The organism is Pseudonocardia parietis, assembly GCF_017876315.1.
Classification (GTDB): domain Bacteria; phylum Actinomycetota; class Actinomycetes; order Mycobacteriales; family Pseudonocardiaceae; genus Pseudonocardia; species Pseudonocardia parietis.
The window spans coordinates 3298009-3354066 of record NZ_JAGINU010000001.1; the positions used below are offsets into that span (position 1 = coordinate 3298009).

Below are 56058 nucleotides of genomic sequence, written 5' to 3' on the forward strand. Positions count from 1 at the left end.
CCGGGTGGGGGAGCCGAAGAGGATGGCGTCGGCCCAGACGATGTCGTCGGCCGTGGCATCGGCGGTCGTCGGGGCGGCCTCGGCGTGTGCGGCCTGGGCGTCGGTGGCCTCCCGCCCACCGGTGGTGGCCTGGCGGGCGACCCGGCGCAGGCGGACATCGGCACCCGCCTTCTCCCCGGCCACGGCGGCGCGGCGGGCCATCGCATCGATGGTTCCGGTTGCCGAGTAGTAGACGATCGCGAGCTTGACGGTGTTCATGGTCTCCTCGTGGGAAGTGCGCGTGTCTGGTCGTGCGGCCGGTGCCGGTGAGGGCGGCCGGTGGCGGTCAGCCCGCGTCGTTCCCCTGGCGGGCCGCGGGGTCGGTGTTCCAGCGGAACGGGTCGTCCTCCAGGGCGGCGCGGTCCCAGCGTCCGAGGTCGGCGGCGGCGTCGTAGGTGGCGTGCAGGAACTCGGTGACGACGCGGTCGGGGTCGGATGCGGTGCGGGCGGCCTCGTAGGGGAGCAGGAACTGCTGGAACTCGGTGCTGAAGAACGCCCCGTCGGGGCCGGCCGGTCGGTCGGCGAACCCGTCGGGTCCGGGGTAGGCGTAGGAGTAGAAGGCGCCTTCCTCGCCGCCGCCGGGCCAGAATCCGCAGCTGGACAGTTCCCGGGAGTAGCCCTCGACCATGACCCAGTCGCCGCAGTTGGGTGCGCCGCCGGGGTGCGGGGGAGCCGGACGTCCGGAGAACCGGGTGCAGGCCAGGTCCATACCGCCCCAGAAGAAGTGGACCGGGCTGACCTTGCCGACGAAGTGTGACCGGAACTCGCCGATGACCCGGTCGGCCTGCAGCAGCTGCCGCCAGAACAGGGTGGCCGGTTCGCTGTCGTAGGAGGCGTGGGTGTGGTCCTCGGCGAAGGGGATGGCCGGGTCGACCTCGTTGGGGTGTGGCCGGATCGGTGCCTCGATGCCGAGCCGGTCGAGGGCGTCGAGGACCCGGGTGTAGAACTCGGCGACGGGCATCGGCCGGAGTGGGACGCTGCGTGTGCCGCCGTCGCTGCTGCGGATCTCGAGCTGGTGGCCGACGAAGTCGAACTCGATCTCGAAGGCCCCCGAGCGGTGCGGGATGGTCGACGTCGTCAACCCGCGGGGGCTGACGTAGAGGGTGACCTGCCACCAGTGGTTGACCAGCGGGGCGTGGGCCATGCGGATCTTGCCCACGATCTGGGTCCACATGTGCAGGGTGTCGCGGGTGTCGGTCCAGTCCGAGACCCGCAGGCTCGGCCAGGTCGTCGTCGACGGGCGGGTCATCGGTACTCCGGGTTGGCGTGGTCGGGGCGGGAACCGGCGTCCCAGGCCGTGCGCTGGTTGCCGAAGGCCGGGATCCCGCCGGCGTTCCGGATCATCGACGCGGTGTGGAGCAGGTTGTAGGTCATGAACGTGATGTTGCGGTTGGTGAAGTCGTTGTCCGGGCCGCCGGAGCCCTCGTCGAGATAGGAGGGTCCGGGGCCGACCTCGCCGATCCAGCCCGCGTCGGCCTGGGGTGGGACGGTGAACCCGATGTGCTGCAGGCTGAACAGGATGCTCATCGCGCAGTGCTTGAGGCCGTCCTCGTTGCCGGTGAGCAGGCAGCCACCGACGCGTCCGTAGTAGGCGTACTGGCCGTGGGAGTTGAGCACCCCGGAGTAGCCGTAGAGCCGCTCGATCACCCGGCGGGTCACCGAGCCGTTGTCACCCAGCCAGATCGGCCCGCCGATGACCAGGATGTCGGCCGCCAGGACCCGGGTGAGCAGGGCGGGCCATTCGTCGGTGTCCCACCCGTGCTCGGTCATGTCCGGGCGGACGCCGGTGGCGATGTCGTGGTCGACGGCGCGGATCTGGTCGACGGTGACCCCGTTCGCCTCCATGATCGACACGCTGCGGTCGATCACACCTTGGGTGTGGCTGCGGTCGGGGGAGCGGTTGAGGGTGCAGTTGATGTACATCGCGCGCAGCCCGGTGAAGTCGGGTATCTCCGTCACGGATGTCATGGGGTTCCCTTCCCGGGCACGTCGGTGGGTACGCAGTGGCGCACCCACCGAGTGTCGGGCGCCGCGGACCCAGGTGCATCGGTCGGTGAATCGGTCGTGACGGGATGCCCGGTGGGTGTGGTCACCCGGTACGACCCGGTCGACGTGCCACTGCGGCTCGGTGCTCGTCGGCGCGGCCGGCCGTCCGTCCAGGAGCTGCGCGCCGCACGGCCGTCCGCCGGTGACCGATTCCGCGCCCGATTCACACCGGCCCGAGTCCTCGTAGCGTTCCACTGCGTGTGAGGCACGCCGGTCGTTCCGGCGTGAGCCACCACGATGAGTGATCGGCCCGTGGTCACCTGAACCCGAGGATCGCAACGTGAGTCGAATGCCCCTGTCCCGGAACTCCGAGATGGACGATGCAGCGGGATCGCCGGAGGTCACCCACGCGTCCGCGTCGAGCCGCTACGAGATACGTGTCGACGGCGCGCTCGCCGGATTCACCGCCTATGTCGACCGGGACGAGCAGCGGATCTTCTTCCACACCGAGATCGGCGACGAGTTCGGTGGACGTGGCCTCGCCGGCGTACTGATCGCCCGGGCCCTCGCCGACACCCGGGCCGGGGGCCGACGGATCGTGCCGGTGTGCCCGTACGTCGCCCGATGGGTCCGGAAGCACCACGACGTCGACGACGTGCTGGATCCGGTGACCCCGGCAGCTTTCGCCGTCGTGCGCGACCTCGTCTGAGGTCGCCCCGACGCCGGGGCCACCGCACCGGTGGCGATCGGTATCCCGTACGGAAGGGTACGAGATGAACCCGCGAGCAGTCGCTGTCGGTGTGGATGGCTCGGAGAACGGCCGCCGAGTCGGCGGCCGTCCTCGATCAGGCCGCCGACGACGCCGCCGAGGTCGAAGCCGGTCCTCGTCGGCGTGGACGGAGGGCCGTTCTCGGACGTCGCACTGGCCCACGCATTCGCTGACGCCTCGTTCCACGGGGACCGGCTGGTCGCCCTGCACGCCTGGACCGAGGTCGACAGCGGGTTCACCGGGCTCCTGCTCGGCTCCACCGGCCTGGCTCTCGTCCAGCATTCGGACTGCCCGGTGATGCTCGTCGGACCGGACGCCGCCCGCGCCACCTGAGCCCCGCGTCGGTCCCATCCAGGTCCGGCGACCAGAACCTCCGAGAGGACCTCGCGTGCAGTTCGGCATCTTCACCATCGGCGACATCGCCCCCGACCCGGTCACCGGGCGGACGCAGAGCGAGGCCGACCGCATCAGCGAGCTCGTCCGCATCGCCCGCCGTGCGGACGAGCTCGGCCTCGACGTCTTCGCGCTGGGCGAGCACCACAACCCGCCCTTCGTGCCGTCGTCACCGCCGGCGCTGCTGGGGCACATCGCGGCGGCGACCCGCGACATCGTCCTGAGCACCGCGGTCACGCTGATCACGACCAACGACCCGGTCAAGATCGCCGAGGACTTCGCGATGGTCCAGCACCTCGCCGGCGGCCGGTTGGACCTCATGCTCGGACGGGGCAACACCGTGCCGGTCTACCCGTGGTTCGGCAAGGACATCCGGGAGGGCGTCGCCCTGGCACTGGAGAACTACGACCTGCTGCACCGGCTGTGGCGGGAGGACGTCGTCGACTGGGAGGGCCGGTTCCGCACGCCGTTGCAGGGTTTCACCTCGACGCCGCGACCGCTGGACGACGTGCCGCCGTTCGTCTGGCACGGTGCCATCCGGACGCCGGAGATCGCCGAACAGGCCGCGTACTACGGCAACGGCTACTTCGCCAACCACATCCTGGCACCCAACTTCCACTTCACACCCCTGGTGGATCTCTATCGCAAGCGCTTCGAGCACCACGGGCACGGGACCGCCGACCAGGCGATCGTGGGGCTCGGGGGACACGCGTTCATCGCCCGGCGCTCCCAGGACGCGTACACCGCGTTCCGTCCCTACTTCGAGAACCACGCGATGTTCCGGGGGACTCGTCTCGAGGACTACGCGAACCGGACCCCGCTCAGCGTCGGCAGCCCGCAGGAGATCATCGACAAGACGCTGACCTTCCAGGAGGGCTTCGGCGACTACCAACGCCAGCTGTGGGTTCTCGACAGCCTGGCGGTCCCGATCGAGTCGGTGCTCGAGCAGATCGAGCTGCTCGCCACCGAGGTCGTCCCGGTGCTGCGCCGCGAGATGCGGGCTCGTTCGGCCCCCGGCGCCCCGGAGGCGCCCACGCACGCCTCGCTGGTCCGGGCCAGGTACGGCGACGCCGAACCGCGCCGACCGCGACCCAACGCGAACCGCGGCGACAACCTGACCGGAGCCTCGCCGTACCAGGACAGCGAACCCGCCGCGCCGGCCCGCTACCCGGCCGCATGACCAGCGGTCGGCCGACCGCGGGCGCTCCCGACGCGGCTGAGGGGTCCGCGTCGAACGACCGCGTGCTGCCGCCGTGCGGGAGTGGACCCGAGCCGAGACAACGAGAGGACACGACATGACCACCCGCGAACCGGGCCCGCTGCCGAGACCGATCCCGGTCGAGGAGTTCTTCGCCGACCCCGGATTCATCGTTCCCACGATCTCCCCGGACGGCACCCGGATCGCCTATCTCGCACCACACCGCGGACGTCGCAACGTGTGGGTCCGCGGTATCGACCAGACCCATGACGACGCCGTCCCGGTCACCCACGACACCCGCCGCGGGATCACGCTCTACCACTGGACCGACGACCCCCGCTGGCTGCTCTACCAGCAGGACACCGACGGCAACGAGGACTGGCACCTCTACCGTGTCGACCTCGACGATCCCGGCGCCGCCGCTGTCGACCTGACCCCGATGGAGCCGGGGACGCGGGTGTTCGCCGTCGAGTCGTTGCCATCGGTGCCCGGCAACGTCCTGGTCTGGATGAACCCGCGGCTCGGCAGCATCGACGTCTTCCGCGTCGACGTCGCCTCCGGCGAGGTCGTGCTCCACCACGAGGAGACCGATCCGCTGGCCGCCACGCTGCTCGACCGCCGGGGCCGGCCCGCGTTCCAGGTCGTGACCGAGCAGGACGGGACGATCGCCATCTCCGCCGTCGACCGCGCCACCGGGGCGACCCGGCCGCTGCGTCGCATGGGCGGGCCCGAGTACCCGCTGAGCGTGCAGCCGCAGCTCGTGACCCCGGATGGGGACGGCCTGCTGGTCGGCTCGTTCTCCGGCGGCGACGACCTGGCGCTGGCCCGTATCGATCGGGAGACCGGCGCGGAGACCGTCGTCGCCGCCGTGGCGGGCCGGAGCCTCGACAACATGGGCATCATGGCCGCCGGTGTGCTGCCGCCGGCGGTGTACACCCACCGCGGGACGGGCGAGGCGATCGCCGCCCGTTTCGTCGACGACCGCCCGCATATCGAGGTCCTGGATCCCGGGTTCGCACCGGTGTACGCCGAGTTGGCGACACTGTCCGACGGGGTACTGGGCACGCTGTCGTCGGATGTGTCCGGTCGACGGTGGATCGTCACCTTCACCCACGACCGCGAGCCGGGCGTGTGCTGGTTCTACGACCACGCCACCGGTGAGCGGCGCCGGCTGTTCCAGCCCTTCCCGCATCTGGATCCCGCCGATCTGGCCCCGATGACACCGGTGCGCTTCCCCGCGCGGGACGGGCTGGAGCTGCCCGGTTACCTCACCCTGCCGCTCGGTGTGGAGCCGCGGGACCTGCCGATGGTGCTGCTGGTGCACGGCGGTCCGTGGGCCCAGGACGCCTGGGGATACAACCCGGAGGTACAACTGCTGGCCAACCGCGGTTACGCGGTGCTGCAGGTCAACTTCCGCGGCTCCCTCGGCTACGGCCGCAGGCACCTGACCGCGGCGGTCGGCGAGTTCGGCCGGGCCATGCAGGACGACCTCGTCGACGCCGTCGACTGGGCGGTCGCGCAGGGCTACGCCGACCCCGACCGGGTCGGTGTCTTCGGCGTCTCCTACGGCGGCTACGCCGCGCTGGTCGGGATCACCGCGACTCCTGACCTGTTCGCCGCCGCGGTCGATTACGTGGGCGTGTCCGACCTGGTCACGGCGCTGCGAGCCCTGCCACCGTTCACCCGGCGGTACAACGCCAACAGCTGGTACCGCTACTTCGGCGACCCGGAGGTGCCCGAGCAGGAGGCCGAGCTGCGTGCTCGCTCGCCGATCACCATGGTGGACCGGATCCGGACGCCGTTGCTGGTCGCGCAGGGCGCCAACGACGTCCGTGTGCCGCAAGCGCAGTCGGATCGCATCGTGGCCTCGTTGCGGGAGCGCGGGATCCCGGTGGAGTACCTGCTCGCCGAGGACGAGGGACACGGCTTCGAGAACGAGAGCAACCGGCTCCGCTTCTACCGGGCCGTCGAGCGCCACCTCGCCGAACACCTGATTCGTCCTGACACAACCGACACCCCGGAGAACTCCCTGTGATCACCGTGACCGACAACCGAGCCGCGAGTCGTGTCGAAGCGCACGAGGGCGACGCGCTCGCCGGCTTCGCCACGTACGTACGCACTGCGGAGCTCGTCGCTTTCGTGCACACCGAGGTCGACCCGGCCTTCGAAGGCCGTGGCGTCGGCTCCCTGCTGGCCCGCGCAGGCATCGACTCGGCCGGGGAGGAGGGGCTCCGGGTGCTCGCGGTCTGCCCGTTCATCGCGGGGTGGATGACCCGGCATCCCGAGTACGCCCATCTCGAGTACCGGGCCGCCAGCACGGTGACCGACTGACGATGTCCCCACGAGGTCGCGTCCGCGGCCGCGACCCGTAAGGCTGTGCTCTGTGGCGATGGAAGGTGGGACCCGAGCGGGGCAGACGCGGTCGCGGCGGTTCGTGCCGGGCGGGCAGCTGTCCCTGCCGCTGCGGAACTTCCTCGGTAACGAGTCGAGCAGTGCGGGGCTGCTGCTGGTGTTTGCGCTCGCCGCGCTCCTCTGGGCGAACTCGCCGTGGTCCGGGGTGTACGAGTCGCTGTGGGCGACGACGATCTCGGTGGACGTCGGCGGGGCCGGGTTCGGGATGGATCTGCGCCACTGGGTGAACGACGGGCTGATGGTCCTGTTCTTCTTCATCATCGGTCTGGAGGTGCGACGGGAGTTCGCGGTCGGTGAGCTGACCGATCGGCGTCGGATCGTCGTACCGGTGGTGGCCGGGATCGGTGGGATGGCCGTCCCGGCGCTGCTCTACCTGGCGATCAACCCGTCGGGGGAGGCCGCCGCGGGCTGGGGCGTGGTCATCGGCACCGATACCGCGTTCCTGCTCGGCGCACTGGCACTGGTCGGGCCGTCGCTGTCCACCCAGCTACGGGTCTTCCTGCTGACCTTGACGGTGATCGACGACATCGTCGCCGTCACGGTGATCGGTGCCGTCTACTCGGACGAGATCGACCTCGTGTGGCTGCTGACGGCGCTCGGTCTGCTGGTCGCACTCGGCGCGTTGGGCCGGGCGGGGGTCTGGCGCGGCCCGCCGTACATTCTTCTCCTGGTCGCGCTCTGGTTCGCCACCGTGGAGTCGGGCCTGCACGCGTCGATCGCCGGCATGGCGTCGGGGCTGCTGGTGCCGGCGTTCGCCCCGCGACGCCACGACGTGGAGGGCGCGGCGTCGCTGTTCCGCGCCTTCCGGCAGAGCCCGTTACCCAGCGTCGGTCACTCGGCGAAGCAGGGACTGGTCCGGGCCGTCTCGGTGAACGAACGCCTGCAGACGGTGCTGCACCCGTGGACCAGCTTCGTCATCGTCCCGGTCTTCGCACTGGCCAACGCCGGGGTCGACCTGCGTGGCGGGGTACTGGAGCAGGCCCTCGCCTCGCCGGTGACCTGGGGTGTGGTGCTGGGTCTGGTGGTCGGCAAGATGGCCGGTATCGGCGCCGGTGCCCTGGGCGCGGTACGCCTACGGCTGGGGGCCCTGCCGCAGGGGGTCGGGCCCGGTCAGGTGGTCGCCGGGGGCGCGCTGTCCGGGATCGGTTTCACCGTGTCACTGCTCATCGTCGGTCTGGCATTCGACACGCCGGGGCTGCAGGACGAGGCCACCGTCGGGGTACTGCTGGCCGTCCCGCTGTCCGTCGCGGTCGGGTGGCTGGCGTTCCGGCTCGCGGCCGTCCTGCGGGGCGAGCGCACCGCGGACCTGCCGCGGGTCCTCGACCGGCCCGTCGACCCGGAACGCGACCACATCCGCGGGCCGGTCGACGCGCCGCTGACCCTGGTGGAGTACGCCGATTTCGAGTGCCCGTTCTGCGCCCGGGCCACGGGGATGGCCCGCGAGGTGCGTGAGCACTTCGGTGACGACCTGCGCTATGTCCTGCGCCACCTGCCGCTGCCGGACGTCCATCCGCACGCCGAGGCGGCGGCCGTGGCGGTGGAGGCGGCTGCGGTGCAGGGACGGTTCTGGGACATGCACGACATGCTGTTCCTGCACCAGGACCAGCTCGAGACCGAGGACCTTGCGGGGTACGCCGCCGCACTCGGGCTCGACGTGGAGCGGTTCCTGCGCGACCTGGGCGATGAGCAGCTCGCGCGACGGGTCCGCGAGGACGCCGTCGGCGCGGAGGCCAGTGGCGCACGCGGGACGCCGACGTTCTTCGTCGGCACCCAGCGGCACATCGGCCCCTACGACGCCCGGGCCCTGACCCGGGCGCTGGAGGCGACGCGTGCGACCGGAGGGACGGCAGAGCGTCCCCAGTGATCACCGATCCGGAAGGAAGTCGGCCATCCGTGGCCGGACCCGTTCCGAATCGGTGATCACCCGACCGGTCCGCGGCCCGCGCAACCATTTCCCGCTCGACTGCTCCCGGCGCCGGGCGTCGATGGCCTTCCTCGACGAGCCGGCCCGCTACGGCCGGGTCCGCGCCAGCCAGTCGGCCATGCGCGGGAGCAGACGGGGGTCGAGGGTGTGGCCGCCGTCGTGCGGCAGCAGGGTGACCTCGGCGCCGGCGGTGCGGAACTGCTCGGCGAGGGTCGAAGTGTGCTCGGCGGTGGCCATCGGGTCCCGACGGCCGTTGGAGATCAGCACGTTGCGCCCGATCAGATCGGCGTGCGGTGGGCCGTCCCGGTAGGGGACCATCGCGGCCAGCACGATCGCACCGGCGAGGCTGTCCGGGCGACCGAAGAGCAGCGCCGAGGCGATGTTCGCGCCGTTGGAGAAGCCGACGGCGGTCCAGGCGCCGGGAGCCACGTCGTAGTGCTGCTCGGCCGCCCGCAGGAACGTGGCGAGCTCCTCGACCTGGTGACGCAGGTCGTCCTCGTCGAAGACGCCTTCGCACAGCCGACGGAAGAACCGCGGCATCCCGTTCTCCAGCACGGTCCCCCGTACCGACAGGACCGGTGCCTGCGGCGCGAGCTGCTCGCGCAGCGGCAGCAGGTCGTGCTCGTCGCCTCCGGTGCCGTGCAGGAGCAGCAGGGGAGGGTGGCCGGGCGAGCCCGGCAGCCAGACGTGCGGGCGTTCCAGGGGCGTGCTCACGACGTCGTCTCGCTCTCCTCGGGAACGCTGTCCTCGGGCAGCTTCAGCGTCGGAAGTGCGTGCTCGATCTGGCTGCGGCTCGGTTCCAGCCACGGCGGGAGCTTGAGCGCCTTGCCCAGGGTGAGCAGCGGCTCGTCGACGGTGAACCCGGGAGCATCGGTCGCGATCTCGAACAGCACACCGCCCGGCTCGCGGAAGTAGATCGAGGTGAAGTACTGGCGGTCGAGGATCTCGGTGACCTCGAGACCGGCCGCGACGAGCCGGCGCCGCCAGCTCCCCTGGGTCGCGCGATCCGGTGCGCGGAACGCGACGTGGTGAACCGTGCCGCCGGCCTGCAGGCCGCGGGCGGCAGTGGAGCCGGCGACGTCGACCAGAGCCCCTGCCTCGCCCCCGGCCATCGCGAAGCGGCTCCGGTCCCCGCTCTCGCCCGACAGCGCCATGCCGAGCAGCTCGGTCAGCATGCGCTGGGTGGGCTCGGTGAGTGACTCGGACAGTGTCACCGAGTGCAGCCCGCGCACGGCGTGCTCAGCCGGGATCCCGGAGACGCCGTCCCATCCGGAGCGCTGGTCACCGGGGGAGGCGACCAGGTCGAGGACCAGGCCGTGTGGGTCGCGCAGCGTGAGGACCTCGGTGCCGTCCCGGTCGACGGGGGCGTCGGCGTCCACCCCCAGCGCGCCGAGCCGCGTCTGCCACCAGCCGATCGACTCCGGCGGGACGCCGAATGCGGTCGCGGTGGTCAGACCGGTGCCGTTGCGGCCGGCCGGGATGCCCCGCCACGGGAAGAACGTCAGGATCGAGGAGGGCGAACCCGCGGAGTCGCCGTAGTAGAGGTGGTAGGTGCCGGGGTCGTCGAAGTTGACGGTCTGCTTCACCAACCGCAGACCCAGGACCCGGGTGTAGAAGTCCACGTTCTCCTGCGGATCCGCGGCGATGGCCGTGACGTGGTGCAGGCCGGCGGGCGCGATGTCGTTCATCTTCCCTCCTCGGGACGTCGAACGAGCGAGTGGCGGGTGACGTCAGCTCTGCTTGATGGCCGAGACCTCGAACTCGAGCACGACCTTGTCGCTGACCAGGACGCCGCCGGTCTCGAGCGTGGCGTTCCAGGTGACGCCGAAGTCCTTGCGGTTGATCGTGGTGGAGCCCTCGAATCCCACGCGGACGTTGCCGAACGGGTCCGTGGCCTGGCCCTCGAACGTGAACGGGACGGTCACCGGGCGGGTGACGTCCTTGATGGTCAGGTCACCGGTGACCTCGAACTCGGTGTCGCTGGTCCAGGTCACCGCGGTCGAGCGGAACACGATCTGCGGGTACTCCTCCATCTGAAGGAAGTCGTTGCTGCGCAGGTGACCGTCACGGTCGGCGTTGCGGGTGTCGATGCTGGCGGCCTGGATCGCCAGCTCGACGGTCGAGTTGGTGGGGCCGGCGCCGTCGATGTGGGCCTTGCCGGTGAACTCGTTGAACGCGCCCCGGACCTTGGTGACCATCGCGTGCCGTGCGACGAAGCCGATCCGGGTGTGCGCCGGGTCGATCTCGTAGGTGCCGGCGAGCTGGCCGAAGTCGATCGAGGTGGTCATGTCGTCCTCCTGTTTGTTGACGTGACAACAACATGAACCATAACAGATCTAGTTGAACTGTCAACTACCTCGGCGTCGGTGTGCCGCGACGGGTGCCGGCGACGGGTGCCGCCGGGAATCAGCGACGGGCGTCGGTGTCCGATCGGCTCGGCCCTGTCGCTCGGCCCAGCACGTTCGGTTCGGGCGCCGACAGGGCTGCGCGCAGGAATCGTCCGAGAACGGGCGCGTCGTTGTCGGGGCGCCAGCACACTCCGGTCTCCACCACGCCGGTGTGCTGCAGCAGGGGGCGCGCGACCAGCCCGTCCCAGAGCAGTGCCGAGTGCTGTGCGGGCAGCAGGGTGTGCGCGTCGGAGGTCGCCTCCACGGTCGCGAGCGCCTGTGGGACGGAGCCGACCCGGGTGACCTGGGCCGGCGCGCCGTTGATCCCGGCGACGTGCTCGGCGAGCGCCTCGCCCACGTGTTCGGCGAGCTCGACCCGCAGGGCCGGCGGCGCGGTGAGGTTGACCCGGTCCGCCGTCGTTGCGGGGTGGGTCGCCGGCAGGACGGCCACCAGCGGTTCGCGGGTGACGACTGCGACCTCCAGGCCACGGGATCGGATCAGCCGGTGCCGGATGCTGCCCGGCGAGGACGGCGGGAGATGGAGTAGCCCGGCGTCCGCGGTGCCCTGGTGTACCCGCTCGACCACGTCGCGATCCGATGCCGACTCCAGGGTCGTCTCGACGTCGGGACCCAGGACGTCGTCGGCGGTCAGGCGGGCGAGCAGCCGCGGAGAGGTGCTGTGGCCCGCGACCACGCTCAGGCTGCCCCGGGTGCCGAGACCCACGGTGCGGACCGTCTCGGCGGCTGCCTCGACGTCCGACAGCAACCGGCGGGCCCGTTCGGCGAGTTCCCGACCGGCCGCGGTCAGCTCGACCCCGCGACCGTGGCGCACGAGCAACGTGACGCCGAGGTCCCGCTCCAGGTTCTGCAGGCGCACCGTCAGCGGCGGCTGGGTCATGTGCAACGCGGAGGCGGCCCGGCTCACCGAACCCTCGTCGGCGACGGCGACGAAACACTCCAATGCACGCAGATCCATACGCTGATCGTATATCTGGGTCGCAGAAGCAGTATTGGACGAATGTGGTCCTGCACTCGACACTCGCCGGTGACGACATCGCATCTCAGAGACGAGGCGGCGTGACCGATCCCCGACAGAGCACCGGCGGCATCCTCAGCACCGACGTGTTGATCATCGGCAGCGGCCCGGCCGGCGCATCGGCCGCCCTGTTCCTGGCGACCTACGGAATCGACCACGTCGTCGTCACCAAGTACCGGTGGACGGCGAACACCCCCCGCGCGCACATCACCAACCAGCGCACGGTGGAGATCCTGCGCGACATGGGCCTCGAGGACGATCTCCGGTCCCAGGGGGTGCCGTCGGCCATGATGGGCGAGACGGTCTTCTGCACGAGCCTGACCGGCGACGAGATCGGGCGGGTCCGCTCCTGGGGAACCCACCCGGCGCGCAGGGCCGACTACACCCTCGCCAGCCCGGTCGAGAACTGCGACCTTCCGCAGACCCTTCTCGAGCCGATCCTCGTCGGGCACGCCGCCGAGCGGGGCAGCCGGATCAGGTTCGACACCGAGTACATCGGTCTCGAGCAGGACGACGACGGTGTCACCGTCACGGTCCGGGACCGCCTGTCGGGACACACCTACCCGATCCGGGCGAGGTACGTCATCGGTGCCGACGGTGGCCGGAGCACCGTCGCCCGCGACATCGGACTGCCCTTCGAAGGGGAGATGGACCTCGCGGGCTCGATGAACATCGTGTTCCACGCCGACCTGAGCCGCTACGTCGAGCACCGTCCCAGCGTCCTGTACTGGGTGCTCCAGCCGGGGTCGGACATCGGCGGCATCGGTATGGGGCTGGTCCGGATGGTCCGGCCGTGGGACGAATGGCTGATCGTGTGGGGCTACGACATCGACGGGCCCCCGCCGGAGGTCGACGACGAGATGGCGACGAAGATCGTGCACGACCTCATCGGTGACGACACGATCCCGGTGACGATCCGTTCGACGTCGCTGTGGGGCAACAACAAGATGTACGCGACGCGTTACCGGTCCGGCCGGGTGTTCTGTGCCGGGGACGCCGTACACCGGCACCCGCCGTCGAACGGTCTGGGATCGAACACGTCGATCCAGGACGCCTACAACCTGGCGTGGAAGCTCGCCCTGGTCCTCGGAGGCCAGGCCGGTGAGGCGCTGCTGGACAGCTACGACGCCGAGCGGGCGCCGATCGGCGAGCAGATCGTGCTGCGGGCCAACAAGTCCATCGAGGAAACCCGGCCGATCTTCGACGCGCTCGGCGTCACCGGCACCGACGACCCGGACCAGCAGCTGGCGAACATGCGCGCCCGCGCGGACAACACCCTCGAGGCGGCCGAGCAGCGCATCGCCCTGCGCAAGGCCCTCGAGACCAAGGAGTACGAGTTCAACGCCCACGGTGTCGAGCTCGGGCAGCGCTACCGATCCGGCGCGGTCGTGCCCGACGACACCGCCGAGCCCGCCTACGACCGCGACCCCGAGCTCCACTACCACGCCACCACCTGGCCGGGTGCCCGGTTGCCGCACTGCTGGCTCGGCCGGGGCTCGGACCGCGTGAGCACCCACGACGTCACCGGCAAGGGACGGTTCGCCCTCCTGACCGGCATCTGCGGGGAGGCCTGGGTGCAGGCCGCGGCCACGGCATCGGCCGAACTCGGCATCGAGATCGATGCGCATGTGATCGGCCCCGGCCGGGATCTGACCGATGTCTACGACGACTGGGCTCGGCTGCGCGAGGTCGAGGAGTCGGGTTGTGTCCTGGTCCGTCCGGACACGCACGTGGCCTGGCGGCTGCACGAGCTGCCCGCCGACCCGGCAGCGCAGCTGACCGCGGCGCTCGCGACCGTCCTCGCCCGCCACTGACACACCCGTCAGGAAGGAGCCACCACGGTGGAACAGTTCGACTACACGGCCCGGCCGGCCCGGATCGTGTTCGGCCGGGGCACGCTCGGCCGGACGCCCGACGAGGTCCTCCGGCTGGGCCGGTCCCGGGTCCTGCTGCTCGCGACCCCGGAGCCGGCCGAGGCCGGTGACCGGGTCGCGCAGGTACTCGGCGACCTGTTGGCCGGACGCTTCGACGGCGCTGCCATGCACACCCCGGTCGAGGTCACCGAGCAGGCCCTCGAGGAGCTGCGCCGGTGCGGCGCGGACTGCGTGGTCGCGGTCGGGGGCGGGTCGACGACCGGGCTGGCCAAGGCACTGGCCGTCCGCACCGGCGTCGACCAGGTCGTCCTGCCGACCACCTACGCCGGTTCGGAGGTCACCCCGGTCCTGGGGGAGACCGAGAACGGGATCAAGACCACCCGGTCCGACCCGGCGATCCTGCCCGAGACCGTCGTCTACGACGTCGAGCTGTCCGCGACCCTGCCCCGCGCGCTCGCGGTCACCAGCGCGGTCAACGCGCTGGCCCACGCGGTCGAGGCGCTGTACTCACCGCAGGCCAACCCGGTCGTCGACAGCATGGCCCTCGACGCGGTCGAGCACCTGGCCACCGGACTGCGCGCGCTGGCCGACGGCGTCGACGACCTGGAGGTGCGTGCTGATCTGCTGCGCGGGGCCTGGCTCGCCGGGACCTGCCTCGGCGCGGTCGGCATGGGCCTGCACCACAAGCTGTGCCACACCCTCGGGGGCAGCTTCGACCTGCCGCACGCCCCCACCCACACCGTCGTGCTGCCGCACGCCATGGCCTACAACGCGGCCGCGGCGCCCCGGGCGATGGACCGGATCGCGCAGCGGCTCGGTGTCGTCGATGCGCCCGGCGCGGTGTACGACCTGATCGTCGCGGCCGGAGGGCCGACGTCACTGCGCGAGCTCGGGATGCCCGCCGATGCCCTCGAGCGCGCCGCCGAGCTGGCCACCGCCACGCCCTACCCGAACCCCGCGCCGCTGACCCGCGACGGCATCCGCGAGCTGCTCGCCCGGGCGCTGACCGGCGAGCGGCCGGGAACCGCACCGGGACCCGGTGGCGCGGTACGGGCGCTGACCGGACAGGTCGTGCGCTCGTTCGACGGGGTGGCGGGCCCGCGGCTGTCCGGGTTGCTGCAGGACCTGGTGCGGCGCCTGCACGCCTTCGCCGCGGACAACGACATGACCCAGGAGGAATGGCAGGCCGGGATCGACTTCCTGACCAGGGCCGGGCACATCACCACCGACACCCGGCAGGAGTTCGTGCTGCTCTCGGACACCCTGGGTCTGTCCAGTGTGGTCGATGTGCTGACCAACTCCCGGACCCCGGACACCACCTCGTCCGCGGTGCTGGGTCCGTTCTACGTCGAGGGGCCACCCGAGCTGCCGCAGGGCACCGACATCTCCGCGGGCCTGCCCGGGACCCCGCTGTACGTCGACGTGACCGTGACCGACACCGCCGGACGCCCGGTCGCCGACGCGGCGGTCGATGTCTGGCAGTCCAACGAGGACGGCTACTACGACGTCCAGCTGCCTGATCTCGACGGCCCGGTCCTGCGCGGCAGGCTGCGCACCGATCCCGAGGGCCGGCTGCGGTTCCGGTCGATCCTGCCCTCGGAGTACCCCATCCCGACCGACGGTCCGGTCGGCGAACTGCTCACCGCAACCGGCCGGCACCCCTACCGCGCGCCACACCTGCACTTCCTCATCGACGCCCCCGGGCACCGGCAACTGATCACCCAGCTGTTCGTGCAGGGCGGGAAGTACCTGGACTCGGACGCCGTGTTCGGGGTCAAGCAGGACCTGATCGTCGACTTCGAACCCCGCACCGGCCCCACCCCGGACGGCGCGGACGTCGGCGACGAGTGGCGGCAGCTGACGTTCACCTTCCGCCTGCAACCGACCGGCTGACGCCGCCGGGCGACGACGTGCGCGGCGGGGGTCCGCTGCCGCACCCCCGCGGAATGCGGTCGCCCCTCTCGCGGTTCCACCGGGACCTGAAGAGGAGGAAGTCATGGACCCCCGCTACACGCGTTACGACCGGGCGACGTTCTTCTTCGACGGCGGCGAGTACATCGCGGCCGCTCGGGAGCTCGTCGACATCGTCGCCGACAACCCGGAGTCGACGGACGCGCGAATGCTCCTGGCGCGGGCCTACTACCACTCCGCCCAGCTCGCCCGGGCCGAGCGCGAGCTGCGCACGATCGTCGCCGACAACCCCGTCGACGCCTACGCCCGGCTGCTGCTCGGCCGGACCCTGCAGCGACGGAGCAGGCACGACGAGGCCGGCACGCACCTGCGCCTCGCCGGTGCGATGGGTGCGGCGCTCTAGGTTCCGATGCGGTGAACGCTCGCGAGGGTGCCGCCTCGCGGGCGTTCACCGAGCGCAGCATGATCGTCGCTGCTACGGTCCGGCCGGAGAGCGATTGATGGGTTGGCACACATGAATCTCACTCCGTCGGATGTGGAGAAGCTGCTGTTGAGCGTGGCCGGGATGGTGGCGCGTGACCGGCTGGACCGAGGTGTCCGGCTCAACCATCCCGAGGCACTGGCACTGCTGTCGTGCTGGGCGCTGGAGCGGGCCCGGGAGGGTGCGCGTGTCGCCGACCTGATGAACGACGGCCGGAACGTGCTCAGCCGCGAGGACGTCATGGAGGGTGTGCCGGAGATGATTCCGGACGTGCAGGTGGAGGCCACCTTCCCGGACGGGCGCAAGCTCGTCACGATCACGGAGCCGATCCAGTGATCCCCGGCGAGGTACGCGTGGCCGAGGAGCCCGTCGAGCTGAACGCCGGCCTGGTCTCGGACTCGCTGGTGATGGTCAACGACGGTGACCGGCCGATCCAGGTGGGTTCGCACCTGCATCTGCCCGATGCCAACCCCGCACTGAGATTCGACCGGGACCGTGCCGCGGGTTTCCGGCTCGACATCCCCTCGGGCACCTCGGTCCGGTTCGAACCCGGGGTCAGCCGCACCGTCGACATGGTGGAGCTGCGGGGCCTGCGACAGGTGCCCGGGCTCCAGCTGCGCGCCGGTACGGATCTCCCCACCCACGCCCACGAGAACGAGCCCAAGCGTGTCGTCTCCTTCGGCACGCCGGGCACGACGGTGGAGGAGGCGCCGCGGGCCCGCGGGACCCACGTGCGTGTCAGCAGCGAGCCGGCCCGGCCCGAGCCGGGCGAGGAGGGAGGCCGGGCGTGAGCCGGATCGACCGGCGCGAGTACGCGCAGATGTACGGGCCGTCGGTGGGCGACCAGGTCCGCCTCGGCGACACCGACCTGTGGATCCAGGTGGAGCAGGACCACACCGTCGGTGGCGACGAGTCCGGGTTCGGCGGTGGGAAGACCATCCGCGAGTCCATGGGACAGGGCCTGACCACCCGGGAACAGGGCGCACTCGACCTCGTGATCACCAACGTGGTCGTGCTGGACCACTGGGGCATTGTCCGGGCGGACGTGGGAGTCCGCGACGGCCGCATCGTCGCGCTGGGCAAGGCCGGCAACCCGGACGTCATGGACGGTGTCCATCCCGGCCTCCACATCGGACCGGGCACCGACGTCATCGCGGGCGAGGGGAAGATCCTCACCGCCGGCGCCGTCGACACCCACGTGCACTTCCTCAGCGAGATCGAGATGCACGAGGCCCTGGCCACCGGGACGACCACCGTGGTCGGCGGCGGTACCGGACCGACCGAGGGGTCCAAGGCCACCACGGTCACGCCGGGCGCGTGGTCGCTGGCGATGATGCACCGGGCGCTCGACGACATCCCGCTCAACGTCATCCTGTTCGGCAAGGGCAGCACGGTCAGCGTCGACGCGATGGAGCAGGACGCGCGCGCCGGCGCCGGCGGGTTCAAGGTCCACGAGGACTGGGGTGCCACACCGGCCGCGATCGACGCGGCGCTGCGCGCGGCCGACTCCACCGGCCTGCAGGTCGCGCTGCACGCCGACAGTCTCAACGAGACCGGCTACGTCCAGCACACCATCGACGCGATCGCCGGGCGCGGCATCCACGTGTTCCACAGCGAGGGTGCAGGCGGCGGCCACGCACCCGACATCATCCTGGTCGCCGGCGAGTCCAACGTGCTGCCCGCCTCCACCAACCCGACGCTGCCGCACACCGTCAACACCGAGGCCGAGCATCTGGACATGCTCATGGTGTGCCATCACCTGAACCCGCGGGTGCCCGAGGATCTGGCGTTCGCCGAATCCCGGATCCGGGGCACCACGATGGCCGCCGAGGACATCATGCAGGACATCGGCGCCATCTCGATCACCTCGTCGGACGCCCAGGCGATGGGCCGGATCGGCGAGCTGATCTGCCGTACCTGGCAGGTCGCGCACACCATGAAGCGTCACCGGGGCCCGCTGGGCGACTCGCTGCCCGCCGACAACGAGCGCGTCCGCCGCTACGTCGCCAAGTACACGATCTGTCCGGCGGTCGCCCACGGGATCGACCACGAGATCGGGTCGGTCGAGCCGGGCAAGCTGGCCGACCTGGTGCTGTGGGATCCGGCGTTCTTCGGGATCCGGCCGTCCGCGGTCATCAAGGGCGGGGCCATCGTCAGTGCGGCGCTGGGTGACCCGAACGCGGCGATCCCGACCCCGCAGCCGGTCTTCATCCGGCCGACGCTGCCGGCCGCCGGCGGTTCCGCAGCACACCTCGCGACGACGTTCGTGTCGCCGATGGCCATCGAGGACGGGCTCGCCGAGCGGCTGGGTCTGCGTCGGCGGCTGACCGCCGTCCGGTCCACCCGCGGCCTGACGAAGGCCGACATGCCCAACAACACGGCGTTGCCGGAGCTGGCGGTGGACCCGGAGACGTTCGCGATCTCGATCGACGGCGAGGGGGTCCGACCGAATCCCGTCGACGAGGTACCGCTGGCCCAGCGCTACACGATGTTCTAGGCCCGAGGATGTCAGCCGAGATCGGGGCGCTGCTGCTCGCGGACGCGCGACTGCCCACCGGTGCCCACGCCCATTCCGCGGGACTGGAACCCGCGCTGCTCGCGGGGATGGGCGACGAGGACGTACCGCGCTACATCGAGGCCAGGCTGCACACCGTCGGCCTGGTCGAGGCGGCCGCCGCCGTGCTCGCGCTCCGCGCCGCCCGCACCGATCCGGCCGGGCTCGGCGACGTACAGGACGCCTTGCTGGCGCGGATGCCGAGCGCCCCCGCACGCAGCGCCTCCGAGCTGCTCGGGCGTGGCCTCCTCCGGCTGGCCCGGCACCTGTGGCCGGACCACCCGGCGGTCGTCGCCGCGGGCTCGCTGGACTCGCCACCACTGCGCCCCGTCGCGCTGGGAGTCGTCGCCGCGGCGGTCGACATGGACGACGCGCAGGTCGCGCGGGCGAGCCTGTACGACGACGCCCAGACCGTGACCGCGGCGGCGCTGAAACTGCTGCCCGTGGACCCCGCCGACGCCACCGGATGGGTCCTGCACGCCGCCCCGACCGTGGAGGCCACCGTCGTCCGGGCCGTGGCCACCACCGATCCGGCATCCCTGCCGGCCCGCACCGCGCCGCTGGTCGAGCAGTACTCGCTCGACCACGCCGCCCGTTCGAGAAGGATCTTCGTTGCCTGACCGCACCTCCCGCCCGTTCCGTCTCGGGGTGGCCGGCCCCGTCGGCACCGGCAAGAGCACCCTGATCGCCACGCTGTGCCGGACGCTGTCCGCCGAGCTGCAGATGGCCGTGGTCACCAACGACATCTACACCGACGAGGACGCCCGCCTCCTGCGCGCCGCCGAGGTCCTGCCGGTGGAGCGGATCAAGGCGGTGGAGACCGGGGCGTGCCCGCACACCGCGATCCGCGACGACGTCACCGCGAACCTGCTCGCCGTCGAGGACCTGGAGGCCGCGTTCGCCCCGCTGGACCTGATCGTCGTCGAGAGCGGCGGGGACAACCTGACGGCCACGTTCAGCCCGGCCCTGGTCGACGCCCAGATCTTCTGCCTCGACGTGGCCGGCGGCGGTGACGTGGCCCGCAAGGGTGGGCCCGGTATCGAACGAGCCGACCTGCTGATCGTCAACAAGACCGACCTCGCCCCGCACGTCGAGGTCGATGTCGATCAGATGGTCGCCGACGCCAGCGCCGTCCGTGGCGGGCTGCCGGTGCTCGCCCTCAGCCGGCGCGACGCGGAGGCGGTCACCCGGCTCGGGGAGTGGGTCCGCGGCGTCGTCGGTGCCTACCGCGACGGGCGGCACGTGGCCCACGACCCCGGGCCGATGGCACCGCACTCGCACGCCCACCGGTGAACCGGCTCGATCCCGCACGGATCACCGTCGAGCGGGTCGGTGGCCGGACCCGCGTCCGCCGGCTGCACGCGAGCCGGTACCTGCGGCCACGGGTTCTCGGCGGCTCCGCCGACCGTCCACGGATCGCGCTGGTCGCCGCCTGCGCCTCGCTGCTCGCCGGGGACGACCTGCGGCTCGAGGTCGAGGTCGGCCCGGGCGCCTACCTCGAGCTGGTGGAGCCCTCCGGCACGGTCGCCTACGACGCCCGTGGCGGCCGGGCGTGCTGGACCGCATCCGTCCGGCTCGCCGCGGACGCGCGCCTGGTGTGGGACGCGGCGCCGTTCGTGGTCGCCCACGGAGCGGACGTCCACCGGCACACCGGCATCGAGCTGGCCACCGGGGCGTCGATGCTCCTGCGCGAGACGCTCGCCCTGGGGCGCAGCAACGAGCGCGGCGGAGCCCTGCGGTCGACGCTGCGGGCGGGGCTCGACGGGCGCCCGCTGCAGGTCGAGGACCTCGACCTGACCGACCCCGTACTGCGCTCGTCCCCGGGCGTCCTCGGCACGGCGCGGATCCTCGCGACCGCCACGCTGCTCGGTGTCACGCCCGAGGACCCGCTCGAACCCCGCGAGACCCGCCTCAGTGGCCCGGGGGCACTGCGACGTGAGCTCGCCGACCACGCACACCTCGCCACCTCGGCACTGGCCCCGACATGGACCCGGTGGCGCGACCTCGTCGAGAACTAGCCGGCGCAGACCGCCTGCTCGTGGCGCGGTAGCTCGTAACGGGAACACATGGCACCGACCCGGCGTTGAGGAGATCGAGGTCGTTCGGTTTCGGTGTTCGTGTTCGTCACGCTCGCAGGAACAAGTCGGTACCCGAGCCGGCCCCCGCGTCATCAGGGCGCCGGGCGCCCCGGGTGCCTGGGTCGGCCGGGCCCCGCAGTCAGCGGACAGGCCCCACCACCTGCGAGGAGCAGAAATATGACACAGGGAACTGTGAAGTGGTTCAACGGCGAGAAGGGCTTCGGCTTCATCGCCCAGGACGACGGTCCGGACGTGTTCGTGCACTACTCGGGGATCGACGCGAGCGGGTTCCGCAGTCTCGATGAGGGCCAGCGCGTCGAGTTCGATCTCGGCCAGGGCCAGAAGGGCCCGCAGGCCACTGGGGTGCGGGTCGTCTGAGCCACAGGGCCTGTACGCCACCAGCGTGCACACCCGCTGACTGATCCCACCCGTTTCACCCGGAGCCCCGCTTCCTCGCCGGAGGCGGGGCTTCGCGCGTCTGGAACGCCGCCACTGCCGGATCGCTACGCCGTCGAGTCGGACGTCCGGGCGTGAGCCGCGACATCGCGATGACTGAATATCCGTCGCGGGTGAGCGGGTACCCGGTTTGTGGCCCAGTTCTGACATCCGAGGGAGAACCATTCGTTCATGACCGCTACAGCCATGCCCGCCCGTGACAGGGCATCCACCTCCGAGGCCCCGTCGCGTGGCCGGGCGAAACCGGTGCTCGACGGGCGCCGCCCGCCGTTCGAGGCCGCCCTGGTCTACGCCTTCACCATCATCCCGATGCTCGCCCTGGTGGCGGCAGTCCCGTGGGCATGGGGATGGGGTCTGTCCTGGCTCGATGTCGGACTGGCCGCCGGGTTCTACCTGGTCTCCGCGCTCGGGGTGACCGTCGGTTTCCACCGCTACTTCACCCACCGCGCGTTCAAGGCCAACCGCGGACTGCGCAACGCCCTGGCGATCGCCGGCAGTCTGTCGCTGCAGGGTGACGTGATCACCTGGGTGGCCGACCACCGCCGCCACCACGCCTTCGCCGACAAGGAGGGTGACCCGCACTCGCCGTGGCTCTACGGAACCGGCCCGGTCGCGCTCGCGAAGGGCTTCTTCCACGCGCATCTGGGCTGGTTGTTCGACCGTGACCGCACCAACGCCGCCCGGTTCGCCCCGGACCTGCTCTCCGACCGGGACCTCGCCCGGATCAGCCGGGCGTTCCCGCTGCTGACCGTGGCGAGCCTGCTCACCCCGGCCCTGCTGGGCGGGCTCATCACGATGTCGTGGTGGGGCGCGCTCACCGCACTGTTCTGGGCCGGACTCGTGCGGGTCGCGGTGCTGCACCACGTCACCTGGTCGATCAACTCGATCTGCCACATGCTCGGCGAGCGCCCGTTCGAGGCCCGCAGCAAGGCCACCAACTTCTGGCCGCTGGCCGTGGTGTCGATGGGCGAGTCCTGGCACAACCTGCACCACGCCGACCCGACCTGTGCCCGCCACGGCGCCGAGCCGGGCCAGCTCGACCCATCGGCCCGGGTCATCCGGGTGTTCGAGAAGCTCGGCTGGGCCCACGAGGTCCGCTGGCCCACTACCGCCCGGATGGCCCGCCTGCACGAGGCGGCCAGGACCACCGGGTGAGTAGTCGCGTCGCGTACCAGCGAGCGGCTGCACGGGCCGGCCGGTCCCGAACCCGGTGTCGTCGTACCGATCCCGCCGGCGGCGACCTCATGCCCCGTCGTTCGCCCCGTTCGGCCAGCTCGGCAGGGTGTACTCCTTGACCACGCCCGCGGCGTTGAGGAAGCCGGCGGTCATCCGGTAGAAGCCCACGAGCAGCACAGTTCGCACAGTTGGGCGTCGGTGTAGCGCTCGCAGCGCGAGGGTCTCGGTCGCGAACACGCAGCGCACGAGCCCGCTGCTCAGTTCCGACCAGGTCGCGTCCGAGACGTCGGTGTGGTCGAGGACCTCATCGGTGAGTCGGAGCAGCGCCGTGTCCGGTTCGGACCAGTCTCCGCCGAGCACGACCTGTTCGATCCCGGTGTCGGTGAGTCCGGCGTCGCGGCCGATCAGGACGTGCTGGGCCCACTCGTAGTCGGAGCCGGTGCGCCACGCGGTGCGCAGGATGCACAGTTCCCGTTCACGGGCGGGCAGCTCGCCGCGGGTCAGGAAGAACCCGCCGAGGACGTTGAACCGCTTCATCATCTTCGGATGGCGGGCCATCGTCTGGAAGATCGACAGCGGAACGCCGGCGTCGTCGCTCATCGTCTTCGCCAGCAGGTCGGCGACCTCGGGTCCGGGGTTTTCGACCGGGGCGACGCGGGGAGCGGCCGATGGTGCCGAGTTCGCGGTTGTGAGTCTCCTGACGCATCTGCCGAGCTGTGACCTGTGGATCGTCGAGGAGGTCGACGGTGGTGTTGTGGAGATGTTCACCCGGGGCAACAAGTGGACGCTGCGTCGCTTTCTCAACCGTCCCTGGCGCTCCCGTTCCAGCGGTCGCGGGCGTCGAGCAGCTGGTCGGCGAACTCGTTCGCCCATCGGCTCAGGTCCGACCAGCGACGCGTCGCCAGCACGAGCTCACGCGCCGCCCACGAGTCGCTCAGCGGAATGGCGACGACTCCGTCTCCGTCATGGCGAGCGGGTGCGATAGCGACGCCCACACCGGCGGCGACGGCTCGGCGTACGGAGCGCGCATCGGAGAACCGCGCTCGATAGCGCGGCCTGCGACCGAGCGGAGCTGCGTGGTCGTGCACGAGCTCGTCGAGGGGGCTGCCCTGGACGTGTCCGACCAGCGGCTCGTCCACGACATCGGCGAACACCACGCTCGCGGATCGCGCGAGGGGATGGTCGGGGCGTACCAGGACGGCGAGGGGGTCGGGGCCCAACGACTCGACGTCCAGTCGGCCGTGCTCGACCCCGCCGGAGAGCACGCCGAGTTCCACACGGCCCTCGGCCAAGGCTGCGACGATCCTGTGGCTGGGTTGCTCGACGAGGTCGAGGTCGGCCTCGGGATGGGCGGTCAGGAAGTCGATCACCACGCTCGGGAGGAGCGTGGCGGCCGCGGTGTTGACGAGAACGGTGATCGCCGGCGCGGCGGATCCTGACAGGTCGGCCAGCTCGAGACGCATGCGGTCGTGGCGTCCCACGATTTCCCTGGCGTGCTCCAGGAGTAGCGCTCCGTGCCGGGTCGGCGATACTCCGCGGCGGTGGCGGTCCAACAGCGTGACGCCGAGGGCCCGCTCCATTCCCGCGATCCGCCCGCTCGCCGACGGCGTCGAGAGGTGAGCCGACTCGGCGGCACGAGTGATGCTGCCCTGTTCCGCGATGAGAACGAAAAGGCGGAGATCCAGGACGTCGAAGGCCATGACGACACGGTAGTGCGTTCGGCTTCACCGAAGGCACGCTTGCCTGATCCCGACTGCAGTCGGCGGCGGGCCTGCGCGAGCATCATCCACCATGAGGAGCGCAGAGTCACCTGTCAACGCCTTGCGGAGAACAACGCCGGGCCTCGTGGCGCTCGTCGTCGTCGCAGCGATCACCGTAGGTGACTTCGCGGGACTTCAAGCCGTACAGCGGGACAACCCTGGCCTCCATCGCACGGTCGCCACAGTGGTGCGCGAGAACACCGACGCCTACCCCGACGAGAACGCGCTCGTCCCGACCGTCGGATCGGTACAGGCCCGCTGGACAGATGCCGATGGACGCCCCCACCTCGGAACGATCGCCGTCTCTCGACCCATGCCCATCGGCAGCAGCCGCCCGATCTGGGTCGACAGCGAAGGGCGACCGACGTCTCCGCCTCCCGACGACACGGATGCCGCGCTGACCACCGGGTCCGTCATCCTGCTCCTGGGGCTTGCAGTGATCGTCGCCGCACGGATCCTGGCGGGTCGCTGGGCTCGTCGTGTCCTCCGATCCTCGATCGACAGGCAATGGGCGCTGATCGAGCCGCGCTGGAGTAATGGAGACAAGGGTCGAGACGCTGCCTGATCGCCTCTCGACCGTCGCGCCTTTGAGTATCTCTCTCGATTTTGGCTTCGGCTCATCCGAAGCCAGAGGAAGCTGGGTCCCGTAGGGTGCGATTGCTGACGCCACAGAGGAACGAATGCAGACGTGGGAAGCGGTCGTGGTCGTTGCCGCAGGCGTGTGGGCCGGCGTGATCAATACCGTGGTGGGGTCCGGGACCCTCGTGACGTTCCCGATCCTTGTCGCTCTCGGCTACCCGCCGGTCACGGCGACCACGTCGAACGCGATCGGACTGATATCGGGCTCGATCACCGGCGCAATCGGGTACCGCCACGACCTGGAAGGACAGGGAACCCGGGTCATCCAGTACGCGATTGTCTCCGCGGTGGGAGCTCTCGGCGGCGCTGCGTTGCTCCTGCTGCTCCCGGCAGATGCATTCGAGCTCCTCGTGCCGGCGTTGGTCGGACTGGCTGTCGTGCTCGTTGCCGTGCAGCCTGCGCTCGCGAAGCGACTCGCGAGGCGCCCTGGTGCTGACCAGCGTTCCTCGTTCGTCATCCTCCCGCTGATCGGCCTCATCGGAATGTACGGCGGCTACTTCACGGCCTCGCAGGGCATCGTGTTCGTCGGCGCCATGGGTCTTGTGATGTCCGATCCGCTGCGGCGGCTGAACGCCTTCAAGAATGCCCTCATGGCGGTCGTGAACGTCGTCGCCGGGATCGTCTACGCCTTGGTGGCGCCCGTCAGCTGGCCGATCGTGGGCCTCCTGGCGATCGGGTCGGTCGCCGGTGGACTCCTCGGAGTCCGAGTGGGTCGCAGACTGTCGCCGGCAGTTCTGCGCATCGCGATCGTCATCATCGGGACCGCAGCGATCGTCGTCCTCCTGGCGCGCTGACAGCCGCACCCTCGAACATGCCGCAAGTAGCCGGTCCCGCCTTTGACCGCGCGGGCGCGCAGCGGGCGCACCGAGCACCGCGACCGGCTGCGGGCCCGGATCGTGCTCGTCGCCGCGGCCCCACACCCTCGATCGGTCCGCTTCGACTCATGGCCCGGTACATGGTGGGTGCTCCCGCGAAGTTCGTGACGCCCAGTCGGCGGAGGACCGCGACGGTGGTCGCAGGGGTGAACCCGGCATCGCTTGGTCGCCGGCGCGGTCGGCTCCGGCCTCGTAGACGGCCACCATCCGCCAAGCCACCTACGGTCACCGCGGACGACACCGAGCGGATCCCGCTGACTGAACCGACCCCCATTTGATCCGACCCGGGTCACGTGCGGTGGCGTGGTGTGCCGGCGTGCGCTGGTTCATACCGGATCAGCCAGGCCCTCGAGGCCGAGGGAACGTCGTTCGGTTCACTCATCGTGCTGCTCACCCCAGCACGGGGGCCCGGTGTCCGACGCGCCAGGCCAACCTGGCATTGCAGACCACCCACCGGGTGCTCGTTCGTTTCCATGACCACGGCTTTGCGGGGTGCTCACTGGTCGGTTGTGGCTGCTCCCGGGAAGAATCGGGCATGGCCGTCCACCTCGACCGCGACCCGGTCGCCGGTTCGCACCGGCGACGGGCCCGGGACCCGGGCCAGTAGGTCGATGCCGTCGAGGTCGAGGGCGGCGGTGGCGTCGGGGCCGTGGAAGACGACATCGATGATCTTCGCCGTCGGTTCGCGGTCGCCGTCCGGCGTGCGTAGCCGTAGCTGCTCGGGCCGCAGCAGGACCCGGCCGGGGCCGTGGCCGGCGGGCACCGGGATCCGGCCGAGGACGGTGCCCGCCGTGCCGTGCGCCGCGTGCGCGTCCAGTACCACGGCGTCGCCGACGAAGGTGCCCACCCCGATGTCGGCGGGGGCGTGGTAGAGGGTCCGCGGCGGGGCGCACTGCACCACCCGGCCGCCGCGCAGGACGGCGACCAGATCTGCTGTGCCGAGCGCTTCCTGCTGGTCGTGGGTGACCAGCACCGCCGTCGCGCCGGCCGCGGTGAGCGCGGCCCGTACCTGCCCGCGGACCTCGGCGCGAAGTCCGGCATCCAACGCGACGAAGGGTTCGTCGAGCAGGACCAGGGCCGGGGCGGGCGCGAGTGCGCGAGCCAGCGCCACCCGTTGCTGCTGGCCGCCGGACAGCTCCGCGGGCATCCGTTCGCCGTAGCCGCCGAGCCCGACCAGGTCCAGCGCCTGCGACACCCGGTCGCCGCGGCGGGCGCGGCGGTCGAGCCCGAATCCCACGTTGGCCGCGACGTCGAGGTGGCCGAACAGTGCGCCCTCCTGCGAGACCAGGCCGACCCGGCGTCGTTCCGGGGCCACGGCGACCCGGTCGCCGGCGACGAGCCGGCCGTCCAGGTGCACGGTTCCCCGGTCGACGGGATGGAACCCGGCGACCGCTCGTAGCAGCGTGGTCTTGCCGCAGCCGGACCCGCCGAGCACAGCGGCCAGCGTTCCGGCCGGCACACTCAGGTCCACACCGGACAGAACCGGGGTTCCGGGATGTCCGGCGTGGACGTCGCGCAGCACCAACGCAGGCTCTTCCATCAGTCCCCTCCTCTGCGCCGGAGTACCCGGTCGAGCACGAGCGTCGGGATCGCGGCCAGCGCGACGAGCACGACCGCGTACGGTGCGGCGGCCGCGAACTGGCTCGCGCCGGTGCGGGACCAGATCGCCATCGCCAGTGTCTCGGTGCCGGTCGGGCGGAGCATCAGCGTGGCAGGTAGTTCCCTCGCGACGGACACGAACACCAGTGAGGCTGCTGCCGTGATTCCGGGGGCGGCCAGCGGGACGGTGACCCTGGCCAGGGTCTGCATCCGCCCGCGGCCCAGTGAGCGGGAGGCCTCCTCGAGCTGCACGGGCGCGTCGGCGACCGCGGTCCGCACGATCCCGACTGCCAGGGGCAGGAACAGCACCGCATAGCCGACGATCAGCATCGGCAGCTGCTGGTAGAGGTTCGGGAAGACCCGGATCCCCATGTACACCAGTGCCAGCCCGACCGTGACCCCCGGCAGGGCGAAGCCGAGGTACGTGATGCTCTCCAGGGTCCGAACCAGCCGTCCCCGGTCGCGGGCGGCGAGCACCCCGACCGGCAGTGCGAGGGCAACGGTGAGCAGCGCGCCGAGGCCGGCGACACCGAAGCTGTCCAGGGCGGCAGTGGCGAGGTGCGCGAAGTCGATGCCGGCGGACGCGCCGGCTACCGTCCAGATCACCAGGCTGTACGCCGGGACGGCGAGCGAGACCCCGATGACGGACACGACGAACAGCAGCCCGGCGGGTGTCCACCGACCCAGCGCCGTGGGCCCAGCCCGGCGGCCTGCACCCCGCCCGACCCGCTCCGTCGACCGGCCACGGGCCCGCGCCTCCGCGACGGTGACGACGGCGGCGAGCGCGACCAGCGCCGACCCCAGCACGGCGGCCGAGGTCGGGTCGAACGTCGACCGGTAGCGGGTGAAGATGCCGAGTGTGAAGGTGTCGAAGCGCATCAGCGACGGCACTCCGAAGTCGCTGATCACCGAGAGCGCGACGAGCAGCGCCCCGGCGAGCACGGCCGGCCACACCCGGCGCAGCGTGACCGTCAGCAGGACCTGCACCGGGCCGCGGCCGAGTGACCGCGCGGCCTCCTCCATACCCGCGTCGCCGCGCGAGAGCGTCGCAGAGACCGCGAGGAATACGTACGGGAAACTGACCGAGCTCAGCACCAGCAGGGTTCCGCTGAACCCGCCGAACCCCGGGAACGCCGAGATCCAGCCGAAGCCGGCGACATAGGACGGCACCGCCAGTGGCAGCGCGAACAACACCCCCCACACCCGCCGGCCGGGCAGGTCGGTCCGCACGACCAGCCACGCCGCCACGGTGCCCACGACCATGCAGATCGCCGTCGCGGCGCCGGTCAGCAGGACGGTGTTTCCGAATAGCTGCCCGGTACGCGGCCGGGTCAGCACGTCGGTGACATACCTCGGCCCGCGGTCGAAGGAACGGACCGCGAGATAGGCGAGCGGGGTGAGCACCAGCAGCCCGGCCAGTGCGGCACCGGCCAGCAGCGCCGGTGCCGCCCCGCCGGACCGCCGGCGGGCAGGAGTGCGGAGCATACTCAGCTGATGCCGGTCTCTTGCAGCATCTCCAGGGTCTGTTCCAACGACCGCAGCTCGGCCAGCTCGATGTCGGGCTGCTCCAGCTCGGTGATGTCGGGCATCTCGTAGACGGTGGAGGTGATCCCGGACCGGACGGAATACTCACCGGAGGTGTCGGCGAAGTACTGCTGGGCGACCTCGGAGGTGAGGAAGCCGACCAGCTGCTGGGCCCGGGCGGGGTCAGCCGCGGTGTCCATCACACCCGCCCCCGCCACGTTGACCAGGCCGAGCGGGTCCCCGCCGACGTGGTGGTTGCGGGTGCGCAGGTTCTCCTCGCCGAGCTCCTCCATCTTCGAGTAGATGTAGTAATGGTTGACCAGCCCGATCTGGATCTGGTCGTTCTCGATGCCGTCGATCACGCCGTGGTTGTCGCTGTAGCGTTCCGGGTTCTGCGCGTTGAACGCCTCCAGCCACGCGCGGGCGCCGTCGTCGCCCCGCTCGAGCCGGACCGCGGTGACGAACGTGTTCCACGACGAGTTGCCGGGCGGGAACCCGATTTGACCTTCCCAGCGCGGGTCGAGCAGGTCGTCGAGGCTCTGCGGCAGCTCCTCGGGGGTCAACGACTGCGCGTCGTAGGCGATCACGCGGGCGCGTGCGGAGGTCGCGGCCCAGGTCTCGTCGGGGGCGACGTAGCCCTCGGCGATCCCGTCGAAGACCTCCTCGGGCAGCGGGGTGAGCCGGCCGGCCGCCGACAACGCCCCGAGCGCCCCGGCGTCTTGGGCGAAGAACACGTCGGCGGGGCTGGCGTCGCCCTCCTCGAGGACCTGGGCGACGAGCTCGGCAGTGTCGCCGTAGCGGACCTCGAGCGCGATACCGGACTCGGCCTCGAACTGTTGGAGCATCGCCTCAACCCGACCCTGGGAGCGTCCCGAATAGACGGTGAGCGACTCCTGCGCGGCAGTCGCGCCGCCGGCGGTCGCGGCCTCGTCGTCGGCGGGTGCGCCTCCGCAGGCCGTCAGTGCCAGCGCGACAACAGCTCCGGTGGCCAGCAGTCTCCAGTGGTGGGACGTCGGTTGGTCGGTGATCGGCATTGATCGCTCCAGGGTCGAATCACGACAGTCGCCGGCGCGACGCTACCCTGAAAGAGACATTCAGGATGAAACGAACATCCGCGCGGATCGCTCAGAAGCGGACCGGCCCTGCCGACCTCGCAGGCCAACTGGAAGATCGAATGGCTCCGCCGCACCCTGGCTGCCACGTCCCGGGTTTCTGGCGGTACCTCCCGGTCACCGGCTCTACACGCTGTGGGTGCGTCGCCTACACATGGCGTTCCCCGACCGCACCCGCCGCGAAGACGTCCAGCGACCCCGTCGACCGACTCCACACGTTCCGGAACCGGGCCGCCACCACGAACCGCTCCTCGTGGCAGCCCTCCTGGCCCGAGACATCCTGGCCGTCGCAGCTCTCCTCTCGGAGCCGCTGCGCGATCACATCGACGCCCGCAGCGTCACCCTGGAGCTGAACCGGCAGCGCCTGCTGGCTGACCGGTGGGCCGCGACTACTGCCCCGCGACCTGAATCCGCGTCCCGGCCGGGGCGGCCGCCGGCACGGCGCCAGCATGATCATGCCGGGCAGGACCCTGCTCAACGTTGCCCTCACGACCCTGATCGGGATCGTCGGCGCCGTAGCCGGCGGCTACATCGGCTGGATGATCTTCAACTCCGGGCTCGACATGTTCTTCGACCTGAACACCTGGATCCTGGCTCTGGTCGGCGCAGTGGTCCTGCTCGGCATCTGGCGCCTGGTCGCCGGCCGGCGCACCCGAGCGGGCGTCTGAGTGAGCGGGGAACCATGCCCGTCACACCGCCACCCCCCGCCGCCCGGGGCACCCGATCCGCAGCCGCGCCCGCATACCGTGCCGCTGAACCGCTGCGAGGAACGCAGCCTGTCCGAGCTGGAGCACGAGCTACGCCGCTCCGCCCCGGACCTGGACACGGAGATGTCGGCCCTGACCGCCGCGACCACCGGCCACCCCGGTGCCGCCTGGGGCATGGCCGACCGGGTCCTACGGGCGGTCGCGATCGGCGTGATCTTGCTGGTCCTGCTGCCCTGGCAGTGGCTGGCCGTGGTTGCCTGGATCGGCCTGCTGCTGGGCGTCCCGGTCGCAATGGTGTGGGCCTGGCGAAACGCCGACGCCCACGAGGGCAACGCCGAACGGAACCCCTGACCGGCGCCACCGGAGCTCCGACGCCGGGCCGTCACCAGTCCCGGTCCCCGGCCCTCCACCGCCGGATCACGTCCCGCATCCCGCCCGTCGGGTCCGGCTCCTGCGGCCGCCGGGACCGGGCCGCGCGCCGCCGGGCCGCGAGGGTCCGCGCGAGCTCCGCCCGGCCTTGGTCTGTCACCTGGTGGTCGGCGTCGAGGAGCCCGGACCGGCGCAGCCACCGCAGCGCGACCCTCGGCTGATACACCGGGTCGGCGCCACCCTCGGCGAGCCGCCACAAGGTCACGCGCTGGAGGGGACTACCCGACTGCTGCCCCGGCGCCGGACCGGACGCGGCCGAGCTGGCCGCCGACCCCGAAATCATCACCATCACGAGGAACGCCACCGGGCTCAGCCCGATGTAGCCCAACACCAGTCCACCGATCGCGAGCCCGTCACCGCGCTTCAACCCGGGCCGCGTCTCCGACCGGCCGAGTGCCCAAGAGCACCGCCAGCAGCGACCTCAGCCCGCCGAGCCACAGGATCACCAGCACCAGCGACACCAGCTTTCCTCACCGCGCTGGGGGTGCCTCCGCTGGCCAACGCGGCCTGACCACCGGCCTACCGAAGGCGGCACGGACCGGACAGGACGCCTGCGCCGCCGACTTCGGCATCGGTCTCGTCCCGCCCGGGGGCACCCCGGCCTGGGCTGCGGACACCTTGATCCGCACCCTGAGCGAGGCCAGTCTGCTGCTGGAGGCGATCGAACCGGCCCGCCACGTCGGCCACCGTGCCGCGCAGCTCGCTGCCGTTGGGTCGGGGCTCGGTGTGCTGCTCGCCCTGCTCGGGCCTGCGGTCGGCGCCCCTGCGCGCGCCTCGGTCGCCGTGCACACCGCCGCGCTGTGCGCCTATGGAGGTCGACGGCGAGGCCCACCGGCCGTGGCGGTGGGGCAGCTAGTGCCGCGTCCGAGAACCTTCAGGCGCGCGAACAACAGCGACTCACTAGAACGGTCACCGGTGCTGCGCCTGCCGGTCGAGCCCGTCGGCGAGCAGCACGAACGACGCCGTCACCTCGTGGCGGAGCAGATCGCTGGAGGGATTCTCGCCCGCGTCGAGCCAGCGGCGCAGGGACAGGCGGAGCGCAGCCATCGCGGCGGCGGCACAGAGCTCCGGGTAGATCGCGGGAGCGCCCGGGGGTACGCGCCGGGCGATTACCTCGGCGAGCGTCGCCTCGTACTCCGACTGCATCGCCATCTGGCGGGAGACCAGCGTCGGGCTGTCCCTGACGACCCTCATCGCAGTGAGGTGGTCGTGGCCGCCCGTGACCTCCGACTCGATCACACAGATGGCCGCCTCACGCAGGGCGGTGATCGCCGGTTCGTTCGCCGGGCGCGCCCGGACCTCGTCGATCAGGGAGTCGATGCCCGGTGCGGTGCTGGCGAGCACCGCGTCCTCTTTGGTGGGGAAGTAGTTGAAAAAGGTCCGCAGGCCGACGTCCGCCCTCGCGGCGATCTCCTCGACCGTCACGTTCTCGACACCGTGCTGGGCGAACAGTCGCAGGGCCGCCTCCTGGATGGCGTTGCGGGTCGCCATCTTCTTGCGTGCCCGCCTGCCGGTCGCGACGTCGTTCGTCACGTCGTCCATCCCCTTCGCCGGTTCCCCGTCGCGGCAGCTGCCACGTCGCAGGGCGATCGTGGCACGTCGTGCAATTTTGCGCGAGATGCGTCTTGACGGGTCGGTCCGCGGCGCGGTTCAGTAAAAGAGTGACCTCAGAGCCGAGCGCCGCTCCACCACCTGCCACCCGTCCGCAGCGGACGGGCTTTGATCCGGTACCTCAACTCGTCGCCGTGCGGGACTCGATCGGCATCGCGCCCGTCGAGATGCCGACCTTCGGGCGGAGGGCCTACATCCTCACCCGCCACGCGGACATCAAGAAGGTCCTCAGCGACAGTGAGAACTTCAGTGTCGGTTTCGACCTGGAGGACTCCCGGGCCGACCCGCGCAACGCCCTGGGACAGCGTGCCGGGAACCTCCTGGTGATGGACGCCCCGGACCACACGCGGCTGCGCCGACTGCTCACCGGTGAGTTCACCGTTCGTCGGATGAAGAGGCTGGAGCCGCGCATCGAGGCGATCGTCGAGGAACACCTCGATGCGATGGAGCGCACGGGGCCGCCCGCCGACCTGGTCGCCGACTTCGCGCTGCCGATCCCCTCGCTGGTGATCTGCGAGCTCCTCGGGGTGCCGGTCGAGGACCAGCCGGAGTTCCAGGCGCGGACCCGTAGGCAGATGGAGATCGGCCTGACACCCGAGCAGGTCATCGCCCTGGCGGACGAGTCGCTGGAGTACATGCGCACGTTGGTCGACCGCAAGATCAAGGACCCGCAGGACGACATCCTGGGCATGCTGGTGCGGAAACACAGCGACGACGTGACGCGGGACGAGTTGGTCGGGATCGCGGGCCTGCTGCTGCTGGCCGGACACGAGACCACGTCGAACCAGCTGGGACTGGGGACGCTGGCCCTGCTGCAGCACCCGGAACAGCTCGCACTCGTGCGGGACGACCCGAGCGCCGTGGCCCCTGCGGTCGAGGAGATGCTGCGCTGGCTCAGCATCGTCAGCGGCGGCGGCCCGCGGATGGCGAAGCGGGACGTCGAGGTCGCCGGGCGGGTGATCAAGGAGGGAGAGCTGATCGCCTTCAACCTGACCGCCGCGAACCGGGACCCCGCCTTCCTCGCCGAGGAACCCGACCGGCTGGACGTGCGCCGCAAGCAGACCACGCACCTCGCCTTCGGACACGGCGGGCACCACTGTCTCGGCGCCCCGCTGGCGCGGCTGGAGATGCGGATCGCGTTCCCGGCGCTGCTGCGCCGCTTCCCGGACCTCGCCCTGGCCTGCGACTTCGACGAGATCCCGTTCGCGGTGACAAAGAACATCCACGGTCTCGAGGCCCTCCCGGTGCGGTGGTGAATGTGTGCTAGACCACAGCTTGGCGGAAGGGGGCGTCCCCCTGATCGCGGTCGCCATGGACCGGGTGGTCATCCGGTTCGGGAACTCGGGTGACGGCATGCAGCTCACGGGGGACCGGTTCACCTCGGAGACGGTGTCGTTCGGCAACGACGCGATGTCTCTCGGAGGAAGAACCGCGGTCGTCACCGGCGGCGGCAGTGGGATCGGCCGGGTCTGTGCGACCGTGCTGGTGGCGAGCCGCGGCGCGGCCGTCGCGGTGTGAGATCTCGACGGGGACGGCGCGAGCAGACGCTGGCCACTCTCCGGGAGTCCGGCGTGACGGGCATCGCTGTCGAGGCGAACTGTGCGCGGGCCGAAGGCGTCTTCGCGGTGGCCCGCACTCACGCCGAACTCGCGCCGGTCACCGTTCCGGTGAACAACGCCGGGGCCACGAAGTACGAGCCCTTCACCGAACGCGCCGAGCAGAAGTGGGACGAGACGGTCGAGAGTGACCTGGAAGGTCCGTTCCTGGTCACCAGGGCAATTGTCGGCGACATGCTCGACGCCGGCCGGGGCGAATCGTCAACATCTCGTCCTCCTCGACCCAGAGCGGTTCACCGAGCCTCGCCCGGCGAAAGGCGGGGTGATCGGATTCACCAAGGCACTGACGATCGAGTATGCGGGCACCGGCATCACCGCCAACGACGTGCCACCGGGCTTCGTCGACACCCCCTGATGGGGCACCCTCGCCGGCCCGGCAGTCGTCGCCGCGCGGATGCCGATGAAGCGCACGGCCGCTGCGGAGGACGTCGCGCACGCCGTCACCTACCATGCCGCGCCCGGCGACACCCTCGTGGTCACGAAGCTTGATCGCCTCGCCCGCTCGGTGCCCGACGCCCGTGCGATCGCCGACGAGCTCACCGCCGGCGAGATCAAGCTCTGCATCGGCGGCTCGGTGCACGACCTCACCGACCCGATCGGCCGGCTGCTGTTCAACGCACTCGCCGTGATCGCCGAGTTCGAGGCCGACCTCGTCAGGATGAGGACACGAGAGGGGTATGAAGGTCGCCAGAGCCAAGGGCCGGCTGCGCGGCGAGCAGCCCAAGCTCTCGCCGCGGCAGGAAGCGCACCTCGTCTCACTCCACGCCGCCGGCGAGCACACCATCAGCGAGCTCGAGGAGCTCTTCTCCGTCACCCGCTCTACGGTCTACCGAGCGCTCGCCCGCGCTCGCGCGAAGGTGGGCTGACCCGGCCCGGCCGTCACCTTGCACCCGGGTCTTCGGGAGTCCTGGACTCCTCGCCTGGGGACGAGGCGGGCAACACCTGCGTCGCCACCGCGATCTCCCCCCCCGTGCGACCACCATCCCCGCAGCTCAGGAGGCTACTCAGCCGTATCCGCCCGATTTTCGGCGAGTACTACGGCGACCCCGACCTGGACGCCTTGCTCGGTGAGTATGCGGCAGATCGACTCGACCCTGTAATGACACGCACGCATCTGGGCGATGAACTCACAGATCAGCGGTGGCGAGGGTCGAGTTCCCTCGCGAAGAAAATCGAGGCAGCCTTGAGAATCTCGTTGGCCTCTTTCAGATCCCGGACCTCACGTTCCAGGTCCTTGATCCGCTGCCGCTCGGCCGAGGTCGGCCACTGCTGGGCGTCGATCCGGGCCTGCACCGTCCACTGGCGCAGCGACTCGACTCCCACTCCGACCTTCGGGCCGATCGCTTGGCACGGCGCGTACACCGACCGGTACTCGTCGAGGTGGTCGAGCACCATCTTCACGGCCCGTGCACGCTGCTCGGGCGGGTACCGCTTGGACATGATCCACATCCTCCACAAGGAAGGAAGCGGCACCGAACCCGGGACGGTTCAGCCGGGAACTGCTTCGGAAAGTAGGCCGATGACGGGTACCTCCGCGACGGCGTCGCCGAGGTACCCGTTGGCCGGTGCTCCGCCCACGAGGGGGCCACGGATCTGTGTCGCCAGCGGAAGCGGCTACCTCGTCACTTCCTTACAGCCGCCACTGGCTGTGCGAGCAGATCCGCCGGCCGGCTGCTCACGGAGCCGGGATCGCCGGGAGGAGCGGGTACGACTTCACATCGGGAGCGAAGTGCAGGGTGACCGTGCCGCCGAAGATCTCTGCTGGACGATCCTCCGGGTCGGTGTGGATGAACGGGCCGACGCCCGTCGTCGGGTACATCGCGTTCTCGATCTCCGTGCCCTCGTTCCGGTAGTCCCGGCCGCCGATGCCCAGCTCGAGGACGTAGCCGGCCGAGACCACGATGCTCGTCGGCCAGATCTCGACGTCGACATCGACGGGCTGACCGGGGACGAGCGGCTCGATGGTGTCGTGGCTGTGCACCGGTCGATAGGGCTCGGACCTGTCGGGGTCGAGACGCCGGTGGGAGGCGCGGAGGCATCCCAGCGCGATCGGAACCTTGGGGTCGTTGGGCCCGATGAACGTGACCTCGGAACCCTGCGGGTCGTAGAGGCTCAGGCTCAGGCTCAGGAACAGGTCGGCGTCGGCCGTGGCGGACGAGATCCGCAGCTTCGCGGCGGCCGGACCGGTGAACTCGCGATCGTGATCGGCAGGCGGGAGCGCGAAGCGCACGTCCTCGTGCTCCGGCTCGTAGCTCACCGTGCCCGGGGCGCTCGGCGTGCTCCGCAGGTCCATGGTGTCCGGGCAGAGACGGAACTCCGTCCACTCGGTCCGCGCGAGCGGCCACTCCTCCTCGAATCGCGGTTCGAATCTCTCTCCCGGTCGGCGCACGAGGAGCTCGACGGGAGGGCGATCCGGCCAGCCGTTCTGCTCGTCCTTCAGGAACGTGCCGAAAATTGCTTCTGAAGCCCGAGCGGTGCCCCTGCTGTCGGCCGGTAACTGGGGCGGGATGGGTTTGCACACCCGCGGGAATGTCGAGGGGTTCCTAGCGGCCGGGTCCGAGCTCGAACACCAGAATCCAGGACCTCAGTGCCGTGAGAGTCGTCGTCCAAATCAGCACCCGTTTGTGCCCCCGGATGTCGCCGAGTCGGGAGAAGGCGAGCACCATGAGTGCCGCCATGCCGTGTTGAGTGGTCTCGAACCAGTTGAACGCCGCCCTGTTCACCGGACGAGGGGGGCGTACCCCTCGGTCATCTCTTCCAGTGAACCGGTCGCGGACAGCACGACCATCGGCGGCACCATCGCGACAGCCGTCTTCGCCCTCGGCATCTCCGACGGCGATGCCGGTCAGGAACGATCCCACGATTCGCCCGCCCAAGCGCTGATCAACCTGGCTATCACCGGTCTGGGTTCGGGAGCCGTCATGGCTGCCTTTCCCGTTCTGGCGGCGACGGTGACAGTGATCTATGTGGCCGGTGTTGGTCGCCGCGTAAGCGGTGCTACTGCTCCGATTGACGGAGCGATGTTGTCACAGGTACCTTGCGATGCATGGAACCAGGTCGTGCACGGAAGTCGATGAGCGAGCTGCGCCGCGGCACCGTCGCCTTCTGTGTGCTGGCGCTGCTGGATGTACGGGAGCGCTACGCCGTCGAGCTGGTTTCCGAGCTGGCTGCCAGCGATGCGCTCGCCGCCGGCCAGGGAACGATCTACCCGATGCTGTCCCGGCTGCGCTCCGACGGGTTGGTCAGCACGACCTGGCAGGAATCCCCGGCGGGGCCGCCGCGCCGCTACTACCGGCTCACCGAATCCGGGGCCGCCGCGCTGGCTGCGTTCCGCGATGAGTGGTCGCGGTTGCGCGACGCCGTGGACAGCCTGCTGCTGGCGGGACCGACATGACAACCCACACCACGACCACGGGAGGAACCGTGACCACTGCGACCCCTGCCGGCGACCTCGTCGACCGGCACCTGACTCGGCTGTGCTATGTGGCGGCTGGCCTGTCCGAGCCTGCCCGCGCGGAGCTTCTGGCCGCCGTCCGGCGGTGGGTGATGAGCGCATGAGCGGCGAATCGACCCCGGCCAGCGAGCTGGTCGAGTGCTACTTGCTGCGGCTGCGCTCCGCGACCGCGGATCTGCCCACTGACCAGAGCGACGAGCTACTCGGCGACCTCACCGCGCATCTGGCGGAGGCTGTGCCGCCTGGATCCGACGAGCTGACCGCGCGCCGCGCGCTGGATGGGCTCGGTGCACCCGAGCTGGTCGCGGCCGCGGCCCGGACGGAGACCGGTCCGGCCGCGCGGGCCCGGCCGAGTCCTGGTTCGGCCCAGGTCAACGACGTGATCGCCGTGCTGTTGCTATTGCTGGGCGGGTTCGTCGTCCCGGTCCTCGGCTGGGTCGCCGGGGTGGTGATGCTGTGGGGCAGCCCGCGCTGGTCGGAGCGGGACAAGTGGCTAGGCACGCTGGCTTGGCCGGGTGTGATCGCCGGGGGCGTCGTGGCCTTCGCGGTGGGTGGACCGGTCGTGCTGGTAGCCGGGTTGCTCGGTCTCGCCGTGCTGGCCTGGGTGTGCCAGCGGCTGCTCGCCCACAGCCGCGAGGTCCAGGGCGGGGACACGCCATCCGTTGCCTAGAGTCTTGGGCGTTGCGATCCGCGTGGCATAGCGACCGCATCCACCCCCATTGAAGCGACTGTCGTTCCCCGTCGTTCCACATGTTTCGTTTCTGACCCGCTCTGGAGCGATCGGCCCGGACGGGTCGGTCTCGGCGAACGCGGGGCAGTAATGCGCGCCCAGTCGGCCAACAAGACGACGCACCGGCGGGCCCGCCGGATCCGTTGTTCGGGATGCGGGCAGGTACCAATGAACCCGATCGCACGCGCGGAGGTGGCGATGACCTGGCTGCTGGTGGGACCGGACGGGCCCGGTCGAGGAGCACTTCTGCCGTACGTGCACACCGCCCGGGTGTAGAACGACGGTAAACGACAGTGGTGGCGCGCCACCACGCTGACAGCGCCGTCGATCGGCTCCGGTCGTGGCCCCTAGCGTCCTGACCTCGACAGCCTTTCGTCCCTCAGAGAGCAGTTTGAAACTCGATCTTCAGACTCGAGTTGATCACGTCGGGCCGGATGATCGGCGAGCCTGGTCCAATCATGAGTGAACTCCTGGTAGCCGGACGGTTGTCTACGCCAGCCGGCCACCAGGAGTTCGTGTGTCATCCTCGCCTGTCTGCACGTGTCTGTCATGCCCGGCCCACGATCGGGGCCAGGCCCCACCGTGCCCGGTGTACCCGTCCTCGTCGATCACCGACGCCCAGTGGGCGGTGCTCGAGCCGCTGCTGCCGCCACCGGGCAACACCACGGGCCGGGGCGGGCGCCCGGAGAAACACCCCCGACGACTGGTCCTCGACGGCATCTTCTACCTGGTCCGCGGGGGCATCTCCTGGGCTCAGCTGCCCCACGACTTCCCTCCCTACCAAACCGTCTACGGCATCTTCACCCGCTGGAGCAGCCGCGGCACCTGGCAGCAGATCCACGACGCGCTGCGTGATCTGGTGCGCGTCTACGAAGGGCGCGACCCACTGCCCACCGCAGCGGTCATCGACTCCCAGTCGGTGCGCGGCGCAGACACCGTCCCCGGCAGCACTCGGGGCTACGACGCAGGGAAGAAGGTCAACGGCCGCAAACGCCACATCGCCGTCGACACCGGCGGACTGCTACTCGCGGTCGTGGTCACCATCGCCGGCATCCAGGACCGCGACGCCGCGCACCGGCTGCTGATCGCCCTGACCAGCCGGTTCTCCACCATCAGCATGGTCTGGGCCGATGCCGGCTACGCCGGACGGCTACTCATCTGGGCCCGCAAGGTCATGTCGCTGACCGTCGAGGTGGTCAAACGCACCAACGACGTCAAAGGCTTCAAGGTCCTCCCACGCCGCTGGGTCGTCGAGCGCACCTTCGCCTGGATCAGCAAGTTCCGCCGCTGCGTACGGGACTACGAGACCCTCCCAGCCCACCACGAAGCCATGGTCCACATCACCATGATCATGACCATGTCACGGCGGCTGGCCCGCACCGGAGACTGGTAACGCCAGTTTCAAAATGCTCTCTCAGTGGAAACGACGGTCGAACGCAGTGCCCTGCGGGCGGCGCTGTCGATGTGGTCGGCGCTGCCCGGTGCGCTAGATGTCTCGGTTGTCGTGCGCGATGTCGGTGAGACCTGCCTGGTAGGCGAGCAGCGCCGCGCGGACCCGGTTGGTGACGCCGAGGTCGCGCATCAGGCCGCTGACGTATTGCTTGACGGTGCCCTCTGTCAGGTGCAGCTGTCGGGCGATGTCGTGGTTGGAGGCTCCGTGTCCGAGCGCTGCGAGGACCTCGCGCTGCCGGTCGCTCAGGGGCGCGATGGCGTCGGCCGCCGCCAGGCGGTCGCGCAGGCGTGTTCCGGATTCGCGGCGGGCGAGCCAACGCCCGACCGTGGGGGGAGAACCAGGCTCCCCCTGCCGCCAGGGCTCGGGTCCGGTCGAGTAGGTGCTGTGGGTCGTCGGATTTCAGCAGGAATCCGAGCGCACCGCTGCCGATCGCCGCGGCGACGATCCGGCCGGCGGCGAAGCAGACGCGGTGGACGTCTCGCGGGCGAAGAAGCTGACCGACACCTCGTGATGTCGACACTCAGCACCCGGTGGTGTGGGCAGCGAGTCGCGGGGCCTCCATTATCTCCACCGGCGGAAGGACCCGTTCGGACTCTGCCCGGGTCTGTCCGACCCGGATCGGATCCACGTCGGCGTGCGGGAGCACGGACAGGACGGTTATGGCCACGAACACCGTCGCAAGTAGGGCGAGCGTCGCCGCGAACACTCCCACCGGAACCCAGAGGGCGACCCGCTGCGCGCGCCTGTGCCGTCGTGCACCGGCGCGGCGGTGTTCGTCCACGTCGGCCGGGGGAGTGACGAGCCCGTTCGGAACAGTCCGTCGCGCATCGGCCGGTATACACACCTGGAGACTGAAGGTCCCCCCGAGGGCCGACGTGGTTAGCCAGCCACCGAGGAGGTCGATCCGGTATCGCAGGCCCGCCAATCCTCAACCGGTACCGCGATCCTGCGGTGTCGCCACGTCGCTCCCGTCCGGATCCGCGCCCGGACCGGTGCCGGTGGGGTTGTCGATCCGGATGATCACGTCGCCGTCCTGATGGTGTGCGGTGACGCGGGCGTCCGGCGCGCAGGCGCGTCGGAGCGAGTTTGTCAGGCCCTCCCGGATCACCCGGAGCGCGGCGGCGCGGGCGTCGTCACTGAGCCCGCCCGTGAGGTCGTCGTCGATGTCGGCGGTGACAGCGAGTCCCGCGGAACGGGCTCCCACCAGCAGGTCCTCGATGGTGGCCCCGTCGATGCCGGCCGCCGAGGAACCATCGGGACAAGCGAGCAGGTCCACCGTCTGCCCCGGTTCGGCCGTCGCGTCGGCCGCGGCCGAACGGATCGCTCGCAGTCCGTCCCGGACATCGTCGGCCAGGGCGGGATCGAGTGACAGGCGCCCAGCCTGCACGGCGATCAGGGCGATCCGATGCCCGAGCGCGTCGTGGATCTCGGCGGCCATCGCCGCCCGTTCCTCGACGACCGCGCGGTGCACCGCGACGGCCCGCAGGCGGTCCTGCGCCTCCGCGAGCTGCCAGCCGGCGTCGGTGTACTCCTGGCGCCGGCGGGTGGTCGTTGCGACGAGCACCGGAACGAGCAGGCACAGCGCCATCACCGCTGTGCCAGCGATCGACGCCGCCGACGACGCCCAGATCGCACCGATGACCGCGGCGACGGTCCACTGCACCGCGACCAGGACCCCCGCCAGGCCCGCGACCCGGCCCGTCCGCCAGCCGCACCGGACGAGCACCGGCCCGGTCAGCAGGCAGGCGATGATCACCACAAGCTGACCACCTGGGAGAAGGACCGGCTGTACACCGGCGATGCCGACGAGCACCAGAGCGATCACGGCGCCGCCGCCGCGGCGGAGTCGGTCATCGGCTTCGGCGCCGTCATCCCCGGTGAGACCGTGCTCGTCGTCGCCGCGATCGCCTTGGCCGACACCCCGTGGCTTCTTCTTCAGTTATGCGTCGGGTCTGACCTGGAGGTGCGGGCGAGGAGCCGGCCGCCGGGCCGGACGACGATCGTCGAATATCGGGGGACCGGACATCGACAGACGTCCATAGAGGTGGTTGGTGTGCTCCGGCATCGTTCGGAACCATGCCGAACGCTCGCGGTGCATCGGGGGCCTCACTGCCGTCGGATTTCCCGGACAGCATCGCTGAGCTGTTCGAGGCCCACGGATGGCCGCGCCTGGTCGGACGGGTCCTGGCGGAGCTGATGCTCGCCGAGCCGCCGTTCCTGTCCACCGTGCAGCTGTGCGACCGCCTCGGGACGAGCAAGGGGCACCTGTCCAGCGCGATCACGGTCCTCAAGGCCATGGGCATGATCGAGCGCTACGGTGTCGCCGGCAGCCGCCGGCACCACTATCGCCTGACCCCGGACGCGTTCGTCCGCGCCATGCACGCCGCGGCGCGGCCGTCCCGCACGCTCGCCGAGCTCGCGGACCAGGCACTCGGGGACGTGCCGGCCGGCTCGCGCACCCACGACGAGCTGACGCGGATGCGCGACTTCTACCGGTTCCTCGCCCAGCGGTTCCCGGAGCTCGTGGCCGAGTTCGAGGCGCAGTCGCGATGACCACCCCGTACGCCCACACCAGCAGGAGGCTGCCATGCCCACCGGTCACTCCGGGTTCGACCGTTCTACGACGGTCTCCACGACCTCGTCACCGGCGGCACCATCGTTCCCGCCTGGTCCCCGGACGGAAGGTCGCTCGCCTTCCTCGACGGCCCCGCCGAGGACCGGAGCGGCTGGGTCGTCGACCTCGCCACCGGCGACAAGGCACCGTTGACCGAGGATGTGCAGGTCCTGCGTGAGCGGGTCGGTGAGGCGACCGGGCAGACCCCGGCGGGGCGGGGGCTGCCGTTCGACCACGTCGGGTTCGTCGCGCCGCGCCTGCTCGCCACCGCCGTCGGCTCGACCCGGGTGACGCTCCACCTGGACACCGGCGCGGTCACCGCAGTGCCCGCCGAGCATCCGATGGACACCGCCTTCGGGCTGTCGGAGTCGGCCCGCCGGGCACCGCGGGAGTTCCTGCGCACCATGCCGCTGGCCGATCCGCAGAAAACGCGCGAGCTCGCTTCGCCGGACGGTGACCTGCTCGTCTCCACGGTCGAGGGCAACATCGTGCTGCGCTCGGCCGCCGACGGCCGACCGGTGCCGCTGACCACCGACGGCTGTCCGGAGCACGAGTACCGCTTCGACCTCGTCGACCCGGCGCTGGCCAGCATGGGCATGGCGTTCCCGGTGTGCAACTGGTCCCCGGACGGCGCCCGGCTCGCGGTCCACCGGGTCGACAACCGCGGCGTTCATGCCGCGCCCCAGGTGCACTACCTCAAGCGTGAGGACGAGCTGGTGCACCGTTACCACGCCCAGGCCGGTGGACCGCTGGAGCGCTGCACGCTGCACGTGCTCGACGTCTACGGGCGGCCCGAGGTCGAGCTCGACCTCGGCGACACCACCGACACCTACCCGGTACATGCCGCCTGGCTGCCCGACGGTTCACAACTGGTGGTGTTCGTGCTGCGCCGCGACTGCCGCCGGCTCGACGTCCTGCTCGCCGACGCCGCGACCGGCGCGACCCGGCCGATGTTCAGCGAGGAGAGCGAGAGCTTCGTCCGGATCCACCACGACGTCTACTTCGGCCGCAAGCTCGGGGTCTTCCCGACCCCGGACAGCACCGGGCTGCTACACCTGTCCGAACGCTCCGGCTGGAAGCACCTGTACCTCTACGACCTCGAGGGCAGGCTGGTCCGGCAGCTGACCGACGGCCAGTGGCCGGTCGACTACGTGCACCGCGTCGACGACGAGTACGCCTATCTCACCGCGCACCTGGACCAGGATCGCCCCTACGACGTGCACCTGGCCCGGGTGCCGCTGGCCGGCGGCCCGGTGCAGCGGCTGTCCGAGCAGCCGGGTGTGCACTCCGTGGTGTTCGCGCCGAGCGGCGAGGCTCTCGTGGACACCTGGTCGACCCCCGCGGAAGGACCGCGCAGCGTGTTGCGCCGCGCCGATGGCTCGCTGCTCTGCGAGCTCTCCACCGCCGACACCTCACGGCTGGACTGGACCCCGCCACAGCAGTTCACGGTGACGGCCGCCGACAGCGAGACCGAGCTCTGGGGGGTGATGTTCTTTCCCGCGGACTTCGACGAGTCCAGGCAGTATCCGCTCGTCGAACACGTCTACGGCGGCCCGCAGCTCGCCGCCGGTCCGCACTCGTTCATGGGGCTTTTCTCCAGGGTCGCGCACGCACTGGCCCAACTCGGCCACGTCACGTTCGTGATCGACGGGCGCGGCACGCCGGAGCGGTCGAAGGCATTCCACGACGTGGTCCTTCGCGATTGGACGGCAGGTCTCGTGCCCGACCACGCCGCCGCCGTCGAGCAGCTCAAGCGGCGCCACGCGTTCCTGTCCGACGCGAAGGTCGGGGTGGTCGGGCACAGCTGGGGCGGGTACTCGGCGTTCCGCCTCGCCGCCGAACGGCCCGACGTCTACGCCGCTGCGGTCTCCTCCGCGCCGGGTTTCGACCCGTACTCGTCGGTGCTCTACGAATGCTATCTGGGTTTCCCCCAGACCGATCGCGACGCCTACCGGAATGCCGACTCCTACCGGGTCGCCGACCGGCTGGAATCGGCGTTCCTGCTGGCCTGCGGCACCTCCGACCATGCGACCTGGACCGACAGCGTGAAGATGAGTGAGGCACTCATCCGCGCCGGCAAGCCACACGAATTCGTGGTGATGCCCGAGCAGTACCACGGATTCGGCAGCGTGCACGACTCGTATCTCTGGCGCAAGGTCTCCGGATTCCTCCGCGCCCACCTGGAGGAGAAGTGAGCACCGTGCGATTCATGTCGCCCGAACACATCGCAGCGATGAACGCGCTCTTGGAGGACGCCCCCGCGGTCCGCGCGGAGTGCGCCCGGCTGCCCCGGCCCCGGGTCGTGTCCTACGCGTTGACCGATGGCCCCGACGGCCAGGTCGTGCACTGGACGATGACCTTCTCCGACACGATCCGGTTCTCGCTGGAGAAGGCCTCCGCCCCCGACGTGCGCTTCGTCGGGGACTGGGCCCGCATGATCCGGGCAACGAGCGCCGGCCGGGACGGCACGCAGGTCGACCCGGGGTCTCGATGGACGGCGACGAAGCAGTGCTCGCCGAGATCGAGACGGCGTTCGAGACGCCCGCGGCGTCGCGGCCGTGCCGGTGGAGTTCCATTCTCTCTGAGAGAGCATTTTGAAACTGGCGTTACCAGTCTCCGGTGCGGGCCAGCCGCCGTGACATGGTCATGATCATGGTGATGTGGACCATGGCTTCGTGGTGGGCTGGGAGGGTCTCGTAGTCCCGTACGCAGCGGCGGAACTTGCTGATCCAGGCGAAGGTGCGCTCGACGACCCAGCGGCGTGGGAGGACCTTGAAGCCTTTGACGTCGTTGGTGCGTTTGACCACCTCGACGGTCAGCGACATGACCTTGCGGGCCCAGATGAGTAGCCGTCCGGCGTAGCCGGCATCGGCCCAGACCATGCTGATGGTGGAGAACCGGCTGGTCAGGGCGATCAGCAGCCGGTGCGCGGCGTCGCGGTCCTGGATGCCGGCGATGGTGACCACGACCGCGAGTAGCAGTCCGCCGGTGTCGACGGCGATGTGGCGTTTGCGGCCGTTGACCTTCTTCCCTGCGTCGTAGCCCCGAGTGCTGCCGGGGACGGTGTCTGCGCCGCGCACCGACTGGGAGTCGATGACCGCTGCGGTGGGCAGTGGGTCGCGCCCTTCGTAGACGCGCACCAGATCACGCAGCGCGTCGTGGATCTGCTGCCAGGTGCCGCGGCTGCTCCAGCGGGTGAAGATGCCGTAGACGGTTTGGTAGGGAGGGAAGTCGTGGGGCAGCTGAGCCCAGGAGATGCCCCCGCGGACCAGGTAGAAGATGCCGTCGAGGACCAGTCGTCGGGGGTGTTTCTCCGGGCGCCCGCCCCGGCCCGTGGTGTTGCCCGGTGGCGGCAGCAGCGGCTCGAGCACCGCCCACTGGGCGTCGGTGATCGACGAGGACGGGTACACCGGGCACGGTGGGGCCTGGCCCCGATCGTGGGCCGGGCATGACAGACACGTGCAGACAGGCGAGGATGACACACGAACTCCTGGTGGCCGGCTGGCGTAGACAACCGTCCGGCTACCAGGAGTTCACTCATGATTGGACCAGGCTCGCCGATCATCCGGCCCGACGTGATCAACTCGAGTCTGAAGATCGAGTTTCAAACTGCTCTCTGAGTGGTGCCGGGGAGTCGGCCTACCTGTCGACGAGCTGTTCAGCCACGCGCACTTCGTCAGCGTCACGCGGCCGGGATACGAGCTGGCCGACGGCCACTGCGGCACCGGTAACGACTCCAGGAGTCGATGCAGCGTCGTCCTTTGGTCGGACGGTTCGAGCCCGTCGTCGGATCCGCGGGACCAGATGGACGTCCTACCTTCGCAGCAACCCTGGCTCCCCGGACGAGTGAACGCAGCTGGCACCACCTGATCAGGGGTTGAGGGTGCCGCGACGGCACGTTGTCTGTTGGCTCCTGCATCAGTGATCAAGATCGGCCACGACCCGAACGGAAGAGGAAGCGTGCAGCGACGAAGCATCCGGATGACGCTCGCAGCGGTGGGACTGCCACTGCTGCTGGCGACGGCATGCGCCCAGCCGGCCCCGGCCGGGGAACCCCAGGCGTCGGCGCCACCGGCGCCGGACCTGACGCAGTTCCACGACCAGCAGCTCGCCTTCGAGCCGTGCGCCCCGTACGCGACGACCGCGGCCGACGAGGCGCTGTTCGCGAACGAACGGCTCGAATGCTCCCGGCTCCAGGTCCCGCTGGACTACGCCGATCCCGAGGGGCCGCGCGCCGAGATCGCGGTGATGCGGATGAGGGCCAAGGGCGAGCGGATCGGCTCGCTGGTGACCAACCCGGGCGGACCCGGCGGTTCGGGGCTGAACCAGGTCGCCACGTCGGGCCCGGGCTGGGACGAAATGCCGATCGCGGAACGGTTCGACATCGTCTCGTTCGACCCTCGCGGGGTGGGTGCCACCACCCCCCAGGTGGACTGCTTCACCGACGCCGAGGACGACCGCGGCGAGGGCTTCAACGGCACCCTCGTCCCCGAGGACGTCGTCGACGAGCAGACCGCCCGGACGATCGCGCAGCGCTGCGCCGACAGCGTGGGCGGCGAGCAGGCGCTGGTCAACATCGGCACCCGCGACACCGTCCAGGACCTGGACGTGCTGCGCGTGGCACTGGGCGACGAGCAGCTCAACTTCCTCGGCTACAGCTACGGCACCGAGCTCGGCGCCGTCTACGCCGAGACGTTCCCGCACAACCTGCGGGCCATGCTGCTCGACGGCGCCGTCGACCCCGAACTTTCCGGTGCGGAGTTCACGGTGTCCCAGGCCGCGGGGAGCCAGGGGGCGTTCGACGCGATGGCCGCGCAGTGCACGAGCGCTCCCGATTGCCCGCTGGGCAGCGACCCGGCCCGGGCGGTCGAGGCCTACCACGCGCTCCTGCGTCCACTGCAGGACAACCCCCTGCCCACGACCGACGGGCGCGGCCTGAGCTACGAGAGCGCTGCGACCGGTGTGTTCGCCGGGCTGTACTCCGAGGCCACGTGGCCGATCGTCCTGCGGGGACTGTCGGAGGTGGCGGACGGGCGCGGCGACATCCTGCTGGCGCTGCACGACCTGTACGCCCAGCGCGGTCCCGACGGCCGCCACGGCAGCCTCATCGAGGCGTTCCGCTCGATCCGGTGCATGGACTGGGACCGGCGCACCCCGGCCGAGCAGGCGGACCAGCTCCGCGAGGTCCGCGAGGCCGCCCCGATCATGGACGACGGCACCCCGATCACCGAGAGCGTCCACGAGTGCGCGGCCTGGCCGGAGCCGCCGAGCCGGACCGGGCCGTTCGTCACCGGCGACGTCGACGTGCCGCCGATCCTGGTCACGTCGGTCACCGGTGACCCGACGACACCCCACCAGGGCGGCATCAACCTGGCCCGGACCCTCGGCGGAACGCTGCTGACCGTGGACGGGGCTCAGCACGGGATCGCCCTGTTCGGCCAGAGCCCGTGCGTCGATCAGATCGCGACCGACTACCTGGTCGACCTGACGCTGCCGCCTGCCGACGCCCGCTGCTCCCTGTAGCCGCCGGACCGCTCGGTGGAGAGCAGGAACGGGTCGCGGGGCGCGGCGCCCACCGCCTCGCCCTCGTCTCCGGTGCGCCCGGTCGACCCACGTGCGGAAAGCGTTGACGTCCGGCGCGCGGACGTCGAGCCGGACCGAGTCGACCACGAGTGCGGAGTCATGCGGCTCCCACCGCTGCCGGCCGAGCGGAGAGGCGCCCTCCGCCGGATCCACGGCGGCGGAGTTCCTACTGCTGCGATTCGACCACACGGTGCCGCCGGAGGTGTCGGGTTACGGCGTCGCAAGTCCAGCGCCTCCCGCGGCGGCATTCGGGACGAGAACGACACCACCCAAAGTACATCCACTTATGGATGATCTGCATCTCACCTATTTGACTGTGCCGCAACGGCCGGGTGTGACCTGGCGCCGCACGGTCGAGGACTTCGAGGGGGAACCAAGGATGATGTCGCTGGGCGCCGAGGACTACGCGCGCGCTGAATCGATGCTCGCCCCGTACCGGAAGAAGGCGGTGCCCGGCGCGTCCGTGCTGCCGCAGTGGCTCTCCGGCGGCCGACGCTTCGTCTACGAGGTCGGCGGCCGGCACGTCCTGGTCGACCCGGCATCGGGTACGCGTCACGACGCGTTCGACCACGCCCGGCTCGCGGCCGCGCTCTCGCTGGCGTCCGGGCACGCGGTGGACGCCGCAGACCTGCCGGTGATGCTGCTCGAGTTCGAGCCCCCCGGACACAACGGTGACGTGGTGCGCTTCCTCGCCTTCGGCGAGACCTGGGAGTTCTCCGGCGACGACGGCACCTGCGAACGGGTCGAGGGCCCCGGCCTGCCCACCCGGGTGGAGCTCGTGTCTCCGGACAAGACATGGGCCGCGTTCACCCGCGACGGGAACATCTGGGTCCGGTCACGGGGCAACGGCGAGGAGTTCGCACTCACCGAGGACGCCGAGCCCGACCACTCCTACGGGGCGATGCTCGACTGGGCCGGGGTCTTCCAGTGGCGGGCGCTGGGCATCGACCCACCGTTCGTCGCCGAGTGGTCGCCGGATTCCACCCGGCTACTCACCCACCGTCTCGACCAGCGGGGACTGCCCGAGCAGGTGCTGGTGGAGTCCGCTCCCGCCGGCGGAGGCCGCCCGGTGGAGCACCGGCTGCGCTACCCGGTGCCGGGCGACGAGCAGGTCGCGACGATGTCCTGGGTGGTGCTCGATGTCGCGGCGCGCACCGTCGTGCACCAGCAGGGTCCACCGACCCCGATCGTGCACACCACCAGCCTGGCGTCGCGATGGTGGGTCGGGGACTCCGTCTACTTCCTGCGGTACTCCCGTGACGCACTGACCCTCGAGATGCACCGCCTCGACCCCGCCACCGGGGCCAGCACCCTGGTCGTCCAGGAGACCGGACGGACCTGCGTCGACCCGGGCGCCTCGACCGTCGAGCCGCCGCAGGTGCGGGTGCTGGACTCCGGGGAGATCCTCTGGTGGTCCCAGCGCGACGGGTGGGGACACCTGTACCTCTACTCACCGGACGGCGGCAAGCACGTCCAGGTCACCTCGGGCGAGTGGCTGGTGCGCCGCGTGCTGTGGGTCGACGAGGACGCCCGCCGGGTCTGGTTCCTCGCGAACGGGCTCGACGAGGCGGACCCCTACCTGCGCCAGATCTGCCGCATCGACCTGGACGGGACGGGTCTCACCCGGCTCACCGACGACGAGCTCGACCACGACGCGATCAGCCCGCCCGAGGGCGGGTACGTCGTCGACCGGGCCTCGACCGTCGCGACGCCTCCGCGATCGTCGGTGCTCGACGGAGACGGCCGGGTGCTCGTCGAGCTCGAGGCCCCCGACACCGCCGCGCTGGCGTCTCGCGGCTGGGCACCGCCGGAGCGGTTCCGGGCCACCGCAGCCGACGGCCGAACCCCGATCTACGGGCTCCTGTGGCGCCCGCACGGGTTCGACCCGGAACGACGCTACCCGGTGATCGACCACGTCTACCCCGGCCCGATGGTCTACCGCACCTCCCCCGCCTTCGACACCCCTCCCTTCACCGGGGAGGCCGAAGCGCTGGCCGCGCTGGGGTTCGCCGTCGTCGCCATCGACGGGCGGGGCACCGCCGGGCGCAGCAAGGCCTTCCACGACCACTCCTACCGCAACTTCTCGGCCGCCGGGTTCCTGGTCGACCACATCGCAGCGACCCGCCAGATGGGCGAGCGCCACCCGTGGCTGGACACCACCCGGGTCGGGATCACCGGCAGCTCCGGGGGCGGCTACGCCACCGCTCGCGCGCTGCTCGCCCACCCCGACTTCTTCCGCGTCGGCGTCGCCCGGGCCACTCCCAACGACATCGGCAGCTACTACCCCTACTGGGGTGAGCGCTACTACGGCGACCTCGACGATGACGCCCGCCGCGACCTCGACAACGCACGCCTCGCCGCGAATCTCCAGGGCCGGCTGCTGCTGATCCACGGCGAGCTCGACGACAACGTCCTGCCCGCCCAGACCCTGCGCCTGGTCGACGCGCTGGTGAAGGCCGACAAGGACGTCGACATGCTCGTCGTCCCCGGGGCCGAGCACCTGTTCAGCGGCAGCAAGCACTACGTCCTGCGCCGCACCTGGGACTACTTCGTCCGCCACCTGCACGGTGCCGAGCCACCCTCGTACCGCCTCACCCCGCTCCCGCCGAGCCTGCCCGTCTGACCGCAGCGCCGCCTCACGTAAGGATCGTCGTGTCAGCTTCTCCTCAACCCCTCGCAGGGCCGCTCTCTCCCACGCCGCCGTCGCAACGTCTGCTGGCACCGGACCTCGCGCGAGGTCTGATGCTGCTGCTCATCGCGCTGGCCCACTCCCGTCAGCTGCACGCCGGGGGCAACTCGTACGCCACACCTGCCGGTGGCGGCCCCGTCGACGTGGCCGTCCAGTGGTTGTTGACCTCCTTCGTGGACGGGCGAGCCGCCCCACTGTTCGGAATCCTGTTCGGCTACGGCCTCGTGCAGATGACCCGGCGTTACTCAGGCCCCAACGGCGACCCGGCGCAGGCCCGGCTCCTGATCCGCAGGCGCGGGGCCTGGCTGATCGTGTTCGGCATCGCCCACGTCGTCCTGCTCTACGGCGGCGATGTGATCGGCGCCTACGGCGCATTCGCCGTGATGTTCGCCGGGGTCGTGTCCTGGTCGAGCCGTCGCCTGTGGACGGTCATGACGATCACCCTCGCCTTCGGGGTGGCGGCCGCCTCCCTGCTCCAGCTGGTGACCCCCGCCGACGCACCATTGGCCGTCGGCCCGACGCTGCTCGACAGCGCGATCCTGCGCACTTCGGCGCTCCCGGTGCTGCCGATCGCCGCCGTTTCGATGGCACCGTCCGTCCTGATCGGAGTCCTGGCCGCGCGGATGCGGCTGCTCGAACAACCCGACCGCTACCGGCCGCTACTGCGCCGGTTCGCCCTGATCGGGTTCCCGGTTGCAGTGCTCGGCGCGCAGCCCGTGGCCCTGCAGGCCGTGGGCCTGTGGACCCCCGACTCCCCGGCTGCCGACGCACTCGGCCTAGCCGTGTTCGCGGCCACCGGGATCGTCGGCGGGCTCGCGTTCCTGGCCGCGATTGCACTCGTCGCCGACCGGCTCGGTGACCGGCGAGGACCGGTCACGACCGCACTCGTCGCATGCGGTCGGCGCTCCATGACCTTCTACATCGCTCAGTCACCGGTCTGGCTGGTCCTCACCGAACCGTCACTGCTCGACCTCGGCGGCCGGCTGGGCGCAGCCACTGCCGCCGGGGTCGCCGTCGCCACCTGGGCGGGTACCGTCGTCATCGCCTACGCCCTGGAACGTACCGGGCGACGCGGCCCGTTCGAGGCACTCCTGCGCCACCTGACCTACCGCAGCCGCCCGCGCCCACGACCGGCTGCGTGACCTGGGAGTTTCTGGTTCTCGAGGACACCGGCCGGTGCCCATGTTGGCGCGGTGGGTGTCGACCCGACGACGGCAATGCCGAACTGATCGACTGGATCGCTCAGCACGCTCCGGGCCCGCGGCTGGCGCGGAGGCCGCATCGTCTACGAGGGCACTCCACGCGACATGGTCACCGCGGCCAACACACATACAGCGCTGCACCTGCGGCGCTACACGAAGGATCAGGCTGCGCCTTCTCATCCAGCCGGGACCAAGCATCAGCCGGACCACGACAGCCGACCGGGCGCTCTGACCGGGCGCTCGCCGTGTCTAAACCTTCCTTCCGTTATTAAACCTTCCTTCCGTTATCAAGGTGGCGCCTACGGCGCCGCGCCGCTTCGCCGGCCGGGGCGTGCGGCCTCCGGCCGGTCCCCGTCCGGCGAGCGGCGGGAGTTGGCCCGCTGCATGAGCTGCGCCACGTTCTGTCACGCTGCCAGTTAGACTCCTGACCGAGGTACGTGGAGCGCCCGGTGCGTGGAGACACGCACGCCGGGTGCCGCGGGCGGCCACGGGAACCGGACCGGGAGCAATCCCGGCACCGCGCCCGTGGCCGACCCATCCGGGCCCTCCAGGTGATCACCAGGACTTCAGTAATTCCATGATCGCTTTCGGGTCCGTGCTCTACCTGCAACGACACGCGGACATCATCATTCGTCGGAGGCTAAGAATCCTCACGATCCGCCGTTGGGAGCGCGGTGCGTACGCTGACCGGGTCGAAGGAGCGAACCGTTGCTGAGCAGTGAACTCGCCACCCTCGCCGGTGTCACCGTCCGCACACTGCGTCATTACCACCAGATCGGGCTGCTGGCCGAGCCGCCGCGTTCGGCGGGCGGCTACCGGCACTACGACGTGGGCCACCTCGTGCGGCTCCTGCGGATCACCCGGCTGACCGCGCTCGGCGTACCGCTGTCCGGGATATCCGCCGTGCTGGACGATCCGGCGGCCGCAGAGCGGCTGCTCGACGAGCTCGACCGGGAGGCGACCGCCGAGATCGAACGGCTGACGGCCCGGCGGGACAGCATCGCCGTGTTGCGCCGCACCGGCTCCCCGCCGGACCTGCCCCCGGAGCTCGCGGCGTTCCGGTCGGCCCCCGAGCCGGAGCTACCGGCCTCGGTGGCCCGCTACGAGCACGAGCAGCTGTTGCTGGTCGGGCACCTGCTCGGCGAGGCAGGCCATGCCGAGCTGGTCGACCTGCTCAGCTCCGGCGCGTCGGCCGCGGCTCCGCTCGTCGCGCGATTCTATGCACTCGACACCGACACCTCCGAGGACGAAGTCGCGACGCTAGTGGTTCCGGTCGTTAGTTCGTCGGGGGTCTGAGGTCGTGCCAGGCGGTGGGGTCGTTGAGGTAGAGGCCGCAGGCGAGGTCGAGTGCGTCCTGGCAGGTCCCGAACGGGAGCCCGTCGGGGAAAATCGACTCGGCGTAGTCGTCGTGGCTGGCCCGGTAGATCGCGACCTGCCAGTCATGGGCCGATCCGACGTAGCGCAGCCGACACAGCGGCAGGATCTCGGTCTCGGTGCTGGCCCCGATGTAGGTGAACACGCCGTGGTGACGCATGTGCAGTTCGGTGATCTGGGGCCAACGCTCACGGGCCCGAGCGCGTAACCGTTGCCGCACGGAGGTCTTGGTCGACTCGGGGAAACGGGGCGCCACTTGCCCATCGTGACAGCCCTGGTCGGCGTTGCCCGGCCCTCGCGATCGACCGTCGGCCGCTGTTACGGGTGATCACGGCGTGTCGCGGTGGCCGAAATCGTGGTCGGGGTCGACAACCCGGGTGTGCCGGTCACCAGCCCGTTCATCATCGTGCTCACCGCGGCGGAGGAGGCGGTGTTGACCGCGCGGGCGCGCAGCGGGCGCACCGAGCACCGCGACCGGCTGCGGGCCCGGATCGTGCTCGCTGCCGCGGCCGGTGCGACCAACGCCGCGATCGCCGTCGAACTCAGAGTGTGTGTCGACACCGCGCGCAGGTGGCGACGACAGTTCGCCACCGAGCGCCTCGACGGTCTCGCCGATCGGCCCCGCACCGGGCGACCGCGCCGGTTCACCGCCGTGCAGAGCGCGGCGATCACCGCGCTGGCCTGCACCCTGCCCGCGGAGACCGGGATACCGCTCTCGCGCTGGAGCAGCACCGAACTGGCCACCGAAGCGGTCACCCGCGGTATCGCCGAGACGATCTCGGCGTCCACAGTGCGTCGGGCGCTGACCCGTGCGGTGATCAAACCCTGGCAGCACCGCTCCTGGATCTTCCCCCGCGACCCGAACTTCGAGACCAAGGCCGCCCGGGTCCTGGACCTCTACGCCCGCACCTGGAACGGTGCACCGCTGGGCCCGGACGACTACGTGATCAGCGCCGATGAGAAGTCCCAGCTCCAAGCCCTGCGTCGCCGCCACCCCGGCCGGCCCGCCGGGCCGGGCCGGACCCGCCAGGTCGAGTTCGAATACCGCCGCGGCGGGACCCTGGCCTACTTCGCCGCCTACGACATCCACCACGCCCGAGTCATGGGCACCATCGCCCCGAAGACCGGGATCGAACCGTTCACCGACCTGGTCACACACGTCATGAGCTGCGAGCCCTACGCCTCGGCACGGCGGGTGTTCTGGGTCGTGGACAACGGCTCCAGCCACGCCGGACAGGCCTCGATCGACCGCATGAACACAACCTGGCCGAGCGCGACACTGGTCCACCTACCGATCCACGCCTCCTGGCTCAACCAGGTCGAAATCTACTTCTCGATCCTGCAACGCAAAGCTATCAGCCCGGTCGACTTCGCCGACCTCGACGCCCTCGCCGAGCGCATCCTGGCCTTCCAAGACCGCTACAACCGCGCCGCGACACCCTTCGACTGGACCTTCACCCGCCGCGATCTCCGCGCCCTACTCGACCGGATCGGCCCGCCAGAGCAGCCCAGCACCCTCACTACCGCCGCATGACCCCCGACGAACTAACGAACTCGGCCACTAGTCGACGACCTCGTGGCGCGCCTGGGGCCGCTGGCCGAGCGGCTGAACGACCTGTCGCGGCTCGACCGGCGGTCGGCGGCGTTGCCGGACGAGCTGAGCGAGCAGCACCTCAGGCCGGTGCAGCACCGCGTCCTGCGCCGGGTCGAACAGCGGCTGACCGCGACTGGCAGTTCCTCCACTCCTATGGCGTGACACACACCGCCCGGGCTTGAGTCCGACGCGACGTCGGGGTCTGAACTCGCAGGTGTTCACGACACGACACCTGGAGGCCTACGTGACCGACCCGACTCCGCTGATCACCGTCGAGGAGTTCTTCGGCCCGCCCGCGCGCAGCCGTGCCCAGATCTCTCCGGACGGCACGAAGGTCGGCTACCTCGCCCCGTGGCGGGACCAGCTCAACGTGTTCGTCCGCGATCTGGACGGCGACTGGCCCGAGAGCGACGCGACCGACTCCCCGGCCGCGCGCCGGATCACCTCCGACGACCACCGCAGCATCGACACCTTCTTCTGGACCGCCGACTCTCGATCCCTGCTCTACCTGCAGGACACCGACGGCGACGAGGACCACCACCTGCTGCGCGTCGACCTGGCCCGTCCCGACGAGCCGGCGGTCGACCTCACCCTGATCCCGGGGGCGCGGGTGATAGGCACCCAGTTCTGCGCGGATCGGCCCGGGTCAGCGTTCGTGCAGCTCAACGGGCGCCGCCCCGAGTTGATCGATTTTTACGAGGTGGACCTCGACACTGGCGAGTTGAGCGTGCTCGCCGAGAACTCCGGCGACGTCATCAGCTGGCTGCGCACCTCGCAGGGACGGGTCCTGGCCTTCGCCGTCCAGGACGACGGCACCCA

61 protein-coding genes and 1 pseudogene (2 of these 62 cut by a window edge) are annotated in these 56058 nt (G+C 70.7%); 41 read left to right on the top strand and 21 right to left on the bottom strand.

The annotated features are described in order from the left end of the window. The 3 genes from JOF36_RS15635 to JOF36_RS15645 all read right to left on the bottom strand — a co-directional run. Positions 1 to 258: the 5' portion of a flavodoxin family protein gene (locus tag JOF36_RS15635; protein ID WP_210027582.1), read on the bottom strand. 348 nt of this gene lie to the left of the window's left edge; the window shows 258 of its 606 coding nt (coding positions 1–258); the start codon lies at positions 256 to 258; its stop codon lies off the left edge, out of view. Between the two features lie 67 nt (positions 259 to 325). After that, a complete protein-coding gene (locus JOF36_RS15640) occupies positions 326 to 1288 on the bottom strand; it encodes a DUF5996 family protein (protein ID WP_210027583.1) in 963 nt (320 codons plus the stop codon). Further along, on the bottom strand, positions 1285 to 2007 hold the full coding sequence (locus JOF36_RS15645; RefSeq protein ID WP_210027584.1) for a flavodoxin family protein: 723 nt from the start codon (positions 2005 to 2007) through the stop codon (positions 1285 to 1287). Before JOF36_RS15645 ends, JOF36_RS15640 begins: the two co-directional genes overlap by 4 nt. A 367-nt stretch (positions 2008 to 2374) precedes the next feature. On the opposite strand from JOF36_RS15645, the gene JOF36_RS15650 reads away from it, so the two are divergent. The 6 genes from JOF36_RS15650 to nhaA all read left to right on the top strand — a co-directional run bounded on the left by JOF36_RS15650 (position 2375) and on the right by nhaA (position 8661). After that, positions 2375 to 2734 (top strand): GNAT family N-acetyltransferase, encoded by a 360-nt coding sequence (locus JOF36_RS15650; RefSeq protein WP_245352007.1) that lies wholly within the window; start codon positions 2375 to 2377, stop codon positions 2732 to 2734. A gap of 30 nt (positions 2735 to 2764) precedes the next feature. Beyond that, the gene (locus JOF36_RS41390; RefSeq protein WP_210027585.1) at positions 2765 to 3127 is read left to right on the top strand and encodes a universal stress protein; all 363 of its coding nucleotides are present in this window, start codon (positions 2765 to 2767) and stop codon (positions 3125 to 3127) included. Between the two features lie 55 nt (positions 3128 to 3182). Continuing rightward, entirely contained in the window at positions 3183 to 4367 is a 1185-nt protein-coding gene (locus JOF36_RS15660) for a CE1758 family FMN-dependent luciferase-like monooxygenase (RefSeq protein ID WP_210027586.1), read from the top strand. A 115-nt stretch (positions 4368 to 4482) separates the two neighbouring features. Next, the gene (locus tag JOF36_RS15665) at positions 4483 to 6420 is read left to right on the top strand and encodes a S9 family peptidase (RefSeq protein WP_210027587.1); all 1938 of its coding nucleotides are present in this window, start codon (positions 4483 to 4485) and stop codon (positions 6418 to 6420) included. A 5-nt stretch (positions 6421 to 6425) separates the two neighbouring features. Further along, positions 6426 to 6716, top strand: a complete 291-nt coding sequence (locus tag JOF36_RS15670; RefSeq protein ID WP_307862395.1) for a GNAT family N-acetyltransferase — start codon at positions 6426 to 6428, stop codon at positions 6714 to 6716. A gap of 58 nt (positions 6717 to 6774) precedes the next feature. Further along, a complete protein-coding gene (gene nhaA / locus JOF36_RS15675) occupies positions 6775 to 8661 on the top strand; it encodes a Na+/H+ antiporter NhaA (protein WP_210027589.1) in 1887 nt (628 codons plus the stop codon). 147 nt (positions 8662 to 8808) lie between these two features. Here nhaA and JOF36_RS15680 read toward each other — a convergent pair whose 3' ends face one another. The 4 genes from JOF36_RS15680 to JOF36_RS15695 all read right to left on the bottom strand — a co-directional run bounded on the left by JOF36_RS15680 (position 8809) and on the right by JOF36_RS15695 (position 12084). Continuing rightward, a complete protein-coding gene (locus JOF36_RS15680; protein WP_210027590.1) occupies positions 8809 to 9435 on the bottom strand; it encodes an alpha/beta hydrolase in 627 nt (208 codons plus the stop codon). Next, positions 9432 to 10409, bottom strand: a complete 978-nt coding sequence (locus JOF36_RS15685) for a ring-cleaving dioxygenase (RefSeq protein ID WP_210027591.1) — start codon at positions 10407 to 10409, stop codon at positions 9432 to 9434. The genes JOF36_RS15680 and JOF36_RS15685 overlap by 4 nt, the downstream gene beginning before the upstream one ends. A gap of 42 nt (positions 10410 to 10451) precedes the next feature. Continuing rightward, positions 10452 to 11009 (bottom strand): YceI family protein, encoded by a 558-nt coding sequence (locus JOF36_RS15690; protein WP_210027592.1) that lies wholly within the window; start codon positions 11007 to 11009, stop codon positions 10452 to 10454. 118 nt (positions 11010 to 11127) lie between these two features. Then, positions 11128 to 12084 (bottom strand): LysR family transcriptional regulator, encoded by a 957-nt coding sequence (locus JOF36_RS15695; protein ID WP_210027593.1) that lies wholly within the window; start codon positions 12082 to 12084, stop codon positions 11128 to 11130. Positions 12085 to 12185: 101 nt separating this feature from the next. Between JOF36_RS15695 and JOF36_RS15700 the strand changes: the two genes are divergently transcribed. The 11 genes from JOF36_RS15700 to JOF36_RS15750 all read left to right on the top strand — a co-directional run bounded on the left by JOF36_RS15700 (position 12186) and on the right by JOF36_RS15750 (position 22653). After that, positions 12186 to 13958, top strand: a complete 1773-nt coding sequence (locus JOF36_RS15700; protein ID WP_307862396.1) for an FAD-dependent oxidoreductase — start codon at positions 12186 to 12188, stop codon at positions 13956 to 13958. A gap of 27 nt (positions 13959 to 13985) precedes the next feature. Further along, positions 13986 to 15911, top strand: coding sequence for a maleylacetate reductase and hydroxyquinol 1,2-dioxygenase domain-containing protein (locus JOF36_RS15705; RefSeq protein WP_210027597.1), 1926 nt, complete (start codon positions 13986 to 13988; stop codon positions 15909 to 15911). Positions 15912 to 16014: 103 nt separating this feature from the next. Further along, entirely contained in the window at positions 16015 to 16332 is a 318-nt protein-coding gene (locus JOF36_RS15710) for a tetratricopeptide repeat protein (RefSeq protein WP_210027599.1), read from the top strand. Between the two features lie 111 nt (positions 16333 to 16443). Continuing rightward, positions 16444 to 16746, top strand: a complete 303-nt coding sequence (locus JOF36_RS15715; RefSeq protein ID WP_210027601.1) for an urease subunit gamma — start codon at positions 16444 to 16446, stop codon at positions 16744 to 16746. A gap of 17 nt (positions 16747 to 16763) precedes the next feature. Continuing rightward, a complete protein-coding gene (gene ureB, locus JOF36_RS40885) occupies positions 16764 to 17201 on the top strand; it encodes an urease subunit beta (RefSeq protein WP_307862397.1) in 438 nt (145 codons plus the stop codon). Then, complete coding sequence (locus JOF36_RS15725) at positions 17198 to 18907, top strand: urease subunit alpha (protein ID WP_210027603.1); 1710 nt, start codon at positions 17198 to 17200, stop codon at positions 18905 to 18907. Before ureB ends, JOF36_RS15725 begins: the two co-directional genes overlap by 4 nt. 8 nt (positions 18908 to 18915) lie before the next feature. Continuing rightward, entirely contained in the window at positions 18916 to 19584 is a 669-nt protein-coding gene (locus JOF36_RS15730; RefSeq protein ID WP_210027604.1) for an urease accessory protein UreF, read from the top strand. Then, entirely contained in the window at positions 19577 to 20257 is a 681-nt protein-coding gene (ureG, locus tag JOF36_RS15735; RefSeq protein ID WP_245350856.1) for an urease accessory protein UreG, read from the top strand. Before JOF36_RS15730 ends, ureG begins: the two co-directional genes overlap by 8 nt. Continuing rightward, positions 20254 to 20982, top strand: coding sequence for an urease accessory protein UreD (locus tag JOF36_RS15740; protein ID WP_210027605.1), 729 nt, complete (start codon positions 20254 to 20256; stop codon positions 20980 to 20982). Before ureG ends, JOF36_RS15740 begins: the two co-directional genes overlap by 4 nt. Positions 20983 to 21219: 237 nt before the next feature. Next, entirely contained in the window at positions 21220 to 21420 is a 201-nt protein-coding gene (locus tag JOF36_RS15745; RefSeq protein WP_210027606.1) for a cold-shock protein, read from the top strand. Between the two features lie 249 nt (positions 21421 to 21669). Beyond that, positions 21670 to 22653, top strand: coding sequence for an acyl-CoA desaturase (locus tag JOF36_RS15750; RefSeq protein ID WP_210027607.1), 984 nt, complete (start codon positions 21670 to 21672; stop codon positions 22651 to 22653). 87 nt (positions 22654 to 22740) lie between these two features. Here JOF36_RS15750 and JOF36_RS15755 read toward each other — a convergent pair whose 3' ends face one another. Both JOF36_RS15755 and JOF36_RS15760 read right to left on the bottom strand, forming a co-directional pair. Further along, positions 22741 to 23274 (bottom strand): carboxymuconolactone decarboxylase family protein, encoded by a 534-nt coding sequence (locus tag JOF36_RS15755; protein WP_210027608.1) that lies wholly within the window; start codon positions 23272 to 23274, stop codon positions 22741 to 22743. A 200-nt stretch (positions 23275 to 23474) separates the two neighbouring features. Then, entirely contained in the window at positions 23475 to 24374 is a 900-nt protein-coding gene (locus tag JOF36_RS15760; protein WP_210027612.1) for a LysR family transcriptional regulator, read from the bottom strand. A gap of 145 nt (positions 24375 to 24519) precedes the next feature. Here JOF36_RS15760 and JOF36_RS15765 point away from each other — a divergent pair, with 145 nt between their 5' ends. Both JOF36_RS15765 and JOF36_RS15770 read left to right on the top strand, forming a co-directional pair. Next, positions 24520 to 24999: a hypothetical protein gene (locus JOF36_RS15765; RefSeq protein WP_210027614.1), complete on the top strand. Its 480-nt coding sequence runs from the start codon at positions 24520 to 24522 to the stop codon at positions 24997 to 24999. A 115-nt stretch (positions 25000 to 25114) separates the two neighbouring features. Further along, positions 25115 to 25867: a sulfite exporter TauE/SafE family protein gene (locus JOF36_RS15770; protein ID WP_210027617.1), complete on the top strand. Its 753-nt coding sequence runs from the start codon at positions 25115 to 25117 to the stop codon at positions 25865 to 25867. Positions 25868 to 26444: 577 nt separating this feature from the next. Here JOF36_RS15770 and JOF36_RS15775 read toward each other — a convergent pair. The 3 genes from JOF36_RS15775 to JOF36_RS15785 are packed head-to-tail and all read right to left on the bottom strand — an operon-like array spanning position 26445 to position 30105. Further along, on the bottom strand, positions 26445 to 27488 hold the full coding sequence (locus JOF36_RS15775; RefSeq protein ID WP_210027618.1) for an ABC transporter ATP-binding protein: 1044 nt from the start codon (positions 27486 to 27488) through the stop codon (positions 26445 to 26447). Further along, complete coding sequence (locus JOF36_RS15780) at positions 27488 to 29032, bottom strand: ABC transporter permease (RefSeq protein WP_245350857.1); 1545 nt, start codon at positions 29030 to 29032, stop codon at positions 27488 to 27490. The genes JOF36_RS15775 and JOF36_RS15780 overlap by 1 nt, the downstream gene beginning before the upstream one ends. A gap of 2 nt (positions 29033 to 29034) precedes the next feature. Beyond that, positions 29035 to 30105, bottom strand: coding sequence for an extracellular solute-binding protein (locus JOF36_RS15785; RefSeq protein ID WP_210027620.1), 1071 nt, complete (start codon positions 30103 to 30105; stop codon positions 29035 to 29037). 527 nt (positions 30106 to 30632) lie between these two features. Between JOF36_RS15785 and JOF36_RS15790 the strand changes: the two genes are divergently transcribed. Then, positions 30633 to 30851 (top strand): GlsB/YeaQ/YmgE family stress response membrane protein, encoded by a 219-nt coding sequence (locus tag JOF36_RS15790; RefSeq protein WP_210027621.1) that lies wholly within the window; start codon positions 30633 to 30635, stop codon positions 30849 to 30851. A gap of 78 nt (positions 30852 to 30929) precedes the next feature. Then, the gene (locus tag JOF36_RS15795; protein ID WP_210027622.1) at positions 30930 to 31241 is read left to right on the top strand and encodes a DUF3040 domain-containing protein; all 312 of its coding nucleotides are present in this window, start codon (positions 30930 to 30932) and stop codon (positions 31239 to 31241) included. 31 nt (positions 31242 to 31272) lie between these two features. Here the strand turns inward: JOF36_RS15795 and JOF36_RS15800 are convergent, their stop codons facing one another. Continuing rightward, positions 31273 to 31524 carry a hypothetical protein gene (locus tag JOF36_RS15800; protein WP_210027623.1) on the bottom strand — a complete coding sequence of 84 codons (252 nt, stop codon included), beginning with the start codon at positions 31522 to 31524 and terminating at the stop codon, positions 31273 to 31275. Positions 31525 to 32228: 704 nt separating this feature from the next. Beyond that, entirely contained in the window at positions 32229 to 32852 is a 624-nt protein-coding gene (locus JOF36_RS15805; RefSeq protein WP_210027624.1) for a TetR family transcriptional regulator, read from the bottom strand. A gap of 212 nt (positions 32853 to 33064) precedes the next feature. On the opposite strand from JOF36_RS15805, the gene JOF36_RS15810 reads away from it, so the two are divergent. The 5 genes and pseudogenes from JOF36_RS15810 to JOF36_RS41620 all read left to right on the top strand — a co-directional run bounded on the left by JOF36_RS15810 (position 33065) and on the right by JOF36_RS41620 (position 35412). After that, positions 33065 to 34186, top strand: coding sequence for a cytochrome P450 (locus JOF36_RS15810; RefSeq protein ID WP_307862398.1), 1122 nt, complete (start codon positions 33065 to 33067; stop codon positions 34184 to 34186). Between the two features lie 4 nt (positions 34187 to 34190). Then, positions 34191 to 34448 carry a hypothetical protein gene (locus JOF36_RS15815; protein WP_210036442.1) on the top strand — a complete coding sequence of 86 codons (258 nt, stop codon included), beginning with the start codon at positions 34191 to 34193 and terminating at the stop codon, positions 34446 to 34448. Positions 34449 to 34501: 53 nt separating this feature from the next. Then, a complete protein-coding gene (locus JOF36_RS39015) occupies positions 34502 to 35035 on the top strand; it encodes an SDR family NAD(P)-dependent oxidoreductase (RefSeq protein WP_307862399.1) in 534 nt (177 codons plus the stop codon). Next, positions 34947 to 35186, top strand: a pseudogene (locus tag JOF36_RS41615) (recombinase family protein); the annotation flags it as partial. The gene JOF36_RS39015 and the pseudogene JOF36_RS41615, both read left to right, overlap by 89 nt. A gap of 37 nt (positions 35187 to 35223) precedes the next feature. Then, on the top strand, positions 35224 to 35412 hold the full coding sequence (locus JOF36_RS41620; RefSeq protein ID WP_245350858.1) for a helix-turn-helix domain-containing protein: 189 nt from the start codon (positions 35224 to 35226) through the stop codon (positions 35410 to 35412). 268 nt (positions 35413 to 35680) lie between these two features. On the opposite strand, the gene JOF36_RS15830 is transcribed toward JOF36_RS41620, so the two are convergent. Together JOF36_RS15830 and JOF36_RS15835 are read right to left on the bottom strand one after the other, a co-directional pair. Further along, entirely contained in the window at positions 35681 to 35986 is a 306-nt protein-coding gene (locus JOF36_RS15830) for a transposase (RefSeq protein ID WP_210027625.1), read from the bottom strand. Positions 35987 to 36221: 235 nt separating this feature from the next. After that, positions 36222 to 37067, bottom strand: a complete 846-nt coding sequence (locus JOF36_RS15835; RefSeq protein ID WP_210027626.1) for a CocE/NonD family hydrolase C-terminal non-catalytic domain-containing protein — start codon at positions 37065 to 37067, stop codon at positions 36222 to 36224. Between the two features lie 103 nt (positions 37068 to 37170). Here JOF36_RS15835 and JOF36_RS15840 point away from each other — a divergent pair, with 103 nt between their 5' ends. The 5 genes from JOF36_RS15840 (at position 37171) to JOF36_RS15855 (ending at position 40123) form a co-directional block, all read left to right on the top strand. Next, positions 37171 to 37623: a hypothetical protein gene (locus tag JOF36_RS15840; RefSeq protein WP_210027628.1), complete on the top strand. Its 453-nt coding sequence runs from the start codon at positions 37171 to 37173 to the stop codon at positions 37621 to 37623. Then, on the top strand, positions 37620 to 37940 hold the full coding sequence (locus tag JOF36_RS15845) for a PadR family transcriptional regulator (protein WP_245350859.1): 321 nt from the start codon (positions 37620 to 37622) through the stop codon (positions 37938 to 37940). Before JOF36_RS15840 ends, JOF36_RS15845 begins: the two co-directional genes overlap by 4 nt. A 29-nt stretch (positions 37941 to 37969) precedes the next feature. Then, positions 37970 to 38104: a hypothetical protein gene (locus JOF36_RS40145; protein ID WP_281071430.1), complete on the top strand. Its 135-nt coding sequence runs from the start codon at positions 37970 to 37972 to the stop codon at positions 38102 to 38104. After that, positions 38101 to 38670, top strand: coding sequence for an HAAS signaling domain-containing protein (locus JOF36_RS15850; protein ID WP_210027632.1), 570 nt, complete (start codon positions 38101 to 38103; stop codon positions 38668 to 38670). Before JOF36_RS40145 ends, JOF36_RS15850 begins: the two co-directional genes overlap by 4 nt. Before the next feature lie 649 nt (positions 38671 to 39319). Continuing rightward, positions 39320 to 40123, top strand: coding sequence for an IS5 family transposase (locus tag JOF36_RS15855; RefSeq protein WP_210025079.1), 804 nt, complete (start codon positions 39320 to 39322; stop codon positions 40121 to 40123). 93 nt (positions 40124 to 40216) lie between these two features. On the opposite strand, the gene JOF36_RS40150 is transcribed toward JOF36_RS15855, so the two are convergent. Continuing rightward, positions 40217 to 40468, bottom strand: coding sequence for a LuxR C-terminal-related transcriptional regulator (locus tag JOF36_RS40150; RefSeq protein ID WP_210035729.1), 252 nt, complete (start codon positions 40466 to 40468; stop codon positions 40217 to 40219). A gap of 94 nt (positions 40469 to 40562) precedes the next feature. Between JOF36_RS40150 and JOF36_RS40155 the strand changes: the two genes are divergently transcribed. Next, positions 40563 to 40694 (top strand): hypothetical protein, encoded by a 132-nt coding sequence (locus JOF36_RS40155; protein ID WP_281071431.1) that lies wholly within the window; start codon positions 40563 to 40565, stop codon positions 40692 to 40694. Positions 40695 to 40703: 9 nt separating this feature from the next. Here JOF36_RS40155 and JOF36_RS15865 read toward each other — a convergent pair whose 3' ends face one another. Both JOF36_RS15865 and JOF36_RS40890 read right to left on the bottom strand, forming a co-directional pair. Continuing rightward, complete coding sequence (locus tag JOF36_RS15865) at positions 40704 to 40964, bottom strand: hypothetical protein (RefSeq protein ID WP_210027634.1); 261 nt, start codon at positions 40962 to 40964, stop codon at positions 40704 to 40706. Between the two features lie 147 nt (positions 40965 to 41111). Beyond that, positions 41112 to 41942: a sensor histidine kinase gene (locus tag JOF36_RS40890; RefSeq protein WP_210027636.1), complete on the bottom strand. Its 831-nt coding sequence runs from the start codon at positions 41940 to 41942 to the stop codon at positions 41112 to 41114. Positions 41943 to 42259: 317 nt separating this feature from the next. Between JOF36_RS40890 and JOF36_RS15875 the strand changes: the two genes are divergently transcribed. Both JOF36_RS15875 and JOF36_RS15880 read left to right on the top strand, forming a co-directional pair. Beyond that, complete coding sequence (locus JOF36_RS15875) at positions 42260 to 42736, top strand: GbsR/MarR family transcriptional regulator (protein ID WP_210027638.1); 477 nt, start codon at positions 42260 to 42262, stop codon at positions 42734 to 42736. Positions 42737 to 42946: 210 nt separating this feature from the next. Beyond that, a complete protein-coding gene (locus JOF36_RS15880; protein ID WP_245350860.1) occupies positions 42947 to 44992 on the top strand; it encodes a S9 family peptidase in 2046 nt (681 codons plus the stop codon). 411 nt (positions 44993 to 45403) lie between these two features. Here the strand turns inward: JOF36_RS15880 and JOF36_RS15885 are convergent, their stop codons facing one another. After that, the gene (locus tag JOF36_RS15885) at positions 45404 to 46207 is read right to left on the bottom strand and encodes an IS5 family transposase (protein ID WP_210025079.1); all 804 of its coding nucleotides are present in this window, start codon (positions 46205 to 46207) and stop codon (positions 45404 to 45406) included. Between the two features lie 586 nt (positions 46208 to 46793). On the opposite strand from JOF36_RS15885, the gene JOF36_RS15890 reads away from it, so the two are divergent. The 4 genes from JOF36_RS15890 (at position 46794) to JOF36_RS15905 (ending at position 53567) form a co-directional block, all read left to right on the top strand. Continuing rightward, on the top strand, positions 46794 to 48320 hold the full coding sequence (locus JOF36_RS15890; protein WP_210027640.1) for an alpha/beta hydrolase: 1527 nt from the start codon (positions 46794 to 46796) through the stop codon (positions 48318 to 48320). A gap of 346 nt (positions 48321 to 48666) precedes the next feature. Continuing rightward, positions 48667 to 51003 (top strand): S9 family peptidase, encoded by a 2337-nt coding sequence (locus tag JOF36_RS15895; protein ID WP_245350861.1) that lies wholly within the window; start codon positions 48667 to 48669, stop codon positions 51001 to 51003. Positions 51004 to 51122: 119 nt separating this feature from the next. Continuing rightward, positions 51123 to 52211, top strand: a complete 1089-nt coding sequence (locus JOF36_RS15900) for a DUF418 domain-containing protein (RefSeq protein WP_210027642.1) — start codon at positions 51123 to 51125, stop codon at positions 52209 to 52211. 768 nt (positions 52212 to 52979) lie between these two features. After that, a complete protein-coding gene (locus JOF36_RS15905; protein ID WP_210027644.1) occupies positions 52980 to 53567 on the top strand; it encodes a MerR family transcriptional regulator in 588 nt (195 codons plus the stop codon). Here JOF36_RS15905 and JOF36_RS15910 read toward each other — a convergent pair. Continuing rightward, a complete protein-coding gene (locus JOF36_RS15910) occupies positions 53548 to 53805 on the bottom strand; it encodes a hypothetical protein (RefSeq protein ID WP_245350673.1) in 258 nt (85 codons plus the stop codon). The genes JOF36_RS15905 and JOF36_RS15910 overlap by 20 nt on opposite strands. Before the next feature lie 183 nt (positions 53806 to 53988). Here JOF36_RS15910 and JOF36_RS15915 point away from each other — a divergent pair, with 183 nt between their 5' ends. The 3 genes from JOF36_RS15915 to JOF36_RS15925 form a co-directional block, all read left to right on the top strand. Further along, positions 53989 to 55179: an IS630 family transposase gene (locus JOF36_RS15915; protein WP_307862202.1), complete on the top strand. Its 1191-nt coding sequence runs from the start codon at positions 53989 to 53991 to the stop codon at positions 55177 to 55179. Positions 55180 to 55221: 42 nt separating this feature from the next. Then, positions 55222 to 55401 (top strand): hypothetical protein, encoded by a 180-nt coding sequence (locus JOF36_RS15920; RefSeq protein WP_210027646.1) that lies wholly within the window; start codon positions 55222 to 55224, stop codon positions 55399 to 55401. 82 nt (positions 55402 to 55483) lie between these two features. Continuing rightward, a protein-coding gene (locus JOF36_RS15925) for a S9 family peptidase (RefSeq protein WP_210027648.1) crosses the window boundary here: on the top strand, positions 55484 to 56058 show its start. The gene runs 1348 nt beyond the window's last position; 575 of the gene's 1923 nt are visible here — the first part of the coding sequence; the start codon lies at positions 55484 to 55486; its stop codon lies beyond the right edge, outside the window.

Bases quoted from the DNA above. Each gene is read 5' to 3' on its own strand.
- JOF36_RS15640 (WP_210027583.1), bottom strand. From the start codon at position 1,288: ATGACCCGCCCGTCGACGACGACCTGGCCGAGCCTGCGGGTCTCGGAC.
- JOF36_RS15645 (WP_210027584.1), bottom strand. From the start codon at position 2,007: ATGACATCCGTGACGGAGATACCCGACTTCACCGGGCTGCGCGCGATG.
- JOF36_RS15650 (WP_245352007.1), top strand. From the start codon at position 2,375: ATGCCCCTGTCCCGGAACTCCGAGATGGACGATGCAGCGGGATCGCCG.
- JOF36_RS15665 (WP_210027587.1), top strand. From the start codon at position 4,483: ATGACCACCCGCGAACCGGGCCCGCTGCCGAGACCGATCCCGGTCGAG.
- nhaA (WP_210027589.1), top strand. From the start codon at position 6,775: ATGGAAGGTGGGACCCGAGCGGGGCAGACGCGGTCGCGGCGGTTCGTG.
- JOF36_RS15685 (WP_210027591.1), bottom strand. From the start codon at position 10,409: ATGAACGACATCGCGCCCGCCGGCCTGCACCACGTCACGGCCATCGCC.
- JOF36_RS15690 (WP_210027592.1), bottom strand. From the start codon at position 11,009: ATGACCACCTCGATCGACTTCGGCCAGCTCGCCGGCACCTACGAGATC.
- JOF36_RS15695 (WP_210027593.1), bottom strand. From the start codon at position 12,084: ATGGATCTGCGTGCATTGGAGTGTTTCGTCGCCGTCGCCGACGAGGGT.
- JOF36_RS15710 (WP_210027599.1), top strand. From the start codon at position 16,015: ATGGACCCCCGCTACACGCGTTACGACCGGGCGACGTTCTTCTTCGAC.
- JOF36_RS15715 (WP_210027601.1), top strand. From the start codon at position 16,444: ATGAATCTCACTCCGTCGGATGTGGAGAAGCTGCTGTTGAGCGTGGCC.
- JOF36_RS15730 (WP_210027604.1), top strand. From the start codon at position 18,916: ATGTCAGCCGAGATCGGGGCGCTGCTGCTCGCGGACGCGCGACTGCCC.
- JOF36_RS15745 (WP_210027606.1), top strand. From the start codon at position 21,220: ATGACACAGGGAACTGTGAAGTGGTTCAACGGCGAGAAGGGCTTCGGC.
- JOF36_RS15750 (WP_210027607.1), top strand. From the start codon at position 21,670: ATGACCGCTACAGCCATGCCCGCCCGTGACAGGGCATCCACCTCCGAG.
- JOF36_RS15755 (WP_210027608.1), bottom strand. From the start codon at position 23,274: ATGAGCGACGACGCCGGCGTTCCGCTGTCGATCTTCCAGACGATGGCC.
- JOF36_RS15760 (WP_210027612.1), bottom strand. From the start codon at position 24,374: ATGGCCTTCGACGTCCTGGATCTCCGCCTTTTCGTTCTCATCGCGGAA.
- JOF36_RS15770 (WP_210027617.1), top strand. From the start codon at position 25,115: ATGCAGACGTGGGAAGCGGTCGTGGTCGTTGCCGCAGGCGTGTGGGCC.
- JOF36_RS15775 (WP_210027618.1), bottom strand. From the start codon at position 27,488: ATGGAAGAGCCTGCGTTGGTGCTGCGCGACGTCCACGCCGGACATCCC.
- JOF36_RS15780 (WP_245350857.1), bottom strand. From the start codon at position 29,032: ATGCTCCGCACTCCTGCCCGCCGGCGGTCCGGCGGGGCGGCACCGGCG.
- JOF36_RS15785 (WP_210027620.1), bottom strand. From the start codon at position 30,105: ATGCCGATCACCGACCAACCGACGTCCCACCACTGGAGACTGCTGGCC.
- JOF36_RS15790 (WP_210027621.1), top strand. From the start codon at position 30,633: ATGATCATGCCGGGCAGGACCCTGCTCAACGTTGCCCTCACGACCCTG.
- JOF36_RS41620 (WP_245350858.1), top strand. From the start codon at position 35,224: ATGAAGGTCGCCAGAGCCAAGGGCCGGCTGCGCGGCGAGCAGCCCAAG.
- JOF36_RS15830 (WP_210027625.1), bottom strand. From the start codon at position 35,986: ATGTCCAAGCGGTACCCGCCCGAGCAGCGTGCACGGGCCGTGAAGATG.
- JOF36_RS15845 (WP_245350859.1), top strand. From the start codon at position 37,620: ATGAGCGAGCTGCGCCGCGGCACCGTCGCCTTCTGTGTGCTGGCGCTG.
- JOF36_RS15850 (WP_210027632.1), top strand. From the start codon at position 38,101: ATGAGCGGCGAATCGACCCCGGCCAGCGAGCTGGTCGAGTGCTACTTG.
- JOF36_RS15875 (WP_210027638.1), top strand. From the start codon at position 42,260: ATGCCGAACGCTCGCGGTGCATCGGGGGCCTCACTGCCGTCGGATTTC.
- JOF36_RS15895 (WP_245350861.1), top strand. From the start codon at position 48,667: ATGGATGATCTGCATCTCACCTATTTGACTGTGCCGCAACGGCCGGGT.
- JOF36_RS15900 (WP_210027642.1), top strand. From the start codon at position 51,123: ATGCTGCTGCTCATCGCGCTGGCCCACTCCCGTCAGCTGCACGCCGGG.
- JOF36_RS15910 (WP_245350673.1), bottom strand. From the start codon at position 53,805: ATGCGTCACCACGGCGTGTTCACCTACATCGGGGCCAGCACCGAGACC.